Origin of the sequence: Streptomyces antnestii, assembly GCF_004005495.1 — a bacterium.
Lineage (GTDB): Bacteria > Actinomycetota > Actinomycetes > Streptomycetales > Streptomycetaceae > Streptomyces > Streptomyces antnestii.
Genome location: NZ_RZYA01000017.1, coordinates 57,672 through 114,726, shown reverse-complemented (window position 1 = coordinate 114,726; position 57,055 = coordinate 57,672). Strand labels below are relative to the sequence as shown.

The window sequence follows — 57,055 nt, the reverse complement described above, 5'->3', positions numbered from 1 at the left end:
AGGTGGGGCCGTTATCGCCTCACGGACAGCAAGGTGGTGTGGTTCGAACTGAACTGAAGGCTGACATTGGCAGATTCGGGCAGCCCAGCAGCCGCGCGACCAGGAACCGAAGACGCGGCACCCCGCCCAAATCTGCCAATCCCATCGCCATCAGTCCTCGACGGGCACGCGGACCTCGTCGCGGATGCGGGCGGTGCGCTTGGCCAGGGTGTCGAGGTCGTACTTCTCGGGGGTGACGCCGAAGCTGTCGGGGCTGTTGTCGACGATGGCGCCTTGCGTGTAGCGGTCGGTCCAGGAGCAGACGGCCATAGTCAGCTTCTGGCCACCATCGGCCTTCGTCAGCACCTCGCAGGCCATCTGGTCACCGTCGGAGCTCTGCTCGTCCATGTCGCGCCGGGGGATGGCGACGGTCATCGAGTCGTTCTCCTCGATGCCGTCGAGCAGACCCATCTTGGGGTAGAAGGGATCCTGGCGGTCCGAATACGAACCGCTGTAGAGCAGTTGCCCGGACCCGGACTTGGCGTCGTAAAACCCAGCCTCGCTCTGGAGGGACCGGGCGTACGCGTCGTCGGCGTTCGCGGAGTTGTCGAAACGGTCACTGACGTCCTGCCCGAGCCGGAAGGCGCCGCCGTCGATGGTCTCGGGAAGGGTGAGCCGATATTGCTGCGCGGACGGGTCGGGCGCCGCGCCATGACCTCCCTGCAACTCCCGGATACCGCTCATCAGGATGAACGCTCCGGCGATGCATCCCGCGACGATCGCAAGCGTCTTCCCCGTGCTGCTCTTCTTCGGGGGAGGCGCGCCCCAGCCACCCATGGGAGGCCCACCGTAGGGGCCGTGCGGCGGCACGCCCTGCGGAGGCACCCCGTGCGCCGGCCACTGCCCGCCGTGTTGCGGATACCCAGGAGCGGGCGGAGCCCCGTACTGCGGCGCACCGAATCCGGGCGGGGGCGGCTGATGAGGGGTGGTCATGCGTGCTTCTTCCGTGGTGGGAGGTGGACGGCGTCAGTGACTGAACTGCTGTGGCAGATCTCCGGATTCCCACAGTTCGTCGAGACGGCGCAAAAAAGCAGGAAAGTCGGACTGGAGGTCGCGCCTCCCCTCTCGCGAAAGGCCCGCTAGAGGATCATTAAAATCTAGGCCGTCATTATCCGGCCCAGTCCACCCCTTGAATCTCCTGCAGGAAGCGCACCACGCATATGTGATGCGAGAAGATCGTTCGCCTGCCGTGAATCGATAGATGTACATGCGGAGGGACTTCGCCCCGCACGCGGGGCAAACGCGTTCAACAGGGAGTTCCGTGAATCTCGGCCCTGAAACGATTTCGATCTCTTGGTCGCGAGTAAATTCCTGCATGCCGCCGCCCTATCCGGTTCGCCTACGAAACTGATCCAACATCCGTTGCCCGTATTCCTCTGCGGCGTCTTCTGACCCGCCCCACGGGTTGACGGATTTTCTCGTCAACTCAAAGTGTTTATGGTGGTATATCTCGTGATTGATGGTGGCGACAGCCTCGTGCAAGTCCCGGAGGCCGATGTCGGATATTTCGATGAGAGGGCGTCCTCTCGGGCCCTTCATTGGGAATCCGTCCATCGTTTGCGGGCTGTTTCCGAATGCGATGCCATCAGGTGTGCGTATTTCTGGAACATGGACGATATCGTAGTCTGAAACAGGCATCCCTGCCCGCCCCAATTCCGCCTTGACGTGGTCGATGCTGGCGGCAGGTCCATGTTGTCCGCCCGGCTTGTTCTGAGAGTCACCTCGATAGGTGTCCTGGACTCCGTTGCAGTCGGGGCTTAGCCCGAGATGGTCTGCCCATGTGTGGGGATTTGTGACGTACGTAGCCGGATTGGGGGCAGGTGCGAGTCCCAGAGGATCGATACTGAGGTACCGAGCCGACTCCGGGTCGTAATGCCGAAAGTAGTTGCAATGAAGCCCCGTCTCAGGGTCGAAATACTGACCCGGAAAGCGTAGTGGCGTATACGTCGTGCTGTTCGCTGCCCACGCCGTCGTCCCCCATAGCGTGCTCCGCGTGTGCCACGCGATCTCGCCCTGTTCGTCGACCAGTTCGGTCGGGGTGCCGACCAGGTCCGTGATGATGGCGAAGAAGCGGGAGTCGATTTCTGACTGCGGGGCGTCCGCGGTCGTGCCGATGCGTTCTGTTTGGGCTATGGGGCGTAGGCCCTGGTGGTCCCACGTGAGGGTGACCGGGTTCGGGAAGTCCGGGGACGTCGTCGTCTGTTCGCAGAGGGTCGTGCCGTCCCAGGTGAAGTCCACCCGTTCCACGACTGTCTCGCTGTCCGCAGCCAGGCGGAGTTTTGCCGTGCGGCGGCCCAGTGGGTCGTATGTGTAGCGCCAGCGCGTGCCGTCGGGGGTGATGGTGGAAGTGAGGTGGTCCTCTGCGTCCCACTCGTAGCGCCACGTGTCCGGTTTGCGGGACAGACGGGGCTTCTGGCGGAGTGTGACGCGGCCGAGTGCGTCGTGCTCGTAGCGGACGCCGCCGGCGCGGGTGATGCGGGTGCCGGTGTAGGCGCGGGGGCCCGTCGCCTCGTGGCCCGGGTGATCGGACGGCCAGGAGGCCGTCGTCTGGTTGCCGGCCTCGTCGTACGCGTATGACTCGGTCCAGTTCGCGGCGTGGACAGCCGTGACGCGGCCCGCCGCGTCGAGATCGAAGCGCCGGGCGCCGGACAGCTGGTCGTCGATGGCGGTGACGTTGCCGTCGGCCCGGTAGGCGTAGGCGCGGGACTGGATCGTCCGGTCGCCGCCAGGGACCCCGACCGACTGTGCCGTCAACCGGCCCAGCTCGTCGAAGGTGTTGGAGAAGGAGACGGCCTCGCCGATTCGGCGGGTGATCTCGCGGCCGGCGAGGTCGTACGCGAAGGCGACGCTGCGGCCCGACGTGGTCAGGTCGGTACGGCGGCCCACCGCGTCGTACGTCCAGGTGCTGACGGCGCCGGTCGGTGTGGTGCGACCGGCGAGGCGCCCCAACTCGTCGTAGAAATAGGTGAGTACGCGCCCGTTGACCGTCTCTGAACGGAGGCGGCCGTGGCGGTCCCGGAGGAGCGTGAGGGTCGAGTCAGGGTCGATGGCCTGCGCGAGCTGGTCCGTCAGGTCGTAGGCGTACGTCGTGACCCGGCCGTCCGCGTCCTTGCGTGTGACCTGCCCCAGTTCGTTGCGCTCGAACGAGATCGTCCGGCCAACCGTGTTCGTACGGGCGGTGAGGCGGCCCGCCGTGTCATGGGAGTACGCGAGCGTCCGGTCGTCGAAGTCCGTTTCCGATATCAGGCGTCCGGCCGGGTCGTACTCGTAATTCCAGGTCAGGCCCTGCGGGTTGGTGACCTGAGTGAGACGCAGTTCCGTGTCATGGGCGAATTCGTACCGCACGCCGTCCGGACCCGTTCGTGCGGTGAGCAGGTCGAAGTGTGTGTACTCGTTGTACGAGACACCGCCCAGGGCGTCCGTGTGGGTCGTGCAGTTGCCCTCGCCGTCGTACGTCCAGGATCCGCTCGTGCCGTCGGGGGCCGTGCGGCGTGCGAGCCTGCCTTCGACCGTCCACTCGAGGCGAGTCGTAGCGCCGACGGCATCGGTGATCGAGACAGGCCTGCCGAAGGCGTCCCGCTCGTACCGCGTCACCGCACCCAGAGGGTCCGTGATCGAGACGGGGAGCCCGGCGCCGTCACAGCGGACCGTCGTGACGTGACCGAGCGGGTCCGTGACAGTCGTGACGCGGCCCGCGTCGTCGTACGCGAAGTGCGTCGTCTGCCCGGAAGGGCCCGTCACCGCAGTGCGGTTGCCGCGCTCGTCGTACGTCTGGCGTTGGGTCGTGCCGTCCGGGCCGGTCACCTTGACCGGCAGGCCGTGATCGTCGTACTCGGCCCTTGTCTCGCGCCCGTCCGGCCTGACGGCACGGACCAGGTTCCCCGCTTCGTCGTAGCGGAAGGACGTCGTGTGGCCGAGCGGGTCGGTCTGCGACAGCAGGCGGTTGTACCGGTCTCGCTCGTAGTGCGTGGTCGCGCCGAGCGGATCCGTGTCGGCGATCACCTGCCAGGCGTCGTTGACCAGGAACCGGCGCGTGTGGCCCTCGCCGGTCGTCGTGGTGGTCAGCCGCAGGCCCGTCTCCGGGTCCGGCCCGGCGTACGCGAGACGCAGGCTCATGTGGCCTTCGGCGCCGCCCTCCGCCACGCATCGGTCCTGGTCGTCGTACTCGTACGTGTAAGACCGGTCGTTCGTGTCCGTCCACGAAGTGACCCGGCCCTCGTCGTCGTACGTGAAGCGCAAGGGAAGACCGGAGGAGTTGGTGACCCCGGTCAGGTGGCCGTCGGGGGAGTAGCCGTAGCTGATCAGTTGCTGGTCCGAGCCGTCCGTTGCCGCGCCCGCCAGGTGGAGCGCGGTGACCCGGCCGCCTTCCGCCGTCACCTTCAGGTGGTAGCCGGCGCTGTGGATGATGCCGAGGGGTGTCCCCTCGGAGTCGTACTCGAAGGTCAGCCAGTTGCCGTTGCGGTCGTCGATCTGTTCCAGGACGGCCAGGCCGGTGCCCCGGTCGGCGAAGTGCCAGACGCGTCCCGCCACCGGGTCGGTGATCGTGTACCCGTCGTCCACGCGGTCCAGCGGGTGGCGCGGGCCATGGGTGGGCAGCGTGGGCAGGCCGGGCGCCGGGTGGGGATAGGGGAGGAGCAGGCCGTCGGCGGTGACGAAGACGACGCCCTCGGAGTCGATCTCCAGGCGCTGGTCGACCGTCGACGACCAGGAGGGGCCGAACCAGTGGCCCAGGTGATAGCCGGACTCCACGCGCCGGGTGAAGAGGAGGGGCAGGGTGCCGGGAAGCGCGACATCGGTCTGGGGCAGGTACATCTTGCCGGTCGCGAGGTCGACAGGGTCACTGCCCTTGTTCTCCACCGCCTCCTCGTGGCGGGTGTGTTGCTCGGGGCCGTTCCTGAGCGCGTCCCGAGCCGCACTCCGCGTCTCCGCCTCGGCGGCCTCCTTCGCGGCGCGCTCGACGCCGGCCCGTAGTCCTCCCTTGGCGACGCCGATGCCCTTGTTGCCGATCAGCAGCTCCGGAATCGACCGGCCCGCGAACTCGGAGGGCCCCTTCTTGAAGCTCTCGTACGCGTCCTTCGCCACACGGTCGGGATGCGTGGCGGCGGACGCCAGACCGGCCAGGGTCAGGTTGACGTTCTGCACATACGCGGCCGGGTGCGTGATGTTGTACGGATCTTCCGGATTGAGACCGCGGGCGAAGTTGAGCACGCTCGCCGTTCCCTTGAGCAGTCCGCCCGCGAAATGAGTGAGTTCTATGGCGTTGGCCGCGGCGTTGTCCGCGATGTCGGACTTGAGGCGGTCCAGCGCAGGAGGTTCGGCCGGTGCGTGGGCCAGGGCAGCCCTGACCGCGCGGGTGGCGGTCGCGCCGGCCTCGTTGCGCTGGCGGCGCGCCTCCGCGAGCTTCTCGCGCGCGTGCTTGATGTCGGCCGTACCGGGGTCCTTGAAGGGCTCGGGCCGGGGGCCGGGATCCTTGTCGGTCTTCAGCGCGGCGTTATAGGCGTCGACCCGCTTGTTGTACGTCTTCACGGCCTGGTCGGAGGCGTGCTTGCCCTTCTTGTAGAGGTCGATGGCATCCTGCGCCTGGCCTTGCGCCCACTTGACCGAATCGGCGTACGCGTCGAGGGCCTGGCCCGCCTTGTCGCAGGCGTCCGCCGCGTGCAGCCACTTGCCGGGGTGCATGGCGAACTTCTTCCGGAAGGTGCTCGCCGCCTCGCCCCGCCAGTGCGACGAGTCCAGGGCACGCATGCCCCCGCCGACCTTGCCGAAGGCCTTGTGGAAGTCCTTGAGGTGGCTCGCGCTCGCGCGGATGTCCCCCGGGGTCGCCGTGCACCAGCTCGTCGGCCTGCTCGGTCTCGCCGAGCTGCTGCTCGTCGACGGTGGCCCCGAGGTCGGACGCGAGTGCGTCACCGGCGTCCTTGACCTTGTCCGCGGCCCCGTCCGCGCCGACATATTCGAGACCGTCACCGAGTTTGTCGGCGCTCCACTCTATGCCTTCGCCAAGGGCCTTCTTGCCCTTGTCCCAGCCGTCCTCCAGAGCGCCGAGGCCGCCGTTCGCCCAGTCACCGACCCCCATCAGTGGGCACCCGCGCCCTGCTGGGCAGCGGCCTCGGCCCGTTCCTCGGCGGACGGCCCGAACGTACGCTCCACCCAGGCGTTGTACTCCGTGTCGTTCATGCCGCTGATCTGCCGCGGGGTCACGGGAGCTCCCACGACCGAGGTGGCCACGTCCCGGCCGGCGTCCTTGTATCCCTGCTTGATGTTCGCGCGGGCGTCGTCGAAGGACTTCTCGCTGTAGTCCGGGTCGGCGAAGGCGTGGTGCCTGCCCAGCTCTCCCCAGCTCATTTTGGTGATGTCGTCCTCGGCGGCGTAGGGGTTGCCCATCACCGCGTTCGCGCCGACCTTCAGCGCGCCATCGACGTACTCGTCCGTCTGGTGCAAGGTCCCTGCCGCGAGGCCCACTCCCTCGGCGAAGTTGTTCCCTTCGGACATCAGGGAGCGCACGCCCCACTCCCAGCGCTCGCAGAACGAGTCGAACGCGGACGTCAGTTCGGCATGTCCGGTCTTGATCCCGGAGAGCGTCATGCCCTCGAAGCCCCGCCCGGCGCCGGCCATGCCCACCATGCCGATCTCCTCCAGCTCGGCGAGCGCCTTCGTGATCCCTTCGGAGATCTTGACCAGGCCTCCGACCTGGAGGTCCTTTCCGCTGTCAGTCACGGCTCGCCTCGTCCCCGTGCGTCCCCATGTCCACGGCTGCCCCGTCCGGTACGACTCCTGCCACAGGTGGGAGCAGGACCTCGTCGCCCGGGCTTGCCACATCAAGGGCCACGCCGCACGGCACATCCAGCGCGGGTATCACGGCGTCGAGGAGCCGGGCTCCCAGAACCCGGTCGAAGGACCACTCGCGATTGCCCTCGCCCCTCGCAATCGCGAACCGCGCGAGTGCCGCCTCGTCGGAGAAGGCGTAGAGCCAACGGACTCCGCCGAAGTCCGCGGTGAGCGGGAATCTGTCGTCGCTGAGTGGCAGGAGCACGGCTGTGCGTCTGAATTCGCCTACCAGCGCGGGGAATTCATGGCGGAGCTGTGCGGATGAATCGTGCGCTGCGTGGGTGCGGGACGTGGCGTGTTCGGCGTGTATCGCCGGTGGACTCGCGTCTGCGTAATCCCGGATTCGCGATCTCGATATGTCCCCGGCCGCCGTGCCGCCCCCGTTGTCAGCCATGCCGGGCATCACCACATTCGAATGTTGCCGAATGCAACGCGGGAATGAGGTGGCGGTATTGAGATGGCTTGATCGGCTCGCCCCGGTGCCGGCTGCCCGGGCTTCGCAGCGCCGCCGGGGGAGCGGCGGCGCTGCGGGATTGGGGTGGCCCCTGGGGGTGGAGGGAGGGGCGGTTGATGGTTGTACACGCTGGTCCAGACCAATTTAGATGTCAAGACCTCTGGAAGTGCCCCTTCCTCGGTGGCCCGCATCCCACCTCCCCGTGAACACCTGGAAGTTGGGTGTTGAGCGGGACGTGCGCGGATATGGTGCTGAGGCAGGAGTGCACAGAGACCGGGGGGTGTGCGAGCGTGCCTACCGCGATAGCCGTGACCAGCCCTGACCTGGTCCTGTCCGCGTCGGACCGGCATACGCCGTCCGCCGCCGTGCTCCAGTCGGTCATGGCCGCGCAGGACCCCAAGGCGGACCCGAAGGCGGATCCGAAGAGGGTTCCGAAGGGCGGGGCGTACTCGTTGGACCGGGCTATCGTCGAGATGCACACCCTGATCGAGCACCACGGCTACGTGATCGTTCTCTGTCCTGAATCCGTGCCGGATCTGGTCGTTCACCGGCTGCACGCCGTGCGTTCCGTGCTCGAAAGCGACCGGATCGCGATCCTGCGGCCCGAGCTGCCGCCGCTCGGCCTCGCCGTCCTCGCCCTCCAGCTCCGCCAGCTGACCATGTGCGACTTCAGCCCCGGCGTCCTCGCCTCCGCCGCGCGGCTCCTCGCCCACTACATCTACGCCGGCGCCGTCCTCGGCTCCGTCGCCCGGCTCGACCGCGTACCCGTCAGCCTCAAGGCGCACGCCAAGTCGTGGATGCCGGGCGCCCAGTTCGCCGTACTCGCGACCCCGCAGCCCGAGCTCGTACGGCTCACCGGACCCGAGTCGCCCACGCTCGCCGGGCCCGCCTTCGGCACCCGCATGTTCTACGCGGCCGGGCAGCAGCCCACCGACTGGATCACCGGCACCCTCGCCCCCGCCTGGCAGGTGCAGGGCATCGTCGAGACCCGGCTGCCCGCCGAGTCCGCCCGCTGGTGGGCCACCGGGAAGCAGGGAGGCCTCGGGATGCAGGGAGGTCCCGGTAAGCCAGGAGGTCACGGAAGGCCCGGAAACCCGGGAAAGATCGCCGAGTTCGCCGCCGCCATTCCCGATATCTCCGTGCTCTACCAGCTCGTCTCGTCCGTCCGGCGCGAGACGTGCCACTGGTGTGGACTCGAACTCATCGGTGACCGCTGCGGCTTCTGTGCCGCGCCGCTCGCCGACCCGCCCGCCACCGCCCCGCACGCACCCCCACCCGGCCGCGCCCTCGCACCCGCCACCGGCCCCGCCCGCGCCGCCCTGCCCCCCGCCGCCCGCCCCTGACCCCCTGGTCCCCCGATCCCCACGAGGTAGCCCGGTCCATGAACTCACGTCAGCGTCGCGGCATCATCCTGCTGGTCATCTCGGCCCTGTGCGCCGTCGGAGCCTTCGCCGGCGTGCTCTCGGTGATCCGTGACGTGAACTCGAAGGTGGGCCCGGAAGTCGCCGCGTACCGGCTGAAGAGCGATGTCGCGCCCTACAAGGAGCTGACCGCCGACCGGTTCGAGAAGGTCGACATGCCCGAGCGGTGGCTGTCGAAGACCGCAGTGACCAGCCTCAGCCAGATCCGCGGAAAGATCGCCGTCACGACGCTGAAGAAGGGGTCCCTGCTCCAGACCGACATGATCGTCGCCCGGCCGCAGCTCGAGGACGGGCAGCAGGAGATCGCCATCATGATCGACGCCGAGACCGGGGTGGCCGGGAAGATCACACCCGGGTCGAAGGTCAACATCTACGCCACCTTCAAGGCGCCCGACGACAAGTCCAAGGACCAGTCCAAGGTCATCGTCCAGAACGCGGAGGTCATGGACGTCGGCAAGCTGACCCCCATCGACGAACAGGGCGGCGACAACGGGCGGCGCCGGCAGGGCGAGGCCGTACCCATCACGTTCGCCCTCGACCCGGCCGACGCCCAGCGGGTCGCCTACGCCGAGTCGTTCGCGACCCACGTCCGGCTCGCCCTCGTCGCCCCGGGCACCGACGCGCCCGTCCCGCCCGCCGACCGCTCGTACACCCTCGACGAGGACAAGTAGCCCCCAATCAAGCAGCCCCCGATACGGCAAGGCCGACACGCAGACTGAGATGAGAGAGGAGGCGAGGCGCCGTATGAGCATCCGTATTCTCCCCGCGGTAGGAGACCTGGACGCCGCCCGGTCCCTGGTCACGCTGCTCGGGCAGCTGCCCGACGCCGAGCCCGCCCCGCCCGTCGCCGACTCCACCGCCCTCCTCGACACCCTCGCCCGGCTCGCCGCCGAGTCGCTCGACGAACTGCCGGAGGTCGTCCTCGTCCACGAGCGGATCGGGCCCGTGCCCGCCCTCGACCTCATCCGGGACCTCGTCCTGCGCTTCCCCGCCGTCGGCGTCGTCCTCGCCACCGCCGACACCAGCCCCGCCCTGCTCACCGCGGCCATGGACTCGGGCGCCCGCGGCATCGTCGGACTCCCCCTCGGCTACGACGCGCTGGCCGAGCGCGTGCAGGCCGCCGCCTCCTGGGCCGCCGGCATGCGCAGGCACCTCGGCAGCGGGGGCGAACTGGCGCTCGCGGCCGGCGCGCCCGGCGGCCACGTCATCACCGTCAGCGGAGCCAAGGGCGGCGTCGGCGCCACCGTCACCGCCGTCCAACTCGCCCTCGCCGCCCAGGCGTCGGGCCGCTCCGTCGCGCTCCTCGACCTCGACCTCCAGTCCGGCGACGTCGCCTCCTATCTCGACGTCCAGTTCCGCCGCTCCGTCGCCGACCTCGCCGCCATCCGCGACATCACCCCGCGCGTCCTCCAGGACGCCCTCTTCACGCACGAGACCGGCCTCGCCCTCCTCCTCGCGCCGTCCGACGGCGAACGCGGCGAAGAGGTCACCGACCGCGTCGCCCGCCAGGTCGTCCAGGCCCTGCGCGGCCGCTACGACGTCGTCGTCGTCGACTGCGGTACGCAGATGGGGTCCGCGAACGCGGCGGCCGTCGAACTCGCCGACCAGGCCGTCCTCCTGGTCACCCCCGACGTCGTCGCCGTACGCGCCGCGAAACGCCTGATCCGGATGTGGGACCGCCTCCAGATCCGCAAGGCCGAGGAGACCGTCACCGTCGTCAACCGCTCGGCGCGCGGCTCCGAGATCACCGCGTCCCTGGTGGAACGGGTGACGGGCACCCGGGTCGCCCGCGTCAGCGTGCCCGCCGGGTTCAAGGAGCTCCAGGGCGCGGTCGACGCGGGCCGGATGCAGGACCTCGACAGCCGGTCCTCCGTGAAGCAGGCCCTGTGGGGACTTGCGGGGGAACTCGGCCTCGTCGACGCGTCCGCCGCCCAGGAGCCGGGCCGCCGCGCCCGTCGCCGGGGCGGCGACCGAGGCGCCGTCACCCTCGAATTCGCGGGCATGTTCCCGCTGCTGCTCGTCGTCATGGCGATCCTGTGGCAGTGCGTCCTGTACGGGTACACGTACTCGCTGGCCGGGAACGCGGCGGACGAGGCGGCCAGGGCGGCGACCTCCGCCGCCGCCGGGAGCGGCGACACGGCGGGTGCCTGCCAGGCCGCCGGCGAGAAGAATCTGCCCGGCGCGTGGCAGGGCGCGGCCATCACCTGTGCACCGGAGGGATCGGTGATGAGGGCGACCGTGCGCGTCGACGTACCCGTCTTCTTCCCCGGCGTCGACGCGGGCTGGATGGTCACCGGCGAGGCGGGCGCGGCGCGGGAGGACGGGCAACAGGGGAGCGCGCCGTGAGGCGCCGGTTCTCAGGCGTACGGGACTCAGGCGTACGGGACTCAGGCGTACGGGACCGTCTCCAGCGTGCGAAGAGCGACGACCGCGGCGTCTCCATCCTGGAGTTCACCGGATTTCTGCCCTTCCTCCTCCTCATCGGCATGGCCGTCATCCAGCTCGGGCTCGTCGGGTACGCCGCGAACCAGGCCGGGTCCGGGGCCAGGGCCGCCGCCCGCGTGCAGTCCCTGGGCGGCGACGGTGCCGGGGCCGGGCGGGCCGCGATGAGCGCCTGGCTCGACGCGGAGGTCGACCCGGGAGGGGGCGGCTCCTCAGGCGGTACGACCACGGCCACCGTCACCGTCCACGTCCCCGTCCTCGTACCGTTCCTCGACGCCCGATGGGACGTACGGCGCAGCGCCACCATGCCGAACGACCGTGGCCAGCAAGGGAGTTGAGCGGAGCGATGAGTCTGCGATCACGGGTGACGGTCCGCGAGGAGCCCGGCCCTTCCCGCGACGACGGCCTCGTCGCCGTCTACCGCGCCAAACTCCTGGAGGAGATCGACCTCGCCGAGATGTCGTCGCTCGCCGCGGGCGACCGGCGCGTGCGGCTCGAACGCGTCCTCGGCCACATCATCAGCCGCGAGGGCCCGGTCCTCTCCTCCGCCGAGCGCTCCCAGCTGGTCCGCCGCGTCGTCGACGAGGCGCTCGGACTCGGCGTACTGGAACCCCTCCTCGCCGACGCGTCCATCACCGAGATCATGGTCAACGGCCCCGACGCGATCTTCGTCGAGCGCGCCGGCCGCGTGGAACAGCTCCCGCTGCGCTTCGCCTCGCAGGAACAGCTCATGCAGACCATCGAGCGCATCGTCTCCACGGTGAACCGGCGCGTCGACGAGTCGAACCCGATGGTCGACGCCCGCCTGCCCACCGGCGAGCGCGTCAACGTGATCATCCCGCCGCTGTCCCTGACCGGCGCCACCCTCACGATCCGCCGCTTCCCCCGCGCGTACACGCTCCCCGAGCTGATCGGCCTCGGCTCGCTCGACGAGCAGATGCTCATGCTCCTCTCCGCGTTCGTCCGCGCCCGCTTCAACGTCATCGTCAGCGGCGGCACGGGATCCGGGAAGACCACGCTCCTCAACGCGCTCTCCGGCCTCATCCCACCCCACGAACGCATCATCACCATCGAGGACTCGGCCGAACTGCAGCTCCAGCAGGACCACGTCGTCCGCCTCGAATCGCGGCCGCCGAACGTCGAGGGCAAGGGCCAGATCACCATCCGCGACCTCGTCCGCAACTCGCTGCGCATGCGCCCCGACCGCATCATCGTCGGCGAGGTCCGCGGCGGCGAGACTCTCGACATGCTCCAGGCGATGTCGACCGGCCACGACGGCTCGCTCGCCACCGTCCACGCGAACACCGCCGAGGACGCCCTCACCCGCCTCCAGACCCTGGGCTCCATGTCCGAGGTGGACGTCCCCTTCGAGGCCCTGCGCGACCAGATCAACTCGGCGGTCGACGTCCTCGTCCAGCTCACCCGGCACGCGGACGGCTCCCGCAAGGTCGCCGAGATCGCCCTGCTCGTCTCGCACGGCCGCGAGCAGTTCCGCATCTCGACGGTGTCCCGCTTCGTGCCGCACCCACTCGGCCACGACCACCGCGTACGCGGCACGTTCGAGCATCTGCCGCTGCCACGGCGCGTGGCCGAGCGGCTGTACGTCGCGAACGAGCCGATCCCGCCGGCGTTCGGCGTGATCGACGGCATCGACGGACGCAACACCAGGGAGGCGATCGGATGACGACCGCGACGGCTGTAGGCCCGGGTGGTCCGGGTGGTCCGGGGGATCTGGGGGATCCGGGCGGCCCGGGCGGTCCTGGCGGTCCGACATGAGCGAACGCACTCTCATCGCGCTCGGCGCCACCCTCCTCACCTGCGCACTCGCCGTCGCGGGCCTCCACGCGTACGCCTCCGGACGCGCGCAGCGGCGGGCGCTCGTCGACCGGCTCGACGGCCTGTCGGGCGCGGGCCCGTACGGCGCCGCCGGGGGCCGCGTACGCCGGTTCGCCGGCCTCGACCGCAGGCTGCGCCGCACCCGGCTCGGCCGCGCCATCCACCTGCGCCTGTCCGCGACCGGGCTCGACCTCACCGCCGGGGAGTTCTTCACCTACGTACTCGCCGTGGTCGTCGCCCTCTGGCTGATCGCGTCCGCCGCGCTCGCGCCGTTCTTCGGGCCGATCGCCGGGCTCGTCGGGGCGTGGGGAGCGGTGATCTTCCTGAACTGGCAGCGGCAGAAACGCATCGAGGCGTTCATCAGCCAACTCCCCGACGTGGCCCGCCTGCTGGCCAACGCGACCGCCGCGGGGCTCGCCCTGCGCACCTCGCTCGCCATGGCGGCGGAGGAGCTGGAGGCCCCCGCCGGCGAGGAGCTGTCCATGGTCGCCGACCAGCTCTCGCTCGGCCGCACCATCGACGACACCCTCGGCGAGCTGGCCGAACGCCTGCCGTCCCGCGAACTCGTCGTGCTCGTCACCACCCTCGTCCTCGCCAACAAGGCGGGCGGCTCGGTGGTGTCGTCCCTGCGGAACCTCACCCAGACCCTGGAGGACCGCAAGGAGACCCGGCGCGAGATCCGCACGATGCTGGCCGAGGTCAACGCGACCGCGTTCACCGTGCCGCTCCTCGGCCTCGGCTCCCTCCTCCTCATCAACTCGTCGAACGCGGGCGCGCTGGCACGCGTGACCGGCTCCCCGGTCGGCCAGATCCTGATCCTCGTCTCGCTCGGCCTGTACGGGATCGGCTTCTTCGTGATCCGCCGGCTCGGAAAGATCGAGGTCTGAGATGAGTACGGGACGGAGGGGGTTGGGATGAGTACGGGAATGGTCGGGGTGCTGCTCGCCCTCGCCATGGGCCTCGCGGTCCTCGGCATCTTCCTGGGCGTGCGCATGTACCGCGCCGAGGCCAAGCTGCCGAGTGACCTGGCCGTCGCCCTCGAAGTCGGCGCCACGCGCGTCTCCGCCGCCGGGTCGGCCGTCGACCGCCTCGGTATGCGGTTCGCCCCGCTCGTCCTGCGGGCCATGGGGCCGCGCCGCGTCGACCTCAAGCGCCGCAGGATCGACATGGCGGGCAACCCCGGCGGCCTCACCATCGACCGTTACGCGGCGCGCCGCGCGGTCTACGGGGTCTTCGGGGTCGTCCTCGGCCTGGTCTTCCTCACCAACGGCCAGACGCTGTTCGCCGCCCTCACCCTCGCGTTCGGCCTCCTCGCCGCGGACGGCCTGATCTGGCAGGCGTCGCGCGAGCGCAAGGAGGTCATCGACCGTACGCTGCCCGACTTCCTCGACGTGCTCGCTGTCGTCGTCAGCGCGGGCCTCGGTTTCCGTCAGGCGCTCGACCGGGTCGCCGAGAAGTATGAGGGGCCGTGGGCGGACGAACTGCGCATCGCGCTCCGGCAGATGGACATGGGCGTCAGCCGCCGCCAGGCCTTCGACGAGCTGCGCCGGCGCAACGCGTCCGAACAGGTCGCCCAGTTCGTCTCCGCGCTCCAGCAGGGCGAGGAACTGGGCTCGCCCATCGCCGAGACGCTGATCCAGATCGCTACGGACATGCGGCGTACGGACGCGCAGAACTCCCGCCGTCGCGCGGCGAAGACGATCCCGAAGGCCACGATGGTCACCCTCGTCTTCATGCTCCCGGCGACGATGATCCTCATCGCGACGGGCATGTTCCTCGGGTCGGGCTCCGACTTCGGCTCGATCCTCGGCCGGTGAGGGGAGGCATGACAGGAAGCGACCAACTTCCGGTCAAGCGTGTGCCGTTAATTGACGAAAGGCGGCACAGAGGGTGGCAGTTCCCGTACGTTGCGTACGGTGCCGGTGAAGTCGTGAGGGAGCGAAGGGGAAACCGTGCTGAGGGAACGCGTACTCGGGGTGTGGGTGAAGTGGACCGTGACGGTAGGGGACCGCGTCCGCGGGAAAAACGCGGATTCGGGGGCGGGCTTCGTGGAGTACGCGGGGCTGATGATTCTGATCGCGGGGATCTTTACGTTGATCGATCAGATCGGACTCGACGGCATGATCTCCGGAGCCATTCGGGACGCGGTCACCCAGGTCATCGGCGGCTGATCCTCGTCGGCCTCCGGGACGATCGAGGGCAGACCCTGCCCATCTACATCTGGCTGACAGGGATTCTGCTCTTTGCCGCGTTCGCGTTCTTCGCGTTCGCTCAGGCGGCGTCCGCGCGTAACGGTGCTCAGTCGGCTGCCGATGCGGCCGCTCTGGCGGCTGCTCAGGAGGCGAGGGGCAATCTCGTCGATGGGCTGGGCCGGGCGATCGGTCACGGCGACGGCTGGCTCGACTGGCTTGCCGGGCAGCAGCCGATCGGTGACGGCGCCGAAAGCGCGGCGAATTCGCTTGCTGCGGACAACCGTGCGCGGGTCACCGGATTCCAGTCGGCCGAAGTCAATGGGTATCCGGGATATTGGGTGAAGGTGGAAACCCTCGATCCCGTCGGTGATTCGATCATCCCAGGCACGGAGTCCGAGTACGCGAAGGCCAAGGCCACCGCCGTCATCGAGCCGCGCTGCGAAGTTGATCCTTCGGCCGACCCGGCAAAGGCGGTGGAGTTCGACTGTGATGGCGGGGAGTCCTTCGACTTCGATCCGGGGGACTTCAAGCCGGGAGATCTTCCTGACGCCTCGACCCTGTTCTCCGTTCATCTGGCCGACTGACTAGTGAAGGAACGCGTTTCGATGAAGACTCGGCAACGCACGGCACTGGCCGCGCTGGCGATCACGACCGGGCTGATACTCACCACGGCCGGGTGCGGTGGTGGTGATGACGGAAAGGGCGAGTCGAAGGCCTCGGCCTCAGCGAGGCACACAACCGGCCAGGACGTAAGTCCGACTCCTTCCCCTTCTTCGGAACAGACGCTCGCAGAAGTCAAGAGCAACGGCATCACGCTGACAGTCACCTCTGCGACACGGGATCAGGGCGGCTTTCTCACTCTCTCCGGCAAGGTGACCAACGGCGGAGGCAAGTTCTGGATCGCGGCCGACTGGCGGGGCGACGAACGCGAGTTGAGCAAGAACGGATCCTCCCTCGCCGGCGCCTCCGTCGTGGACAAGGCAGGCAAGAAGAAGTACCTCATCCTTCGGGATACCCAAGGGCGTTGCCTCTGCACGAAGTTCGAGGGCGGTGGCGTGGACGCGGGCCAGTCCGTGGACTGGTACGCACAGTTCCCCGCGCCACCCGAGGGCACGAACAAGGTCGACTTCCAAGTCGGGTCCATGCCCCCCGCCCCCCTGGAAATCACCGAGGGCGGATGACCATGGCCCTCCCCCGAACACGAACCCGAACACGACCTCTCATCGCCCTCACCGCCGCCGCCCTGATCAGCCTCACCCTCAGCGTCAGCGTCAACGCGCAAGGCGCCTCCGCCGATGACACCGATCCCTCCGGTGCGCCGCCCGGGAGTACGACGACCTCGCCGCCCCCCGACGTCGACGGCAACAGCCCGGGGCTGAAGCTCGCCGACGGCGCCACGCTTGCGCCGGCCAAGGTGCTCGACATCAAGTCCGTCATCGAGGACCTGTCGGGCGACGAGAGGCGCGAGGACACGAACCAGGACGTGAAGTTCGCGCTGCAGGCGGAGGTGCTGTTCCCGAAGGACAGCGCCAAGCTCAACCCGGACGCCGCGTCCCGTATCCAGGCCATCGCCGACGAGATCACGGCGCAGCACGCCACGAACGTGCGCGTCTTCGGTTTCACGGACGACCTCGGGTCGTACGCGCACGGGCTCACGCTGTCGAAGAAGCGCGCGGAGGCCGTGCACGAGCGGCTCGCGGCGGCGCTCGGTTCGCAGGACCAGAACGTCACGTTCGCGGTGCGCGGCTACAGCGAGGACTATCCGATCGCCGACAACACCAGCGAAGAGGGCCGCAAGAAGAACCGGAGGGTCGAGGTGTCGTTCCCGAGGGGGGCGACCGGCGCGGGCGACGGCACGTCCTCCCCCTAGGGCGTGTCCTGGCGCGGCGCTAGCCGAGCCGTACCGGCAGGGAATCCACTCCGTAGACGATGGACAGCTTGCGGAAGGCGAGTTCCTCCGGAGGAGTCGCGAGCTTCAACTCCGGGAAGCGGCGGACCAGTTGGGGGAACGCCGCGCGCAGTTCCATCTTGCCGAGCTCCGCGCCGATGCAGCGGTGGATGCCGTATCCGAAGGCGAGGTGGGAGCCGGCGGCCTGGCGGGACGGGTCGAAGCGGTCCATGTCCTCGCCGAGGCGTGCGTCGCGGTCGGCGGCGCTGAGGGAGACGAGGACGATGTCCCCGCCGGATATCCGGACCCCGCCTATCTCGACGTCCTCGCGGGCGAACCGCGGGAACGCGGTCTGGACGACGGTGAGGTGGCGCAGCAGCTCGTCGACGAAGGGCGCGGCGACGGCCTCGGGGTCCGTGGCGTCGCGCAGCGCGGTGAAGTGCTCCGGGTTCTGGAGCAGGATGAGCGTGCCGAGCGCGAGCATGCTCGCCGTGGTCTCCAGGCCGCCGGTGAGGACGCCGTCGGCGAGGCCGGTGAGCTCCTCGTCGGTGATCGCGTCGCCGTACTCGCGCACCAGCATGCCGAGGAGGCCGTCGCCGGGGTTGCGGCGCTGCTCGGCGACGATCCCGCGCAGATAGTCGAGGGACTGGGACACGGCGCTGAAGGACGCGCCGGCGCCGCCGAACACGTCGAAGCGGGCGACGGAGAACTGCTGGAAGTCGTCCCGGTCCTCGTAGGGCACGCCGAGGAGTTCGCAGATGACCAGCGCGGGCACGGGCATCGCGAAGTGCTCGACGAGGTCGACCGTGTTGTCTCCGTCCGCGGCCTTCGCGAGGTCGGCGAGGCGTTCCTCGACGATGGCGTGGATCCGGGGGGTGAGCCGCGAGAGGCGGCGCATCGTGAACTCCGGCGTCAGCATCTTCCGCAGCCGGGTGTGGTCCGGCGGGTCGGTGAAGCCGAGGCCGCCGGGGTTCTGGTCGTCGGTGACACCCGTGTTGCCGACCAGGTTCCGGAAGTCGTTGCTGAACGCGGACCCGTGGCCGAGCACGGCCTTCGCCTCGTCGTAGCCGGTGACGAGCCACACCGTCATGCCGGGGATGGGCAGCCTGCTGACCGGCTCCCGGTCCCGGAGTTCACCGATCTCGGCCACCGGGTCGAGTCCTTCGCGGCGCAGCGGCAGGAGCGCGGCGTCGGGCAGCTTCGAGAGGACGGACAGGTCGAGGCCGCCCTTCTTCCGGAGCCGGGCGAAGTAGAGGCGGGTCAGCCAGGTCGCTATCGCTGAACGGGCAGCACGAACAGAACGGAGAGAACGATCGGACATGAGCTCGCATTTCGGCGCGGGATGGTCGATGCCGTTACCTGTGTCGGGCAGCGGTGCCCGGAGCGGATCCGCCCAGGGTACGTGGAGAACCCGCGCAGGCCGAGGGAGGGGCGGGAGGTCTCTGCCCCTCTTACGGTTCTCTTCCCGGCCCGCCCGCGCGGGGCGAAAAGCACGTGCCGTGCCGGTGGGGCGCTGCGATCATGGCGTCATGAGCATCCGCCCCACCCACGCCGGCCGCCCCTTCGGCGAACTCGTCGCCGAGGCTGCCGCCGCCCCCGTCGAGGGCTGGGACTTCTCGTGGTTCGAGGGCCGCGCCACCGAGGAGCGGCCGTCCTGGGGGTACGCGCGTGCCATGGGCGAGCGCATGGGGCGCGCCTCGGCCGGGCTCGACCTCCAGACCGGCGGCGGCGAGGTGCTCGCCTCGGCGCCGGAGCTGCCCCCGCTGATCGCCGCGACCGAGGGCTGGCCGCCCAACGTCGCCAAGGCCTCCGCGCTGCTCGCCCCGCGCGGGGTCGTGGTCGTCGCCTCGCCGGAGGGCGCCCCTCTGCCGTTCGCGGACGGCACGTTCGACCTGGTGACCAGCCGTCACCCGGTGAAGGCCCCGTTCGCCGAGATCGCCCGCGTGCTGGCGCCAGGTGGCACGTACTTCGCGCAGCATGTCGGCCCGAGCAGCGTCTTCGAGGTCGTCGAGTTCTTCCTGGGGCCGCAGCCGGAGGAGGTCAGGCGGGGGCGTGACCCGCGGGGCGAGCGGGCCGAGGCCGAGGCGGCGGGCCTGGAGGTCGTCGACCTGCGCGCCGAGCGTCTGCGGATCGAGTTCTACGACATCGGGGCCGTCGTGCACTTCTTGCGCAAGGTGATCTGGATGGTGCCGGGATTCACCGTCGAGGCGTACCGGCCGCGGCTGCTCGAACTGCATGAACGCATCGCGGCGGAGGGGCCGTTCGTGGCGCACAGCACCCGTCATCTGATCGAGGCCCGCAGGCCGCGCGCCTTGTAGCCGCATCGTTATCGATCAGCTACCGATACACGTGTCACCGTGAAGTAGGTTCAGACCAAGGCAATTCGCGTGAGCAAAGCTGCGCGGCGGCATCGTGCAGTGGAGGGGGCTGCGCGGTGCCGCCTGCCTTCCCCCGTGTGCGGTCACTCACCCTGGCCCCCATCCATGCTGGACCACCGTCACCCGGACCCCGCGCCGCACTCCCCAGCGGGCCATCGCCCCCGCCTCCGCCTCCAGGACGCACCGGGCGCGCAACCGGGGAAGTCCGATCCGCCCCGGGCGCATCGTGCGCACCGCGAGCACCTTCCCTTTCCGGTCCAAATACGCCACATCCACCGCGAAGCGCATTCCTATGGTGTGCACACTCGCCGACGCGGTCAGCAACAGCGCGCCGTCCACCCCATCGCGGCCGAGCAGCCCGCGCCGCCGCGCCCGCCCCGACTCCGCGATCTCCAGCGGGAGTTCGGCCTCGCGTCCCGCCACGGTGAACGTCGCCATGAGCGCGCAGCCAACCTCCCGGGCCGCCCCGGCGTCAAGCACGCGTTCGTCGCACCGCTACTCCCTGAGGGGGACCGCCCTGGTCGTACCGAAAGCCGGGAAAACCCTTGCGAAACCCCGCGCGAAGCGGCCGGAAACATACCTCCAGCCGTCGTCGGGCGACTTCGGAGAGTAGTTGTGGCACGCCGATGCACCCACCATCCCTCACGAAGGGTTATGGTGGAAACCCCCCCTCGGGCCGGTCCGTATCCCCCCCCACGGACCGGCCCGTTTTTTGTCTCTGGCCGGGCCGCGCGTGTACGGCCGCCGGGCCCGGCGCCGCGACTAAAGTCCGCGGCATGCCGAACGACCACCCGCACCAGGCGCCGCCCACCGCCCCCGCCCCGTACGGCGGCCCCGGTCGGCCCGGCGTCCCCGGCCCCCACATCCCCGGCCCGTACAACGCCCCAGGGTCGTACGGGACCCACCCGCAGTACGCGCCCGCCCCGCCCCTGAGCATGCCGTCCTCCGTCCGCGCCGCCCGGACGACCACGTATGTGACGGTGGGGCTCGCCCTGCTCGCCGCCGTCGCGGTCGGCGTGACGGAGGGGCCGCGCGGCGCGGGCGCCGCGTTCGGCGGGAACGTCTTCGGCGTCGCCCTGCTGGTCCTCGCCTGCTTCTACGGGAAGGCGGGCCGGTGGCTGCGGGTCACGTCCCTCGTCCTCGCGAGCGTGCAGATCCCGCTCGGCCTGAGCGGAACCCTGCGCGGCAACATCGGCGGGCTCGTCGCGCTCGTCGGTGCCGTCGTCATGGTCGTGCTGCTCAGCCAGGCGAGCGCGGGCGAATGGTTCCGCAGGCCGCGTACCCCCGGCGCGTAGCGCGAGGGCCGCGGCCCGTCCCAGCGGAACAGAGCGGAACAGAGCGGAACCAGAGGGGAACCAGAGGGGAACAGACCGGAACGGGAGGCGTCAGCTCCGGCCGGCCCAGATGTTCGTGCCCGGGGTCGACACCGCGAACGAGTCGATTTCGGACAGCTCTTCGTCGGTGAGCTTCGGGCCCGCGAGCGCCGCCACGTTCTCCTCCAGCTGCTTCACACTGGACGCGCCGATGAGGGCGGACGTCATCCGCTCGTCCCGCAGCACCCAGTTGAGCGCGAGCTGCGCGAGGGACTGGCCGCGGCGCCGCGCGATGTCGTTCAGGCCGTTCAGGCGGCGGAGCACCTCGGAGTCGCCCGCGAGGCCCGGGTCGAGGGACTTGCCCTGCGTCGCGCGCGAACCCTCGGGGATGCCCTTCAGGTACTTGTCGGTCAGCAGGCCCTGCGCGAGCGGCACGAAGGAGATGCAGCCCATGCCGGCCGTCTCCAGGGTGTCGAGCAGGCGGTCGTCCTCGGTCCAGCGGTTGATCATCGAGTACGAGGGCTGGTGGATGAGGGCGGGGACACCCATCTCCTTCAGCAGCCGCGCCGCTTCCGCCGTCTGCTCGCTGTTGTAGGAGGAGACGCCCACGTAGAGCGCCTTGCCCTGCTGCACCGCGGAGGCGAGCGCGCCCATCGTCTCCTCGAGCGGGGTGTCCGGGTCGAAGCGGTGCGAGTAGAAGATGTCGACGTAGTCGAGGCCCATCCGTGACAGGGACGCGTCGAGGGACGACAGCAGGTACTTGCGGCTGCCCCACTCGCCGTACGGGCCGGGGTGCATGAGATAGCCCGCCTTGGTCGAGATGACCAGTTCATCCCGGTACGGCGCGAAGTCCTGGGCGAAGATCTTGCCGAAGTTCAGCTCGGCGGAGCCGGGGGGCGGCCCGTAGTTGTTCGCCAGGTCGAAGTGGGTGACACCGATGTCAAAGGCGCGGCGGAGGATCGCCCGCTGAGAGTCGAGGGTGCGGTCGTCACCGAAGTTGTGCCACAGGCCGAGCGAGATCGCGGGAAGCTTGAGACCACTGCGGCCGGTGCGCCGGTACTCCATGGAGTCGTAGCGGTCCGCGGCGGCGCGGTACGAGGAGGTGTCGTTCATGGCTACGAAGCTACGTCAGGCCGCCGGCACCCCACAGCGAGGGCCACGGTCCACAGCGGTAGGCTTTCGCCCTCGGGGACTGCCGTCTGCACGGAGGGGCTGAAAGACAGTGAACCTGCGCGACCTGGTGTACGGACTTTACGCACGCCGGGTGGAAGGCCGTCTCGACCACGACCAGGTGCCCAAACACATCGGGGTCATCCTCGACGGGAACAGGCGCTGGGCGAAGGCCTCCGGTGGCACTGCCGCACAGGGCCACCAGGCGGGCGCGTACAAGATCGAGGAGTTCCTCGGCTGGTGTGCCGAGACGGACGTCGAAGTTGTCACCCTCTGGATGCTGTCCACGGACAACTTCAACCGCCCCGAGGAGGAGATGCGGCCGCTCCTCGGCATCATCGAGGAGACCGTCCGCAGCCTCGCCGTCGACGGCCGCTGGCGCGTGCACCACGTCGGCACCCTCGACCTCCTTCCTGCCCGCACGCAGACCGTCCTCAAGGAGGCCGAGCAGGCCACCGACGGCAACAAGGGGATACTCGTCAACGTCGCGGTCGGCTACGGCGGCCGCCAGGAGATCGCCGACGCGGTGCGCTCGCTGCTCCTCGACCACGCGGACAAGGGCACCAGCCTCGAGGACATCGCCGAGAGCGTCGACATCGACCAGATCTCGAAGCACCTCTACACCAGCGGACAGCCCGACCCCGACCTCGTCATCCGCACGAGCGGCGAGCAGCGCCTGTCCGGTTTCATGCTCTGGCAGTCGGCCCATTCCGAGTACTACTTCTGCGAAGTCTTCTGGCCCGCGTTCCGCAAGGTCGACTTCCTGCGCGCGCTGCGCGACTACGCGGCCCGTCACCGGCGTTACGGCGGCTGACCCGGGGGACGTACGTCACCAGGAGTTAACGCACGCGCCGCCCCGAGCTATGGCATGGCCGCGTGTGTTCGAGGGAATAAGCCTTCCAGGTCGATGTCCGATTCACGGACGTCGAGTCTCAGCGGACGGCACGGGGCTGTCCGCCCGGGAGGCCCTTTGCGCCAGGACGACCATGCGGGGAGCACATTCCCCGTTGGAGAGGCTGGGGGGCCGGTCACGGCCCGTGCATCGCGGCCGTCGACCGGCGGGTCCGACCCGCCCCGCCCGGCCCTGGATCCCTCTGTCGCTCCCCGACCTCATCCGAGGGGGTACGTCCTTCCGTGGTGACCAGCAACAAGCGCCAGCCCGACCGGCGCACTTATGTTCTCGACACCAGCGTCCTGCTGGCCGACCCGAACGCCCTGACCAGGTTCGACGAGCACGAGGTGGTGCTCCCGATCGTCGTGGTCACGGAACTGGAGGCCAAGCGGCACCATCCGGAGCTCGGTTACTTCGCCCGGCAGGCCCTGCGCCTGCTCGACGACTTCCGGACCCGGCACGGACGTCTGGACGCCCCGATCCCCATCGGCGACCTGGGCGGCAGCCTGCGCGTCGAGCTCAACCACTCGGATCCGGGCGTGCTCCCGGCGGGCTACCGCCTGGGGGACAACGACTCCCGCATCCTCGCCGTCGCCCGCAATCTCCAGGCCGAGGGGTACGACGTCACCGTCGTCTCCAAGGACCTGCCGCTGCGCATCAAGGCGTCGTCGGTGGGCCTGCTCGCCGAGGAGTACCGCGCCGAGCTCGCCATCACGGACTCCGGCTGGACCGGAATGTCCGAACTGCGGCTCTCCGGTGAACAGGTGGACCTCCTCTTCGAGGAGGAGAGCCTGTACGTGCCGGAGGCGGCGGAGCTGCCCGTCCACACCGGCCTGACCATCCAGTCCGAGCGCGGCAAGGCGCTCGGCAGGATCACGGCCGAGGGTAACGTCCGTCTGGTGCGCGGCGACCGCGAGGCGTTCGGCATCAAGGGCCGCAGCGCCGAGCAGCGCATCGCGCTCGATCTCCTCCTCGACCCCGACATCGGGATCCTGTCGATGGGCGGCCGGGCCGGCACCGGCAAGTCGGCGCTCGCGCTCTGCGCGGGTCTGGAGGCCGTACTCGAACGGCGCCAGCACCAGAAGGTGATGGTGTTCCGTCCGCTGTACGCGGTGGGCGGTCAGGAGCTCGGCTATCTGCCCGGCACCGAGGCCGAGAAGATGGGCCCTTGGGCGCAGGCGGTGTTCGACACGCTCGGGTCCGTCGCCGGCAAGGCCGTCATCGAGGAGGTCACGGCGCGCGGCATGCTGGAGGTCCTGCCGCTGACGCACATCCGCGGCCGCTCCCTGCACGACGCGTTCGTGATCGTGGACGAGGCCCAATCCCTCGAACGGAACGTCCTTTTGACCGTTCTGTCGAGGATCGGGGCGAATTCACGGGTCGTACTGACACACGACGTGGCGCAGCGGGACAACCTGCGGGTCGGCCGGTACGACGGAGTGGTCGCCGTCGTCGAGAAGCTGAAGGGGCATCCGCTGTTCGCCCACGTGACCCTCACCCGTTCGGAGCGTTCACAGATCGCGGCCCTGGTCACCGAGATGCTGGAGGACGGTCACCTCTGAGAGCAGTGAGCGAAGCGCCCCATCTTGTAGGGGTTACGCGGTAGTTGGCGCCGCCCGGCGAAGCGCAGGAGCTTAGCCGGGCGGCGTCTTGCCGCGTGCTTGTTTCCGCGAAACGCCTGGGACAAACGATGTGTGAGCTTTCCCACTTCGATGAGAATTGCCTTGAGGCAACCGTGTCCGGCAGAGTCTCAGTCCTGTCAGGCCCCGCATACGACACATGTGTACCCCCAGCGGTACGACACCACAGCATCATCTGAACTTCATAGAGGTCGTCGTATGCCGCCCGAGCACCACGCGGCACTCCCCTCAGGGGAGTTGCCCACCGGGCCCGTGTCTCCCGTGACCCCGTAGTTGGGAGGCCAGCGCCAGGGGCACGATTGCGTCCGCGAGGGTCACCTACAGCGGGCGATGCTGGAAGGAAACCGTGTGAGCCGGATTTCGGTCCGGGGATTCGCCGTGGCTTCAGCCACCGCGGTCACCACCGTCGGCGCCGTCGTGGGTGTTGCCTCGGGCAGCACCGCTCAGCCCTCGAACAACGAGGCTGAGGCCACGGCGAGCGACGCGACCCTCCTCGCCGACATACCCACGGGTCAGCAGGCCCAGGTGCAGACCGCCTCGCTGACACAGCAGGCGGAGACGCAGGCCATCGCTGCGGACAACGCTGCCCAGAAGTCGGCGGAGGAAGCGGCGCGTAAGCAGGCCGCCGAGGACGCCGTCGCCAAGCAGCAGGCCGCCGCCGACGCCAAGGCGAAGGCGGAGAAGGAGGCGAAGGCACGCGCTGAGGCCAAGAAGGTCGCCAGCCGCTCCGCCACCCGCGACGCGTCCAGCTTCGCCACGCAGGCGTCTTACTCGGCATCGCAGATACAGGCGATGGCGCGTCAGATGGTCCCCGCGGGGCAGTTCCAGTGCTTCAGCAACATCGTGGACCACGAGTCCAGCTGGAACTACCAGGCGACCAACGCCTCGTCCGGTGCCTTCGGCCTCTTCCAGGCGCTGCCCGCCTCGAAGTACTCCTCCGCGGGTGCCGACTGGCAGACCAACCCGGCCACCCAGATCAAGTGGGGCCTCAACTACATGGACAGCCGCTACGGCAGCCCGTGCGAGGCCTGGACCTTCTGGCAGGCCAACCACTGGTACTAGTACCGGTACCGAGCGCATGACGGGCCGTCGGCCCGTCAACCTTCCGGAGCCCCTCACCGTCCTACGGTGAGGGGCTCCGGCTGTGGTTCGGGGTACCGTCGGATCCGACGACTCCGGGGGGAGTGGTGAGAGCGCTCGGGGGAAAAGGACGGATCATGTCGCGAGTTCCAGGTTGGCTCGACCGGATCGGCAGCGGGCTCAGCCGGATGGGGGAGCGGTTGGACGAACGCCGCGCCCAGGCCGAGCGTGACGAGCACGGGGACGACCCCGTCCCGGCGGCCGTTCCGGTCCACACCGAGCAGTACCGGACCGAGCAGTACCGGACCACCGGGGAGTACCGGGTCGACGGGACCGCGCCTGCCGCCGAGTCCCCTGTGCCCGACACCCGGCCGGAGAGCGGCGGCGGCGAACACGTTCCCGCGCCGCCCGCGTACGCCCCCGCCATAGCCGCCAGACCCGACCCCGTCGCGGCCGTGCCGTGGGGCATGCGGGTCGCGGCCGAGGCCGGCTGGCGCCTCCTCGTCCTCGCGGGCACCCTGTGGGTCCTGATGAAGGTCATCGGCGCCGTACAGCTCGTCGTCTTCGCCTTCGTCGCCGCGATGCTCATCACCGCGATCCTCCAGCCGACCGTGGCCCGCCTCCGCAAGCACGGGGTGCCGCGCGGCCTCGCGACCGCGCTCACCGCGGTCCTCGGCTTCGTCGTCATGGGGCTCGTCGGCTGGTTCGTGGTCTGGCAGGTCCAGGAGAACATCGACAACCTCTCCAGCCAGATCCAGGACGGCATCGACGAGCTGCGCAGGTGGCTGCTCAACAGCCCGTTCCATGTGACCGAGAGCCAGATCAACGACATCGCCAAGAGCCTGAGGGACGCGGTCGGCGCCAACACCGACCAGATCACGTCCGCGGGCCTCGAAGGCGTCACCGTCATCGTCGAGGCGCTCACCGGCATCCTGCTCACGGTGTTCTCGACGCTGTTCCTGCTCTACGACGGCCGGCGCATCTGGGAGTGGACCCTCAAACTCGTCCCGGCGCAGGCACGTCCGGGTATCGCGGGCGCGGGGCCGCGGGCCTGGCGCACGCTGACGGCCTACGTCCGCGGCACGGTCGTGGTCGCCCTGATCGACGCGATCTTCATCGGCCTCGGCATCTTCTTCCTGGGTGTCCCCATGGCGGTGCCGCTCGCCGTCTTCATCTTCCTGTTCGCGTTCATCCCGCTGGTGGGCGCGGTCATCTCCGGCGCGCTCGCGGTGGTGGTGGCGCTCGTGACGCAGGGCGTGTTCACCGCGGTGATGACGCTCGCGGTGGTCCTCGCGGTGCAGCAGATCGAGGGCCACATCCTCCAGCCGTTCATCCTGGGCCGGGCGGTGCGGGTGCATCCGCTGGCGGTCGTGCTGTCCGTGGCGGCCGGCGGGATGGTGGCCGGGATCGGTGGGGCGGTGGTGGCGGTGCCGCTCGTCGCGGTGACGAACACGGTCGTGGGCTATCTGCGCTCGTACTCGCACGAGTCCGCGATGCGGCACGCTGCGCGGCCTCATGGGGCGACGGCGCTGGGGGTGGCCCCGGTGGACCCGCCGGTGCGGGAGGGTTCGTAGCGCGGCTCACCAATGTCCTCAAACTCCCCCAGACTCCGTCCGGGGGGACCCCCACAGGCTGGAATATCCAGCCCGTCCGGCGTTTGAGGACATTCGGGAAGGGGCGGGCTGGGGGAGAGAACATGAAGGCCCCGCCCGGCACGCAGCCGAACGGGGCCCACACATATAGACCGCCCTACTCGGAGAGCACAGCCTCAGAGTCCAGCGTGACGCCCACCGCCTGGACGACCGCGGCGATCTTGAACGCCTCCTGGATCGTCTCGCGGTCGACGCCCGCCTTGCGCAGCACCTGCTCGTGCGAGTCGAGGCACTGACCGCAGCCGTTGATCGCGGAGACCGCGAGGGACCACAGCTCGAAGTCGACCTTCTCGACGCCCGGGTTGCCGATGACGTTCATCCGCAGGCCGGCGCGCATCGTCCCGTACTCCGGGTCGGAGAGCAGGTGGCGCGTGCGGTAGAAGACGTTGTTCATCGCCATGACCGCGGCGGCGGACTTCGCGGCGGTGTACGCCTCCGCGGACAGGTTCGCCTTGGCCTCCGGCTCCAGCTCGCGCAGCACGCGCGGGGAGCGGGACGCGATGGCGCAGGCGAGCACCGTGCCCCACAGCTGCTGCTGCGGCAGCTCGGAGTTGCCGATGACCGAGCCGAGGTTCAGGCGCAGGTCCTTGGCGTAGTCCGGGATGGCGGACTTGAGTTCGTCGAGAGCCATGTCAGTTCAGTCCGTTCACTCGCCGGAGAGGAGCGCGACCGGGTCCAGGGTGTTCTCGCCCTTGGTCCAGTTGCAGGGGCAGAGCTCGTCCGTCTGGAGCGCGTCCAGGACCCGGAGGACCTCCTTCGGGTTACGGCCGACGGAGCCCGCGGTCACCATCGTGAACTGGATCTCGTTGTTCTGGTCGACGATGAAGACGGCGCGCTGCGCGAAGCCGTCCTCGCCCTCGATGCCCAGGTCGCGCATGAGCTCGTGCTTCGAGTCGGCGAGCATCGGGAAGGGCAGGTCGGTCAGGTCCGGGTGGTCCTTGCGCCAGGCGTGGTGCACGAACTCGGAGTCGCCGGAGAAGCCGAGGATCTGGGCGTCACGGTCGGCGAACTCGTCGTTCAGCTTGCCGAAGGCCGCGATCTCGGTGGGGCACACGAAGGTGAAGTCCTTGGGCCACGCGAAGACGATCTTCCACTTGCCCTCGTAGGTCTTGTGGTTGATCTGCTCGAACTCCTTGCCCTTCTCCAGGGAGACACAGGCGGTCAGATCGAACTGGGGGAACTTGTCACCGACAGTGAGCACGCACTACTCCTAGCACATTGGACGAGCCCCTTTTGAGGGCTTTCCACGGGGGTTGGACTGATCACGATGGTGGCACAGGGTGCATTGATTATGGAAATAGCTAGACTTGGTGCTGTTGATCGGACCTGGCTATCAGTAGCCGTAGGTAATAAGGGGAGTGACCATGGCCAGCAGCAAGCGGCGGCAGCCGAGCCTCGCCCAGTTGCGGGCCTTCGCGGCCGTCGCCGAGCATCTGCACTTCCGGGACGCGGCCGCCGCGATCGGCATGAGCCAGCCCGCGCTCTCCGGCGCCGTGTCCGCCCTGGAGGAGGCGCTCGGCGTGACCCTCCTGGAGCGCACCACACGCAAGGTGCTGCTCTCGCCCGCCGGTGAGCGGCTCGCGGTGCGCGCCAAGGCCGTGCTCGACGAGGTGGGCGCGCTCCTCGAGGAGGCGGAGGCGGTGCGGGCGCCGTTCACGGGAACGCTCCGGCTCGGCGTCATCCCGACCGTCGCGCCCTATCTGCTGCCGGCCGTGCTGCGGCTCGTCCACGAGAAGTACCCGGACCTGGACCTCCAGGTCCATGAGGAGCAGACCTCGTCCCTGCTCGACGGGCTCGCGGCGGGGCGGCTCGACCTGCTCCTGCTCGCCGTGCCGCTCGGCGTGCCCGGGGTCACCGAACTCCCCCTGTTCGACGAGGACTTCGTGCTCGTCACACCGCTCGACCACTGGCTCGGGGGCCGCGAGGGCATCCCGCGCGAGGCGCTGCGCGAGCTGCGGCTCCTGCTCCTCGACGAGGGCCACTGCCTGCGCGACCAGGCGCTCGACATCTGCCGCGAGGCCGGCCGCGCGGACGCCCCGGTGACCACGACGGCCGCCGGCCTGTCCACGCTGGTCCAGCTCGTCGCGGGCGGCCTCGGTGTGACGCTGCTGCCGCGCACCGCGCTCGCCGTGGAGACCAGCCGCAGCAGCCAGCTGCTCACCGGGTTCTTCGAGGACCCGGCGCCGACCCGCCGCATCGCCCTCGCCATGCGGACGGGGGCGGCGCGCGGCGCGGAGTACGAGGAGCTGGCCGGCGCCCTGCGCGAGGCGGTCCACTCGCTGCCGGTACGGGTGCTGTGACGCGGGGCACGTCCTGGGCGGGATGAGGGGTGGGCCGCCGGAGGAGAGGCGTGTGCGGACCGTGTGCGTCTGGTGCGATCTCGTGCGCATGACCGGAAATCACGCAACCATCCGAGCCCCCAGATCGTCGGTTCCCATGGGGTAGGTGCTGATTGTCACGTCCGGAAATGCCCGGATCGACATTCTTTTGCCCTTAGGTGCGGTGTTAGCTTCATGAGCTGATTAAGCACTGATGAGCGAGAAGTGCGCACTGGGCGCACGGACGCGTCAGCCACGAGAAGCGGAGTAACGGGAACCATGGGCCGAGCGGAAGCGAGACGAGCACGGCAGCGCGGTGGCGCGAGCCGGGCGGCGCGCGGGGGCTCGGCCACCCGGCGGACGGGCATACGCCGCCTCTTCACCTGGAAGAAGATCGTCGGCACGCTCTTCGGGCTGATACTCCTCTGCATGGGCGCGTTCGTCGTGCTGTACCTGGTGATCGACATCCCCGAGGGCAACCCGGACGCGACGCGGCAGAGCAACGTCTACAAGTACAGCAACGGCGACACCATGGCCCGTATCGGCCAGGTCAACCGTGAGATCGTCGATCTCTCCGAGGTGCCCAAGCCGGTCCAGGAGACCTTCGTCGCCGCCGAGAACAAGACGTTCTACAAGGACCAGGGCATCGACCTGAAGGGCACCGCCCGCGGCGTGATCAACACGGTCACCGGCAAGGGCAAGCAGGGTGGTTCGACGATCACCCAGCAGTACGTGAAGAACTACTACCTCACGCAGGACCAGACCGTCACGCGCAAGCTGAAGGAACTGGTCATCTCGCTGAAGGTGGACCGCAAGAAGTCCAAGGACGACATCCTCGCGGGCTATATCAACACCAGCTTCTACGGCCGCAGTTCGTGGGGCATCCAGGCCGCCTCGCAGGCCTACTACGGCATCGACGCCAAGAAGCTGACCGTGGAGCAGGGCGCGTATCTCGCGGCGCTCCTCCAGGCCCCGAACCAGTACGACTGGGGCATCGCCACGGACACCGGCAAGCGGCTCGCCAAGGCCCGCTGGAACTACGTCCTGGACAACATGGTCGACATGCACTGGCTCAGCGCGAGCGAGCGCCAGGGCATGAAGTTCCCGACGCCGAAGGCACCGAAGGCCGCCGCCGGGCTCACCGGCCAGGAGGGCTACCTCTACACCGCCGCCAAGGCCGAGGTGATGAAGGAACTGAACCTCACCGAGGCGCAGTTCGACGCGGGCGGCTACACGGTCACCCTCAACATCGACCGCAAGAAGCAGAAGCAGCTGGAGAAGGCGGTCAAGCAGCAGCTGACCGACAACCTGCACCCGAAGAGCAGCAAGGCCGACTCCCGGGTGCAGGCCGGTGCCGCCTCGGTCGACCCGAAGACCGGCAAGGTCCTCGCGCTGTACGGCGGCCCGGGCCTCAGCGAGCACTACGTGAACAACGCGACCCGCACCGACTACCAGCCGGCCTCCACCTTCAAGCCGCTGATCCTCGCGGCCGCCCTGGAGAACAGCGCCACCACGCAGAACGGCCAGTCGATCCGGGCGAACACGATCTACGACGGCACCAACAGGCGGCCGGTCCTCGCCAACGGGCAGAAGGTCGGCTTCGCCCCGCCGAACGAGGACGACCACAGCTACGGCCCGGTCACCGTCCAGACCGCCATGAACAAGTCCATCAACTCCGTCTTCGCGCAGATGGGCGTCGACGTCGGCATGGACCAGGTCATGGCCACGGCGAAGAAGCTCGGCATGGACGCCGCCGACCTCAAGCCGTACCCGGCGCAGACCCTGGGCACCATGGGCGCCAGCCCGATGGAGATGGCCGGTGTCTACGCGACGCTCGACAACCACGGCAAGCAGGTCACCCCGCAGATCGTGAAGTCCGTGGCCAAGCAGGGCCAGGACATCCCGCTGCCGAAGTCGATCGGCAACCAGGTGATCAGCCGCGCCGCCGCCGACTCGGTCACCTCGGTCCTGACCGGCGTGGTCGACGACGGTACGGCGAAGGCCTCGGTCCGCGACAACCCGGCCCGCGCCGGCCAGAAGGTCGCGGGCAAGACGGGTACGTCCGACGGAAACAAGTCGGCCTGGTTCACCGGCTACACGCCCGATCTGGTCACCTCCGTGGGCCTGTTCGGCGAGGGCGCGCTGAAGACGTCCGAGGCGGGCGCGCACGTGTCCATGAAGGGCGCCGGCGGTCTGCCGCGCGTGGACGGCGGCAGCTTCCCGGCCCGCATCTGGGCGCAGTACACCTTCAACTCGACCGACCCCACGGCCCAGTTCGACCTCAACACGGACATGGGCGCGGCCGTCGAGGTGCCGTCCACGCCGCAGGACACGCCGACCGACCAGCCGACCACCCCGGCGTCGGACACCCCGACCACCCCGGAGTCGACCCCGCCGACGACGCCCAGCACGCCGTCCTCGACCCCGGAGTCCACCCCGCCGACCGACTCCCCATCGGGCGGCGTCACGCCCCCGACGGACACGTCCTCGCCGACCTTCGGCATCCCGCAGAACCCGAACGGTTCGAGCAGCAAGAAGCCGCACGGCGGCGGCTGACAGTGACGTACGCGAGAGGGCCCGGAACCACACGGTTCCGGGCCCTCTCGCGTACGCAGGGGACCTACTCGCTGTCCACCGCCGCGGCGATCCGGTCGCCGAGCGCCTTGTCCACATGGCGCCAGTACTGGAGCGCGCGGTCGAGGACGGGACGCGTGACCCCGTCGCCCAGATGCCCGCTGACGTTCGCCACCAGCCGCTCCCGCTGCGTGTCGTCGAGGACGGTGCGGACCAGCGTGCCCGCCTGCCCGAAGTCGTCGTCGTCCCGGTGCAGGGCGTACGCCTCGCGGACCATCTCGCCCGCCGCCCGCCAGCCCGCCGGGTCCCCGTAGGACCGCACGTCCGCGGCCGGTCCGCCGTAGGAGTTCGGCGCGTAGGGCCGGGACACGTGCGCCGGCGTGTACCGCATCGGGCCGTCCTTGGCGTACGAATTGACCTGCGCGCGCGGGCGGTTCGGCGGGAGCTGCGCGTAGTTCGGGCCGATCCGGTAGCGGTGCGTGTCCGGGTACGAGAAGAGCCGGCCGAGCAGCATCTTGTCCGGGGACGGGCCGATGCCGGGCACCAGGTTCGACGGCTCGAAGGCGGCCTGCTCGATGTGGACGAAGTAGTCCTCGGGGTTCTCGTCGAGCCTCATCCGGCCGACCTCGATCAGCGGGTAGTCGCCGTGCGGCCACACCTTGGTCAGGTCGAAGGGGTTGAAGCGGTAGCCGGGGGCGTCCTCGAACGGCATGATCTGGACCTTCAGGGTCCAGCTCGGATGCTCGCCGCGCTTGATCGCCTCGAACAGGTCACGCCGGTGCGCGTCCCCGTCCGTGCCCGCGAGCTCGTCGGCCTCGTCCTGGGTGAGGAAGTCGACGCCCTGGTCGGTCTTGAAGTGGTACTTCACCCAGAACTTCTCGCCGCCGGCGTTGACCCACATATAGGTGTGGGACGAGTACCCGTTCATGTAGCGGTACGACTTCGGGATGCCGCGGTCGCCCATCAGCCACGTCACCATGTGCGCGGACTCGGGGGACAGCGTCCAGAAGTCCCACTGCATGTCGTGGTCGCGCAGGCCGCTGTCGGCGGTGCGCTTCTGGGAACGGATGAAGTCCTGGAACTTGGTCGGGTCACGCACGAAGAAGACCGGCGTGTTGTTGCCGACCATGTCGTAATTGCCCTGTTCCGTATAGAACTTGAGGGCGAAGCCGCGGGGGTCGCGCCAGCTGTCGGGCGAGCCCTGCTCGCCGGCCACCGTCGAGAAACGCGCCAGCATCCCGGTCCGCTTCCCCGGCTGGAAGAGGTCCGCCTTGGTGAACTGGCTGACGTCGTTGGTCACTTCGAAGACGCCGTACGCGCCACTGCCCTTGGCGTGCACCACCCGCTCGGGGACCCGCTCGCGGTTGAACTGGGCCATCTTCTCGATGAGGTAGTGGTCCTGGAGCAGGATCGGGCCGTCGGGTCCGACGGTCAGCGAATGCTCGTCGCTCTCCACCGGGATGCCCGCGTTGCTCGTGGTCCGCGGGACCTGGGGTGTGCCGGTCACGATCGTCCTCCCGTCATCGCTGAGGGTCGGGGGTCGGGTCGCTACGTCCACACGCCAGTGAACTCCGCCGACCGGGTGTCGGCAACATTTGTCCCGATCGTCAGTTCGCATGCGACAGCTCGAACCACACCACCTTTCCGGTGCTCAGCCGCGTAGCGCCCCAGCGCCGCGCCAGCCGGTTCACCAGGTACAGGCCGCGCCCGCCCTCGTCCGTGGCGCGCGCCTGCCGCAGCCGGGGCAGCTGCGGCACGTCGTCGCCGACCTCGCAGCGCAGCACGTCCGTGCGCAGCAGCCGCAGCGTGACCGGCCGGGACGCGTACCGCACCGCGTTCGTCACGACCTCGCTGACCAGGAGCTCCACCGAGTCGGTCAGCTCCTCCAGGCCCCACCGGGCGAGCGCGCTGCGCGCGAGCCGCCGGGCCCGGCCGGGCGCCGCGTCCTCCGGGTCCAGGAGCCAGTACGCGACGTCGCTCGGCGCGATCCCGTCGAAGCGGGCCGCGAGCAGCGCGATGTCGTCGTCCCGGTCGCCCGGGCCGAGCATGTCGAGCACCTCGTCGCACAGGGCCTCGAGGGGCGGCGGGTGGTCGGGCCCCGTCAGCTGGGCCGTCGCCGCGAGCCGCTCCCGCAGCTGCTCTATCCCGGTCCACACGTCCCGAAGGCGCGACTCGACCAGGCCGTCCGTGTAGAGGAGCAGAGTCGCGCCCGCCGGGGCGTCCAGCTCGACCGCCTCGAAGTCGACCCCGCCGACGCCGATCGGCGCCCCCGGCGGGACCCGCAGCACCTCGGCGCGGCCGCCCAGGTGCAGCAGGACCGGCGGCGGGTGACCCGCGTTGGCGATGGTGATGCGGTGCGAGACCGGGTCGTAGACCGCGTACAGGCAGGTCGCCATGCGGTCGCTGCCGAGGCGCTGGGCCTGCTCGTCCAGGTGGTGCAGGACCTCCTGCGGCGGCAGGTCGAGCCCGGCGAGGGTCTGCGCGGTCGTGCGCAGCTGGCCCATGATCGCGGCGGACGTCATGGAGTGGCCCATGACGTCGCCGACGACCAGGGCGACGCGGCTGCCGGGCAGCGGGATCGCGTCGTACCAGTCGCCGCCCACGCGCGCGGTCTCCGCGGCCGGCAGATAGCGCGACGCGAGCCGCACCCCCGTGGGCCGCGGCAGCGTCTCGGGCAGCATCGTGCGCTGGAGCTCGTCGGCGATGTAGGCCTCGCGGCCGTACAGGACGGCCTTGTCGATGCCGAGTGCGCTGTGCGTGGCGAGCTGCCCGGCGACCAGGAGGTCGTCTGCCTCGAACGCGGGCCGCTCGGGGCGCCGCAGGAACACGGCCGCGCCGATCACGCGGCGGCGGCCGCGCAGCGGCGCCAGGATCGCCCGCTGCCCGGTGGGCAGGGCGAGGTCCGGGTCGTCGCCGAGCAGCTCGGGCAGCGCGGCCAGCGCCGCGGGCGAGTCCGCGAACACGGGCCGTACGCCCCGCAGCACCTCGGCGAGCGCGCCGCCCGTGCGCACCTCGCACAGCTCGGCCGTGACCGGGTCGCCCTGGTTGGTGGCGGCCGTCATGGTCAGCAGTCCGCCGCTGTCGCTGTCCGGATCCTCGGCGCCCTCGTCGATGAGGCGCAGCCGGTCGGTCCTGCGCAGCCGCAGCACGACGGGCCCGGTGGGCCGCTCGTCGCCGACCGGCAGCGGGTCCCGCAGGTACACCAGGATCACGTCGGAGAACGTGGGCACGGAGGCGCGGCACAGGCCCATGACGATCTCGTCGAGGTCGATGCCCCGGGCGATCCGCCGGGTCGCGGCGCCCACGAAACGCAGCCGGTCCCCGTCCCGCCGCATCGCGACGGGCGTCCCCGGTGGGCGCGGCTGTCCGCTGCGCCGGTCGGGCACGGGCCTCGGGCGGTGCGGATCGTCGGGCCCGGCGTCCGACAGGGCGTGCTCGGGCGCGCTCCCACCGGCCTCGCGGCCGGGACCGGCCGGAGCGGGTACGGGTGCGGCCCCGCCGTGCTCGGGGGCGGGCTGTGGGGCGCCGGACGCGGCGGATCCCCGGAGGCCGGGGTCGGCGTCGTCGGCGGAGGCGGTCGCGCCGGTGGACGCGGCACCGGGGCGGCCCTGTACGGGGAACGCGCCGGAGGCGCGCCTGAGAGCCCCGCGGGGGTCCGCGGGGGCGGCGGGGCGGGCGGCCGGCCGGCGGCCCTCGTGGGAGGTGGGGTGCTCCGTCACGCGTTTCGAATCCGTCCGTCCTGGGCTGCGCGTCGCACTGCGACGTGCCGCTTCACTTCCCGGCGCGCCGGCAGTTGAAGAACAGCTGGTGTTCGGGTGGTACTTCGGTGCTTGCCGGAGCGTACGCGTACGTGTGCTCGCCGGTGATCTCCAGTCCCGCGTCGCGTACGACCTGGCGCAGCTCGTCCCGCAGAAATCCCGATACCCGGATTGTGTGCCCCAGGAACGGAATCTCGGCGTCGTCGAGGTCGGCCTCGACCATCGACAGGGCAAGCCGGCCGCCGGGTCTGAGCATCGAGCGCAGCAGCCGCAGCGCCGTGGGGATCTCGGTGCGGGGCAGCATCAGCAGCGTGAAGAAGCAGGTGACGGCGTCGAACTGGCCCAACTCGCCGGGCTCTTCGCCCACTTCGGGCCGCAGTGATGCGAGGTCGGCCTGGCGGAACTCGGCGCCCGGAACGTTCTTGCGGGCGAGTTCCAGCATGCCGGCCGACAGGTCGACACCGACCACGGTGTGCCCCGCGTCCACCAGTTGGCGGCTCGTGGGAACACCTGTGCCGCTGCCCACCTCCAACACCCGGGAGCCGGGCGCGAGATCCGCGAGCAGCGCGTCGACCGCCGCCAACTGGCCCTCCTTGTGCGGGAAGGCGTCGTCGTACCGGGAGCCGATCGCGTCGAAGGCCTCGGCCTGCCCCGTACGGTCGGGCGCCGGGACCCGGTGGCCGGACCCGTACGCGCCGTACGTCTCGCGCCTCTCGTGCCTCTCGCTGCCGTGACTCACGGTCCCGCCGCCCCTCGATGGCCTCGTCGACATCGTTGACATGGTGTCAGACCTGCTGCAAGTGCGAAGAGTTGTGCGATGCGTGCACTTGCGGAGGACGATCCTACGTTTGAACCACGGGGGCGCATCAAGGGTCTCATGAGGACACGTGCGCGGGCGTACGGTCCCAGTCACCCGGAAGGGCGGGAACCGGCCACGCGGGATCGGGCCGCCAGTGCTGCCAGCCGTCGGGGAACGGATGCCCCCACGTCTCGATCCTCTCGACCGCCGCCTGCCCCGCGCCGCGCACGGAATCGGCCTGCGCCGCGCTCATCAGGCCCGCGACCTGCGCCTGCGCGAACTCGTCCTCGTCGTGCCAGCGCCAGCTGCGGTCCGGGTACACCGACAGGTCGAGGAAGTGGTCCTCGGAGTCCACGCCGCCGGCCCACCGGGCCCGGGGCTGCTCCAGGTTCACGTACCAGTTCCTGAACCGCCAGCCCGGCTCCCAGAACAGCCAGACCGACCAGGGCTCGCCGGGCCGGGCCAGCTTCAGGACGCCGGTGCCGGACCAGTGGTCGCGCAGCACGGTGCGCGGCTTCGTGTACCGGGTGGCCAGCGGCTCCCGGTGGACGGGTGTGCCGTCGGCCAGGACCGGTCTCACGCACTCGGTGCCGGGCGCCAGCCACACGGCCAGCAGGTCGGCGCTGTCCTCGACGACGGTCACGGGACGGCAGATGTGGAAGCCGTCGCCGCCGTTCGCCCGGTAGCGCCACAGGATCCGGCTGCCGGGCGCCCAGCGCCCGGCCCCACCGTCGGTCTCACCCGCCAGAATGCTCGTCCGGTCTGTCATGCGCAGATATTAGGTGCCCCAGGCATACGACGCTGCGGCAGGCGTCATGAATTCGGTCAGACGCCAGGTCCTGTCACGGGTGTGTCATCCGCAGGACATCAAGCGCCTCGTCCAGCTGCTCGACGGTGAGGTCGCCGCGCTCCACATAGCCGCCGTCGAGGACGACCTCGCGGATCGTGCGGCGCTCGGCCAGCGACTTCTTGGCCACCTTCGCGGCCTCCTCGTAGCCGATGTACTTGTTCAGCGGCGTCACGACGGACGGCGAGGACTCGGCGTACTCGCGGGCGCGCTCGCGGTTCGCGGTGATGCCGTCGACGGTCCGGTCGGCGAGCAGCCGGGACACGTTCGCGAGGAGCCGGATCGATTCCAGGACGTTCTTGGCGATCACCGGGAGCATGACGTTGAGCTCGAAGTTCCCCGCCGCGCCCGCGACGGCGACCGTCGTGTCGTTCCCGGTGACCTGCGCGGCGACCATCAGGACCGCCTCGGGGATGACCGGATTCACCTTGCCCGGCATGATCGAGGAGCCCGGCTGAAGGTCCGGCAGGCTGATCTCGGCCAGACCGGTGCGGGGTCCGGACGCCATCCAGCGCAGATCGTTGGCGATCTTCGTCAGGCCGACCGCGATGGTCCGCAGCTGCCCGCTCGTCTCCACCACCGCGTCGCGCGCGCCCTGCGCCTCGAAGTGGTTGCGCGCCTCGGTCAGCGGCAGGCCCGTGGTCCGCGCCACCTCCGCGATGACGGCGGCCGAGAACCCGGGCGGCGTGTTGATCCCCGTGCCCACCGCCGTTCCCCCGAGGGGCAGTTCGGCGAGCCGCGGCAGCGAGGCCTCCAGCCGCTCGACGCCGTACGCGATCTGCGCCGCGTAGCCGCCGAACTCCTGCCCGAGCGTCACCGGGGTCGCGTCCATGAGGTGCGTGCGGCCCGACTTCACGACGTCGGCGAACTCCTCCGCCTTGCGCTCCAGGGCGGCCCGCAGATGGCCGAGCGCCGGGATCAGATCGTGGGTGACGGCGGCGGTGGCCGCGATGTGGATCGACGAGGGGAAGACGTCGTTCGACGACTGGGACGCGTTGACGTGGTCGTTCGGGTGGACGTCGCGGCCCAGGCGTTCCGTCGCGAGCGTCGCCAGGACCTCGTTGGTGTTCATGTTGGACGACGTGCCGGAGCCGGTCTGGAAGACGTCGACGGGGAACTGGTCGTCCCAGCGCCCGTCGGCGACCTCGCCGGCCGCCTGTGCGATCGCCTGGGCGATGTCCTCGTCGATGACCCCGAGGCGCGCGTTCACCAGGGCCGCCGCCGCCTTGACGCGGGCGAGCGCCTCGATGTGGGCGCGCTCCAGGCGCTGGCCCGAGACGGGGAAGTTCTCCACGGCGCGCTGGGTCTGGGCCCGCCATTTCGCGTCCGCGGGGACCCGCACCTCGCCCATGGAGTCGTGCTCGATCCGGTACCGGCCGGGTCCGCTGCCGCCTGCGCTGCCGCCGCCGTTGCCGTCGTCGTTGCCGTCGTCGTTCGTGGCCCTGGTCGCCGTCGTCATCGTCGTACCTCCGTAAAACTTGAGCACTTGTCTTGTTCTGGCTATTCCCAAGTCACTTACCCGCCAGTAAATACCTCGGGTAACACCGAAAACCGGGGAGGCGTCATGAACGTCCTGCACCGCACCAGACCAAGCATCAGCCCCAGCATCAGATGCGCCGTCGCCGTTGTCGCGGCGACGGCCGCAGCTCTCGTCGGCTTCAGCGTGCCGGCCGCGACCGCGGCGCCGGCACCCACGGCGGCCACCGCCGCCACACCGCTCCCGCCCGACCTGGAGAAGATCCGCGCCGCCGAGGCCACCCAGCTCTACGGGTCCCCGGCCGAACGGCCCCTCGCCGACCGCAAGACCTCACTCATCTCGCTCGGGGACAGCGAGATCTCGGGCGAGGGCATCGGCACCTACGAATCCCCCACCAACGGCCCCGACAACTGGTGCCACCGCTCGGCCGACTCGGCCATCCACAAGACCACCATCCCGGCCGACGTGACCTACAACGTCGCCTGCTCCGGCGCCTACAGCGGCAACATCCGCATCGGCGGCAGCAAGCAGTACGCCGACGAACTCGTCCAGAGCGACAACCTGGCCGTCAAGGCCCGCAACACGAAGATCAAGATGGTGGTCCTCGTCGCGGGCGCCAACGACGACCTCCAGTTCGGCCCGGTCATGACCGACTGCGTCGAGCGCTACCTGCTGTCCCAGGGCCCCTGCGAGCCCAAGTACGCCCCCGGCTGGCAGGCCCGCGTCGACGGCCTCGTCCCCAAGATCGAGCAGACCGTACGCGACCTGCGCACCACGATGCAGGGCGCCGGGTACGCCGACACCGACTACAAGCTCGTCGTGATGGGCTACCCCAGCCCCATCGGCCCCGACTTCTACGACAACCCCAGCTTCCCCGGCAAGCTCAGTTGTGGCGGCCTGGGCTACGACTCCGACACCAAGTGGGGCCGAAACGTCGCCGTCCCCGCTTTCGAGCGCGGCATGTACAGGATCGCCAAGGACACCGGCGCCACCTACCTCGACAACTCGCGGCTCTTCCAGGGCCACGAGGTCTGCATGGAGGACACCTGGGCCCGCGGCGCGTACATCGACGTCACCAAGCCCGGCACGCCGGACGAGAACTCGCTGCGCCAGTCCTTCCACCCGAACGCCCGCGGACACGCCGCCTTCGCCTCCTGCCTGACCCAGCTCTACAACTCCGGCCTGAAGGCGGCCAGTTGCGCGGACGTGAACTCGACCGGCACCCCCACCCTGTTCCCGGTCCTGTGGGACGACGTCTACAAGCCGCTGAAGAACGCCGCCACCGGCAACTGCCTGGACGTCGACAGCTCCGTCAGCTCCAACGGCTCCCGCGTCCTCGGCTGGGACTGCGCGGGCACCCGTAACCAGACCTGGTGGTACGACTCGGCCCACCAGACCGTCATCACCGGCCTCACCCAGGACCGCTGCCTGGACACCGGCGACGCCACCTACCAGCCCGGCGCGGGCATGATCATCTGGAACTGCCACGGCGGCCAGCACCAGAAGTTCGTCCGTGACGCCGGCACCATTCGCCCCGCGGCGGCCACGACCATGTGCCTGACCCAGGCGTCCGCGAAGACACAGATCCGCCTCCAGAAGTGCGACGGCTCGCCCAGCCAGAACTTCACCGGCTGACGCGCCCTGTTACGGGGACGGCCCCGGCCACCGCACATGCGGTGACCGGGGCCGTCGCCCTTCTGCGGCTGGTCTACAGACCGGGGCCGCGCACCGGGATGTGAGTGAACGTCGGCTCCGGAGCCGGGTCCTTGAAGAAGTCGTTGCCCTTGTCGTCCACGACGACGAACGCCGGGAAGTTCTCGACCTCGATCTTCCAGACCGCCTCCATGCCGTCCTCCTCGTTGTCCAGGACCTCGATCTTCTTGATGCAGTCCTGGGCGAGGCGGGCGGCCGGGCCGCCGATGGAGCCGAGGTAGAAGCCGCCGTGCGTGCCGCACGCATCGGTGACCTGCTGCGAGCGGTTGCCCTTGGCGAGCATCACCATCGAGCCGCCCGCCGCCTGGAACTGCTCCACGTACGAGTCCATCCGGCCTGCCGTCGTCGGGCCGAAGGAACCGGACGCGTACCCCTCGGGGGTCTTCGCCGGGCCCGCGTAGTAGACCGGGTGGTCCTTCATGTACTGCGGCATGTCCTCGCCGGCGTCGAGCCGCGCCTTGATCCTGGCGTGCGCGATGTCGCGGGCCACGACCAGCGAACCGGTCAGCGAGAGGCGGGTCTTGACCGGGTACTTGGTCAGCTCGGCGAGGATCGCGTCCATCGGCTGGTTGAGGTCGATCTTGACGACGTCGCCTTCGGTTTCGAGGTGCTCGTCCGTCGTCTCCGGGAGGAAGCGTGCCGGGTCCGTCTCCAGCTGCTCCAGGAAGACGCCCTCGGCGGTGATCTTCGCGACGGCCTGGCGGTCGGCCGAGCAGGACACGGCGATCGCGACCGGGCAGGACGCGCCGTGCCGCGGCAGGCGCACCACGCGCACGTCGTGGCAGAAGTACTTGCCGCCGAACTGCGCGCCGATGCCGATCTTCTGCGTCAGCTCGAAGACCTTCTCCTCGAGCTCCTTGTCACGGAAGCCGTGGCCCAACTCCGAGCCCTCGGAGGGGATTTCGTCGAGGTAGTGCGCGGAGGCGTACTTCGCGGTCTTGAGGGCGTACTCGGCGGACGTGCCGCCGACGACGATCGCCAGGTGGTACGGCGGGCAGGCCGCCGTGCCGAGCGAACGGATCTTCTCCTCCAGGAACTTCATCATCGAGCCCTCGTTGAGGACCGCCTTCGTCTCCTGGTAGAGGAAGGACTTGTTGGCCGAGCCGCCGCCCTTGGCCATGATCAGGAACTTGTAGGCGCCGCCGTCGGTCGCGTACAGCTCGATCTGGGCCGGGAGGTTCGAGCCGGTGTTCTTCTCGTCCCACATGTTCAGCGGGGCCATCTGCGAGTAGCGCAGGTTGAGGTTCTTGTACGCGTCGTAGATGCCCTTGCTGAGCGCCTTCTCGTCCTGGCCCTCGGTGAGCACGTTCTGGCCGCGCTTGCCCATGACGATCGCGGTGCCGGTGTCCTGGCACATGGGCAGCACGCCGGCCGCCGCGATGTTCGCGTTCTTCAGCAGGTCGAGCGCCACGAACTTGTCGTTCGAGCTGGCCTCGGGGTCGTCGATGATGCGGCGCAGCTGCGCGAGGTGGGCGGGGCGCAGGTAGTGCTGGATGTCGTGGATGGCCTCTTCGGCGAGCTTGCGCAGCGCCTCCGGCTCGACCTTGAGGAAGGTACGGCCGTCCGGCCCCTCGACGGTCGAGACGCCCTCCGAGGTCACCAGCCGGTAGGGGGTGGTGTCCTCGCCCTGGGGGAGCAGATCGGTGTACGCGAACTCAGGCATCTCGCCCATTCCTCTTTGATCGGGACTCGGTTCGCCTCCGGGGCGCGGAAGCCGGTGCCGGGCGCCCGATCGTGCTCGACCCTCCTTCGTCGGGCCTCCGCACGTTCGGCCGCTCGGCACCGGCGCGCCCCTTCGGCTCACTCGTCGGGGGGCGGCCTCCGTCGGCAGCGTTCAATCAGGGTAGAACCTGCCGGACCGGGCGAACCTGTGAGGTAAGGCTCAGTAGCGCTCCGGCTCGCGCGGTGCGCCCCCTAGTCGCGATCTATCGCGTTTGGGTACGCTGGCCGGGTGGACCTGGAGAAGCGCCCCGAGCAGCCCGTGCCGCAGACCGACCTGCGTGCCTCCGATGCCGACCGCGACCGCGTCGCGGACGTCCTGCGCGAGGCCCTCGCGGAGGGCCGGCTCACCGCGGACGAGCACGCCGAGCGCATCGACGGTGTGTACCGCGCCAAGACCCACGCGGAACTCGAACCGCTGGTACGGGACCTGCCCGGCGCCCACCTTGCGCGCCGGCCCGCGGCTTCCTCGCCGGCGCCGAACCGGCCCACCACGGGCGCGGTCCCCGCGGTCGCCGACGAGAACCTCGTCGCCGTCTTCAGCTCCTCGGTCCGCAAGGGCCGCTGGCGCGTGGGCCGCAGGACACATGCGTACGCCGTCTTCGGCAACGTCGAGATCGACCTCAGTGAGGCGATCTTCGAGTACCAGCAGGTCGTCATCAAGGCGGTCTCCGTGTTCGGGAACGTGGAGATCCGCGTCCCGGAGAACATCTCGCTGCGCGGCAGCGGCGGCGGAGTCCTCGGCAACTTCGAGGTCGACACCCTCGATTCGGCCGATCCGGACGCGCCCGTCGTCTTCGTCGACGGCATCGCGGTCCTCGGCAACATCGAGGCGAAGGCCAAGCGCGGCAAGCGACTGCGCGATCTGCACGACCGCATGCGCAAACACCTCGACGGCTGACCGGCGGCGCGGCGGCGCACGAGCGGCGGAAGGTGGCGCGGCCGAGCGGCGGACGGTGGCGGGGGAACGCCCGTCCTTCGGAACTCAGTGCATAGGCGCGCACACAGCGGGTAGAGGTTGCTGCATCGTCGCTCGCTCGCGAAGCCGTCGTCAGGAGTAGACCGTGCCGCATCCGCCGCATCAGTCCCTGCAGGTCGCCGCCGTCCCCGCACAGCGGGGGCCAGTGCGAGATAGGGACCAGGACGCCCCGTGGCACACGGAGGCCGTGTGCAGGCGCGACGAAGCCGGCCTCTTCTTCGCCCCGTCCAAGGAGCCGACCGCGGCCCGCCTCTCCCGCGAGGAGGCCGCCAAGCGCGTCTGTGCGCGCTGCCCCGTGATGGTCGAGTGCCGCGAGCACGCGCTCCTGCAGCCCGAGCCCTACGGGGTGTGGGGCGGCCTGACCGCCGCGGAGCGCCGCGTGGTCCTCGCCCGCAGGCGCCGCCGCGAGGTCGAGCTGCGCAGCGCGGCGAGCTCCGTCGACCAGATCCGCGCGGCCGGCTAGCCGCACCCCCGATACGCGAACGGGACGCCCCTCCGCACAAGGGGCGTCCCGCTCACGTATTCGCTTGTCCGCGGCCCTACTTGGCGCGGTCGAAGTCGATCGCGCTGTACGCGCGCAGCTTCGCCAGGCGGTGGCGCGAGTCGATCTGGCGGATCGTGCCCGACTTGGAGCGCATCACCAGGGAGGACGTCGTGGCGCTCTCGGCGCCGTAGCGGACGCCGCGCAGCAGCTCGCCGTCGGTGATGCCGGTGGCGACGAAGAACACGTTCTCGCCGGACACCAGGTCGTTCGTCGACAGGACCCGGTCCAGGTCGTGGCCCGCGTCGATCGCCTTCTGCCGCTCCGCGTCGTCCTTGGGCCACAGCTTGCCCTGGATGACACCGCCCAGGCACTTGATGGCGCACGCCGAGATGATGCCCTCGGGGGTGCCGCCGATGCCGAGGAGCAGGTCGACGCCGCTGTCCTCGCGCACGGCGAGCACGGAGCCCGCGACATCGCCGTCGGAGATCAGCTTGATCCGGGCGCCGGCCTCGCGGACCTCCTTGATGATGCCCTGGTGGCGCGGCCGGTCCAGGATGACGACCGTGACGTCCTCGGGGGAGGCCTTCTTGGCCTTGGCGACGCGCCGGATGTTCACGGCCACCGGGGCGTTGATGTCCACGTAGTCGGCGGCCTCGGGGCCCGCGACCAGCTTGTCCATGTAGAACACCGCGGACGGGTCGAACATGGTGCCGCGGTCGGCGGCGGCCAGCACCGCGATGGCGTTCGGCATGCCCTTGGCGCAGAGCGTGGTGCCGTCGATCGGGTCCACGGCGATGTCGACCTCGGCGCTCGTGCCGTCGCCGACGCGCTCCCCGTTGTAGAGCATCGGGGCTTCGTCCTTCTCACCCTCACCGATGACGACGACGCCGTTCATCGAGACGGTGGAGACGAGGGTCCGCATGGCGCGTACGGCCGCGCCGTCCGCCCCGTTCTTGTCGCCGCGGCCCACCCAGCGGCCGGCGGCCATGGCCGCGGCCTCGGTGACCCGGACGAGCTCCAGGGCGAGGTTGCGGTCGGGGGCCTCTGCGGGGACTTCGAGTTCGGACGGCAGCTGATGATGCTCGGTCATCGAGACGCACCTTTCTGATACGGCGACGGCCGGATGAGGGTGATGCGCCAGACTCTATCGTCAGTCCGACAAAATGAGCAGACCGCCCCACGTTTGAGCAGACCGGGCCCTCGTGCGGGTGATCGCTCGCGTACCTGCGACGATGGGGGCGTGGCAGGTACCAAGGGCAAGAAGACCGTGGGAAGTCTGGTCCTCTCGATGGGCGCGACCGTGCTCGCGGCGGGCTGCATCTACATGTTCGTCCCGCACGACGAATCCGGCGACCCGCCGGTGAAGCGCGTGGACTACCGCGTGGAGCTGCTGACGGCGCGGCGCGCAGCGGCGTACCCCGTGGCGGCCCCCGAGGGGCTCACGAAGTCCTGGAAGCCGACGTCGGTGCGGTACGACGGGTCGAACTTCGACACGTGGCACCTCGGCTTCCACGACCCCGAGGGCCAGTACGTGGGGATCGAGCAGTCCACGGAGAAGCCCGTGACCTTCATCGACCGGGCCAGCCAGGGCGCCACCGCGACCAGCGCGACGCAGCGCATCGGCGGCGAGACGTGGCGGCGGTACAAGGGCGGCGAGTACGACTACAAGGCCCTCGTGCTCAAGGGCGACAAGTCGACGACCGTGGTCACCGGCACCGCGTCCTTCGCGCAGCTGACGAAGATGGCGGAGGCGCTGCGCACGAAGTAGCGCGGCACGGCACAGGAAGGGCCCCCGGCTGCTGCCGGGGGCCCTTCCTGTCGTGTGTGCGTGGGAGCACTCAGACCGTGGTGATGACCTGGTCGAGCTCCAGGCGCGGGGAGCGCGGGAACCAGGCGTCGTCGCCCGGCTTGCCGATGTTGATGACCATCAGCGGGGTGTGGTCGTCGTCCAGGAACTCCTTCTGGACGCCGGCGAAGTCGAGGCCCGTCATCGGACCGGCGGCCAGGCCGGCGGCGCGGACGCCGATGATGAAGTAGGCGGCCTGCAGGGTGGCGTTCATCGCGGCGGCGCCCTCACGGACGGGACGCTCGGCGAAGAAGACGTCCTTGGCCTGCGGGAAGTGCGGGAACAGCGCGGGGAGCTCCTCGTGGAACTCGTTGTCCGCGGAGAGGATCGCGACCAGCGGGGCGGCGGCCGTCTTCGGCTGGTTGCCCTCGGCCATGAGGCCCACGAGGCGCTCACGGGCCTCGGGGGAGCGGACCAGCGTGATGCGCAGCGGCGACTGGTTGAAGGCGGTCGGGCCGAACTTGACCAGGTCGTAGATCGCCTGGATCTGCTCGTCGGTCACCGGCTCGTCGGTGAACGTGTTCGCGGTGCGGGCCTCGCGGAACAGCAGGTCCTGGGCGGCGGGGTCAAGAACGAGAGACATGGATCAACCTTCTGGTGCGACGAGGGGTGGCTGTGGTGATCCGGTCCGTTCCGGTGCGTCCCGGTCCGAATCACCCGACGCACACCACAGTACGTCGGTGAAGTTCAACTTTCAACCAAAGCGGTTGTGGTCCTGTTCACACGGCTGCGCCGCAGGTGACGGGGCCCCCTCGGTCCTCGCTCGGTCCTCCCTCGGTCCTTCCTCAGTCCTCCGCGCCGCCTTCGCCCTCTTCGGCCGCCTCCTCGGAGAGTGCCGCGTCCAGGCGCGCCCGCGCCCCGTCCAGCCAGCGCCGGCACACCTTGGCCAGCTCCTCGCCCCGCTCCCACAACGCCAGCGACTCCTCGAGCGACGTGCCGCCCGCCTCGAGGCGCCGGACGACCTCGATCAGCTCGTCCCGTGCCTGCTCGTAGCCGAGCCCGGCCTCGTCGGTCTTCGTGGTGGTCATGCGCTCTCCTGGTTCCCGACGTTCTCGTTGCCGACGTTCTCGTTCCCGACCGGTACGTTCTCGGCCGGTACGTTCTCGACCCGTACCGTGAATTCGCCCTCGGCGACCCGCGCCCGCAGCACCTCGTCCGCCGTCACCTCGTCCGCGGCGCGCACGACGTCCCCGTCGGCCTTCTGCAGCACCGCGTACCCCCGCTTGAGGGTCGCGGCGGGGGACAGGGCCACCACGCGCGCGTGCGTGTGCGACAGCTCCGACGCGGCGCGGTCGAGGAGATGGCCGAGCGTGCGGCGGCCGCGGTCGGCAAGCGCCGTCACCTGCTCCTCGCGCACCTCGATCATGCGGTGCGGATCCTCCATGACCGGCCGGGCCAGCGCGTGCCGGAGCCCGCGCTCCTCCCGGTCCACGAACGCCTCGACGCTGCGCCGCGCCCGGTCCCGCAGCCACTGCACCCGCTCGTACTCCTCGCCGACGTCCGGCACGACCTTCTTGGCCGCGTCGGTCGGCGTGGACGCCCGCAGGTCGGCCACATAGTCGAGGAGCGGGGTGTCGGGCTCGTGGCCGATCGCCGAGACCACGGGCGTACGGCAGGCGGCCACGGCCCGGACCAGCTGCTCGTCCGAGAACGGCAGCAGATCCTCCACGCTGCCGCCGCCGCGCGCCACGATGATCACGTCGACGTCGTCGAGCGCGTCCAGCTCCTTGACCGCCTGCACGACCTGCGGCACGGCGTGCACGCCCTGCACCGGTACGTTGCGCACCTCGAAGCGGACGGCGGGCCAGCGATGCCGCGCGTTCTCCAGGACGTCGCGCTCGGCGGCCGAGGCGCGCCCGCACACGAGCCCGATGAGCTGCGGCAGGAACGGCAGCGTCTTCTTGCGCTCCGGTGCGAAGAGTCCCTCACCGGCGAGTGACTTCTTCAACTGCTCCAGCCTGGCGAGCAGTTCACCGACCCCGACCGGTCTGATCTCGGATGCCCGCAGCGACAGCTGGCCGCGCGGCGCGTACCACTCCGGCTTCGCCTGGACGACGACGCGCGCGCCCTCACTCACGACGTCCGCGACCGCGTCGAACACCTGCCGGTAGCAGGTGACGCCGACCGAGATGTCGTGCGACGGGTCGCGCAGCGTCAGGAACACGACACCGGCACCGGGCCGCCGGGACAGCTGGGTGATCTGCCCCTCGACCCACACGGCACCCAGCCGGTCGATCCAGCGCCCGATGAGCCGCGACACCTCCCCGACGGGCAGCGGGGCGTCCGCGGACGTATTCACAGCCATGCCGGTGAGCGTAGCGGCCACTTCGGACAGTGCCGCCCGAACGACGGCCCCTCCCCGCCCGCGCCGCCCCTGCGCTCCAGCCCCCGCCCTCACCGCCCCGACCCCCGCCCTCGCCGCGCCTACCCCACCCGTGCCCCCGTTTCCGCCCCCGCCCGCCGCCCCCGCTGCGCCACCACCACGACCAGACCCACCCCCAGCCAGATCGCGCCGACCACCTGGGCCGTGCCCGACGCCTCCACGATCACCGCGACCGTGATGGCCGCGCCGAGGACCGGGGCGAGCACATGACGCCACCAGCTGAACGCGCCGGAGCCGCGCCGCACCACGAACCAGCCCACCACGCTCGCGTGCAGCAGCACGAACGCCGTGAGAGCGCCGATGTCGACCACCGAGACCAGCTGGTCGAGGCCGTTGTCGCGGCGGGCCGCCCAGACCGCCGCGACCAGCGTGATCACCGCCGCGGACAGCAGCGCGACCCGCGGGACACCGGCGTCGGTCCGCGACAGCGCCTTCGGCAGCCGGCGGTCGCGCGCCATCGCGAACAGCAGCCGCCCGGCCGCCGCCTGCCCGGCCAGCGCCGCGAACGCCGCGCCGATCGCCTTGCTGACCGCCACCAGGTCGTGCAGCCACCCGCCGACCGACACGTCGATCGCGTCGTAGAAGGCGGACCCCTGCTTGACCGGCTCCGCAGCGAGCTGCGCCGACGACACGGGTTCGAGGAGCGCCACGAGATACGTCTGCGCGATGAACAGCACCCCCGCGAGCGCCAGACAGAACAGCACCGCACGCGCCACCTTCGCCGAGCCGCCCGTCACCTCCTCCGCGAACGACACGATCGCGTCGAAGCCCAGATAGGAGAGCACCGCCACGGACACCGCCCCGACGACCGCCGACAGCTCGAACGCGCCCCGCGACCCGTCCCCCGTCAGCGGCGACAGCCAGCCGCGCTGCGCCCCGTCCCGTACGAGTACGACGATCGCGGAGCCCATGAACACGAGCAGCACCCCGATCTCCATCGCAAGGACGGCGAAGCCCACCCGCGCGGCCGCCCGCACGCCCCACAGATTCAGGAGCGTCGTGACGACCACGGCGAGCGCCGTCCACACCCACCGGGACACGGACGGGACCAGGGCGTTCATTGCGATCCCCGAGAAGAGATAGGCGACCGCCGGGATGAGGAGGTAGTCGAGCATCGCCATCCACCCGGCGATGAACCCGGGCCCCTCGCCGAGCCCCACGCGCGCGTAGGTGAAGACCGAGCCCGCCTTCGGCGCGACCCGCACCATCTGGGCGTAGCTGAACGCCGTGAACGCCATGGCGACCGTGGCGACGACGTAGACGAGCGCGACCGCGCCGTGCGACTTCGCGTCGAGGGTGCCGAACACGCCGACCGGCGCCATCGGGGCGATGAACAGGAGCCCGTAGACCACGAGGTCCCGGAAGCCGAGGCTGCGCCGCAGCCCGTCTTCCTCCTGCTCGGCGGGTGGAGCGGTGTGGGCGGCCATCGAGCCTCCGTCTGTCGCGCACTTGTCTCGCACGTTGTCTTGCACGTTGTTTCGTACACGTTGTTTCGTACGTTGTTTCGCACGGGCCTTCAGTCTCCCCAAGTGGGGGATCTTTGACCTGTTGGGCGCGGCCTTACGATGGTGGGCATGACTGCTACGACTGGCTCCCGCCGCGTCCTGCTCGCCGCCCCCCGGGGCTACTGCGCCGGTGTGGACCGTGCCGTGATCGCCGTCGAGAAGGCCCTCGAGCAGTACGGGGCCCCGATCTACGTCCGCCACGAGATCGTCCACAACAAGTTCGTCGTGCAGACCCTGGAGCGGAAGGGCGCCATCTTCGTCGAGCAGACGGAGGAGGTGCCCGAGGGCTCCATCGTGATGTTCTCGGCGCACGGCGTCGCGCCCGTCGTCCACGACGAGGCCGCCGCCGGCAAGCTCGCCACCATCGACGCGACCTGCCCGCTCGTGACCAAGGTCCACAAGGAAGCCGTGCGCTTCGCGAACGAGGACTTCGACATCCTGCTCATCGGCCACGAGGGCCACGAGGAGGTCATCGGCACCTCGGGCGAGGCCCCGGACCACATCACGCTGGTCGACGGCCCCGAGGACGTCGCCAAGGTCGAGGTCCGCGACCCCTCCAGGGTCGTCTGGCTCTCCCAGACCACGCTCTCCGTGGACGAGACCATGGAGACGGTCGACGCCCTCAAGGAGAAGTTCCCGCAGCTCATCTCGCCCCCCAGCGACGACATCTGCTACGCCACGCAGAACCGTCAGCTCGCCGTGAAGCAGATGGGCGCCGAGGCGGACCTCGTGATCGTCGTCGGGTCCCGCAACTCGTCGAACTCCAAGCGCCTCGTCGAGGTCGCCAAGCTCGCCGGTTCCCGCGCCGCGTACCTCGTCGACTTCGCGTCGGAGATCGAGGAGGCCTGGCTGGAGGGCGTGACCACCGTCGGCGTCACCTCCGGCGCGTCCGTCCCCGAGGTCCTCGTCGAGGAGGTCCTCGAATGGCTGTCGCAGCGCGGCTACGCGGACGTGGAGATCGTCAAGGCGGCCGAGGAGTCCATCACCTTCTCGCTGCCGAAGGAACTCCGCCGTGACCTGCGCGCGGAGGCCGCGGCCCTCACCCGGGACGACTCCGCCGAGAAGTGACGTCGAGCCGCTCGTCGTACGGTGGTGCCCATGCAGATCTTCGGTGTGGACATCGGCGGATCAGGGATCAAGGGCGCTCCCGTTGACCTGGACCGCGGAGACCTGGCACAGGAGCGGTACAAGGTCCTGACCCCGAACCCGGCCACGCCCGATGGCGTGGCCGACGGGGTCAGGCAGGTCGTGGAGCACTTCGGTGAGCGGCCCGACCGGGTCGGCATCACGTTCCCCGGTGTCGTGAACGGCGGGGCCACGATCCGTACGGCGGCCAATGTCGACAAGTCATGGATCGACGTCGACGCCCGCGCCCTCCTGAGCGAGCGGCTCGACGGGCTCCCCGTGACGGTCCTCAACGACGCGGACGCGGCGGGCGTCGCCGAGATGCACTTCGGCGCGGGCCGCGGCCGCCGGGGCACGGTCCTGCTCCTCACGTTCGGTACGGGCATCGGCAGCGCCCTCTTCGTCGACGGGGAACTCGTCCCGAACACCGAGCTCGGCCATCTGGAGCTGCACGGCCACGACGCCGAGAAGCACGCCTCGACGAAGGCGAAGGACGACCACGGCCTGAGCTGGGAGCACTGGGCGCACCGCGTCCAGAAGTACCTGGCGCACGTCGAGATGCTGTTCTCGCCGGAACTCTTCATCATCGGCGGCGGCGTCAGCCGCAAGGCCGACAGGTTCCTGCCGCTGATCAAGCACATCAAGGCGGAGATCGCCCCGGCCCAGCTCCAGAACAACGCGGGGATCGTGGGCGCGGCGATGACGGCGCAGCGGCGGTCGGCGCACTGACAGCGTGCCCCGAGCGACGTTCACGCCTACGCCTACGCCTACGCCTACGCCTACGCCGTGCGGCGTCGGGGGTGGGGAGCGGAGGTGGCCGTCGCCGGGTCCGTCCCCGAGGGGGAGCCGGCCCGGGCCAGAGCCAGGGAGCGCCGGCGTGCCGCGCGGCGCGCCATGTGGCGAACGCCACGGACGGTGACGACGAGCCCGGCGACGAGCGTGCCGCCGTACAGCCAGCCCGCGTGCATGGCCAGGGCTGTGACCAGGCCCATCAGCTGCCCGCCGAGCCCGCCCGAGCCGTCGGCCACGGGCAGGATCCCGACGGCGAAGGCGATCGGTACGGCGACGGGCGCGGTCACCAGGTCGGCCCGCCGCACCCACATCGCGGTGAGCGCGCTGACCAGCACGAACAGGACCCCGTACACGCCGATCGAGCCGTCGAACAGCAGAGCGTCCAGGAAGGCGAGCGCCAGCATCGTGGCGGCGCAGAACAGCCCGCTGCCGAGGCCGGTGAGGCGGGGGTTCGGGAAGCGGCGCAGCGTGAGGACGAGCGGTGAGACGGGGCGCGGCGCCTTGCCGCCGCGCTTGCCGGACGCCCGGTAGACGGTGCCGGGGCGTGAACCGGAACCGGAGCCGGAACCCGGGCCGGTCGCCTGCGGCGGGAGCGGCGGCGTGCGGCGGGGCCGGTTCTGCGGGGGGCGCGGCGGCGTGCGGCGGGGTTGTTCCACCCCACCAACTTAGGTCGGGTTATGTGTGGAATAGGTCGCGGGACACGCGGTTTGGCCGACCTTGGCCAAGCGTTCGATACGTCGCCCGGGGGGTGGCCCGGCACGCCGTAGACTGGGGTGCCCTCCATCCTCACGTACGGGAAGTCGCAACGTGTCGCTCACGATCGGAATCGTCGGTCTGCCGAATGTCGGCAAGTCGACCCTGTTCAACGCCCTGACCAAGAACGACGTGCTGGCGGCCAACTACCCGTTCGCCACGATCGAGCCGAACGTGGGCGTGGTCGGCGTCCCCGACCCCCGCCTCGCTCAGCTCGCCGAGGTCTTCAACTCCCAGAAGCTGCTCCCGGCGACGGTCGACTTCGTCGACATCGCCGGCATCGTGCGCGGCGCCTCCGAGGGTGAGGGCCTGGGCAACAAGTTCCTCGCGAACATCCGCGAGTCGGACGCGATCTGCCAGGTCATCCGCGCCTTCAAGGACGAGAACGTCGTGCACGTCGACGGCAAGGTCTCGCCCAAGGACGACATCGAGACGATCAACACCGAGCTGATCCTCGCGGACCTCCAGTCCGTCGAGAAGCAGGTCCCCCGCCTCCAGAAGGAGTCCCGTCTCCAGAAGGAGAAGGTCCACGTCCTGGCGGCGGTCGAGAAGGCCCAGAAGATCCTGGAGTCGGGCCAGACCCTGTTCTCCGCGGGCATCACCAAGGGCACCGAGCAGGGCGACCTCCTCCACGAGCTCCACCTCCTCACCACGAAGCCCTTCCTCTACGTGTTCAACGTGGACGAGGACGAGCTGGTCGACGAGGACTTCAAGAACGAGCAGCGCGCGCTGGTGGCCCCCGCCGAGGCGATCTTCCTCAATGCGAAGATCGAGTCCGAGCTGATCGAGCTCGACGACGACGAGGCGCTCGAGCTCCTCCAGTCGATGGGCCAGGAAGAGCCCGGCCTGGCCACGCTCGGCCGCGTCGGCTTCGACACCCTCGGCCTCCAGACGTACCTGACGGCGGGCCCGAAGGAAACGCGCGCCTGGACGATCAAGAAGGGCGCCACGGCCCCCGAGGCGGCCGGTGTCATCCACACCGACTTCCAGAAGGGCTTCATCAAGGCGGAGGTCATCTCCTTCGGCGACCTGATGGAAGCCGGCTCGGTCGCAGAGGCCCGAGCCAAGGGCAAGGCCCGCATGGAAGGCAAGGACTACGTGATGCAGGACGGGGACGTGGTGGAGTTCAGGTTCAACGTCTGACACCACGCCGATGACCTGGCAGACGTGCAGGTCAGAGAGGGTCCGGCTCTTCGGAGTCGGGCCCTTGGTCTTTCCCGCGCCGGCGACCCGGCGGTGTGGGAAGGCAGCGGGGCCTGCCGGCGGACGGGGGGCAGCGTGGGCGGGCCAGGATCCGGGCGGTGGCCGACGGTCGCGGCTCCCGCATCGTTAGGGTCGTTCCGTGACGCACCCTGTACCGGACCACCTGACCGCCTCCGTACGACCGGCCGGAGGACCCGCTCTGCGGCCGTCCACGCATCCGGGGGTGCCCCTCGTTCCCGGTGCCGGGGCTCTTGACGCGCTGGACCGGCGGATCGTCGCCGCGCTGCAGATCGACGGGCGGGCCTCGTGGCGGCGGATCGCTGGGGCGCTGGGGGAGCCGGAGCGGAAGGTGGCGCGGCGGGGGCTGCGGTTGCTGGAGAGCGGGGACGTCGCCGTGCGGGGGCTCGTCATGCGGGGCGAGACCGTGATCCTGCGGATGACGTGCCGGCCGGGCACGGTGCGGGACGCCGCTGTGGCGGCGGCGCGGCGCGCGGACTGCATCTTCTCGTACGCGCTCGCCGGCCCTGTCGACTGTGTGGCCGAACTGCAGTGTCCGCCGGGGCGGTTGGGGCCGTTGATGCTGGACGAGGTGCCGGCGCTGCCGGGCCTCGTCTCGCAGAGCGTGTCGCCGGTGCTGCGGTATTTCCGGACGGTGCACGAGTGGTCGCCCGGGATCCTGGACGCCGGGGAGGTCGAGGCGCTCGGCGGGCCGTCCGGGACCGTGGGAGAACCTGTTCCGCCGGACGTGGAGGTCGGGCCCGAGGAGCTGGCGATCCTGGGGGCGCTCGCCGAGGACGGGCGGCGTACGCACGAGGACCTGGCGGCCGTCGCCGGGATGTCCGTGGCCACCGCGCGCCGCCGTGTGGAGATGCTGACGCGGGAAGGAGTCGTGAGTATCCGGGCCGTCGTCGAGCCCGCGCTGCTCGGTCTGCCGGTCGAGGCGCTCCTGTGGATCAGGACCCGGCCCGACGAGGTCGAGAAGGTGGGCCGGCTGCTCGTGGAGTCGCCGCTCGTGCGGTACGCGGCCGTCGTGATGGGGGAGCACCAGCTCCTGGTCGACGTGACGCAGCCGTCGAAGGCCGCGCTGCACGAGTTCCTGACGTCCGCGCCGTGGGTGCGGCACGTGGAGGCCGTGCAGTCCCATCTGGTCGTCGATGCCTTCAAGCGCAGCGGTGTCGAGTTTCCCAGTTCCAGCCACGCTGCGTAACACGACTGAAATCTTCAGCGTTAGTGAGCTAGCGTCTTAAAAATTCATATAGCCCAAAGTGTTGACTGAAAAGGTCAGCAGCTCCAGTGTGGTGCACCACACGCGTCGCGCCCCGGCCCCGGCCGGCCCATCGCGGTGACGCCCTCCGTGCCTGCACTGCCCTAGGACTGCCATGACCGTTGCCCCCGGCCCCGTCGAGACCAGCCCCGCCGCGCGCACGTCGGACGAGCTCTGCTCACTCGACGCCGTCGACCTCGCGGCCCGCATCCGCGGCGGCGAGCTCTCGGCGCGCGAGGTCGTCCAGGCCCACCTCGACCGCATCGAACGGCACAACCCCGCCGTCAACGCGATCGTCACCCTGGACCCCGAGGGCGCGCTGGCCGCCGCCGCGGCCGCCGACGAGCGGCAGGCGCGCGGCGAGGACCTGGGGCCGCTGCACGGACTGCCCATCGCCTTCAAGGACACCCACGCCACCCGCGGCATGCGCACCACGCACGGCTCGCCCCTCTTCGCCGAGCACGTCCCCGACGAGGACGAGCTCCTCGTGCGGCGCATCCAGGGCGCGGGCGCCATCCGGATCGGCAAGACGAACGTCCCCGAGTTCGCGGCCGGTTCGCACACGTTCAACCGCGTGTTCGGGGCGACCAGGAACCCGTACGACAGGGCACGGTCCGCGGGGGGCAGCAGTGGTGGGGCCGCGGCCTCGCTCGCCGCCGGGTTCCAGCCCATCGCCGACGGCAGCGACATGGGCGGCTCGCTGCGCAACCCGGCGTCCTTCTGCAACGTCGTCGGCCTGCGCCCCACCCCCGGCCGCGTCCCCTCGCACCCCGCCGGCAACCTGTGGGACACCATGGGCGTCGCCGGGCCCATGGGGCGCACCGTCGCCGACACCGCGCTGCTGCTGTCCGTCATGGCCGGGCCCGACCCGCGCGTCCCGATCTCGCTCGACGAGCCCGGCGCCGGCTTCCGCGCACCGCTCGGGCGGGACATCGCCGGCCTTCGCGTGGCGTTCGCCCCCGACCTCGGCGGCCGGGTCCCCGTCGCCCGCGACGTGCGTGACGTCGTCGAGCGTCAGGCCAGGGTCTTCGAGGACCTCGGCTGCGTCGTCACCGAGGACTGCCCCGACCTGGACGGCGCCGAGGACGTGTTCCGCACGCTGCGCGCCCAGGAGTTCAACCACGGTCTCGGCGCGCTGCTCGACAGCGACCGCGCGTCCCTGAAGCCCAGCCTCGTCTGGAACATCGAGGAGGGCCGCCGGCTGACCGGCGCCGACCTCGTCCGCGCCCGCACCGGGCACGCCCGTATCCACCTCGCCGCCACCGCCTTCTTCCAGCGGTACGACGTGCTGATCGCCCCGGTCAGCCAGGTCACCCCGTTCGCCGTCGAGTCGGAATACCCCACCGACATCGACGGACAGCCGCAGCACACCTACCTCGACTGGATGCGCTCCGCGTACTTCGTCACCGTTCTGGGCTCACCCGCCCTCTCCGTCCCCGCCGGTTTCACCCATGCCGGGCTTCCCGTCGGCCTTCAGATCGTGGGTCCGCCCCGCGCCGAGAGGACCGTGCTCGAGACCGGTGCCGCCTACGAGGCCGCCACCGGGCACGGACGCCGCCGCCCCTCCCTCCCGTAGCCGTATGGAGCCCCGAATGGAGCCCCGATGAGAAAACCGCACGCGCTCTGGGCCGTAGTGCCCGTAGTGGCTTTCCTCAGCACACCGTTCCTGCCCTTCGTGAACGGCCCGCACCTCTGGTTCGGCATCCCCTCGGTCCTCGCCTGGTGCCTGATCTGGACGGCGGGTACGACGGCGTCGCTCGCGCTCGTCGAACACCTCGTCCACCACACCGACGAGGACGAGGACGAGGACGACGACCACGAGGCGCACACCCCGTACGAGGAGGCCGCCGCATGAACACCACCATGGCCATCACTCTGGTCGGCATCGTCACCATCGCCGTCGTCGGTATGACCGGGCGCAGGCCGAGCCGCGGCGAATTCGGCGAATGGACCGTGGGGAAGCGCAAGTTCTCCACATTCACCACCTGGTTCCTCCAGGCGGGCGAGGCGTTCACGACCTTCAGCTTCCTCGGTCTCGCCGGCATCGCCTTCGGCGGAGGCGTCGCCGCCGCCTTCGCGCTCTGCTACCTCTCGATCAACTTCACCCTGCAGTACTTCACCACGCCCCGGATGCGTGAACTGGGCCGCAAGGGCGGCTACCTGACGCAGGCCGACTACCTCGCCGACCGCTTCCGCAGCCCCCTGCTCGGCAAGGTCGTCGCCGTCGTCGGCGCCGTCTTCCTGCTGCCCTACCTCCAGCTCCAGATCACCGGCCTCGGCCTGATCGTGCAGCT

General features: G+C 70.1%; 52 protein-coding genes and 1 pseudogene (2 of these 53 only partly in view). 31 read left to right on the top strand and 22 right to left on the bottom strand.

What is annotated here, in order from left to right; genetic code table 11:
• Window positions 1-57: the 3' portion of an ATP-binding protein gene (locus EOT10_RS29420; RefSeq protein WP_127831388.1), read on the top strand. The gene continues 333 nt to the left of window position 1, outside the view; only the last 57 of its 390 coding nucleotides appear in the window; its start codon lies beyond the left edge, outside the window; its stop codon occupies window positions 55-57.
• A gap of 93 nt (window positions 58-150) precedes the next feature.
• On the opposite strand, the gene EOT10_RS29415 is transcribed toward EOT10_RS29420, so the two are convergent.
• The 5 genes and pseudogenes from EOT10_RS29415 to EOT10_RS42915 all read right to left on the bottom strand — a co-directional run bounded on the left by EOT10_RS29415 (window position 151) and on the right by EOT10_RS42915 (window position 7,069).
• The gene (locus EOT10_RS29415) at window positions 151-816 is read right to left on the bottom strand and encodes a hypothetical protein (protein WP_146003142.1); all 666 of its coding nucleotides are present in this window, start codon (window positions 814-816) and stop codon (window positions 151-153) included.
• Window positions 817-1,365: 549 nt separating this feature from the next.
• On the bottom strand, window positions 1,366-5,946 hold the full coding sequence (locus tag EOT10_RS29410; RefSeq protein ID WP_431313334.1) for a putative T7SS-secreted protein: 4,581 nt from the start codon (window positions 5,944-5,946) through the stop codon (window positions 1,366-1,368).
• A pseudogene (locus tag EOT10_RS43210) lies at window positions 5,921-6,112 on the bottom strand (putative T7SS-secreted protein); the annotation flags it as partial. The gene EOT10_RS29410 and the pseudogene EOT10_RS43210, both read right to left, overlap by 26 nt.
• Complete coding sequence (locus EOT10_RS29405) at window positions 6,112-6,753, bottom strand: hypothetical protein (RefSeq protein ID WP_127831386.1); 642 nt, start codon at window positions 6,751-6,753, stop codon at window positions 6,112-6,114. The pseudogene EOT10_RS43210 and the gene EOT10_RS29405, both read right to left, overlap by 1 nt.
• Window positions 6,746-7,069 carry a hypothetical protein gene (locus EOT10_RS42915; protein ID WP_317617369.1) on the bottom strand — a complete coding sequence of 108 codons (324 nt, stop codon included), beginning with the start codon at window positions 7,067-7,069 and terminating at the stop codon, window positions 6,746-6,748. The genes EOT10_RS29405 and EOT10_RS42915 overlap by 8 nt, the downstream gene beginning before the upstream one ends.
• Window positions 7,070-7,563: 494 nt before the next feature.
• Between EOT10_RS42915 and EOT10_RS29395 the strand changes: the two genes are divergently transcribed.
• The 11 genes from EOT10_RS29395 (at window position 7,564) to EOT10_RS29345 (ending at window position 17,079) form a co-directional block, all read left to right on the top strand.
• On the top strand, window positions 7,564-8,661 hold the full coding sequence (locus EOT10_RS29395; protein WP_223281286.1) for a hypothetical protein: 1,098 nt from the start codon (window positions 7,564-7,566) through the stop codon (window positions 8,659-8,661).
• A gap of 38 nt (window positions 8,662-8,699) precedes the next feature.
• Entirely contained in the window at window positions 8,700-9,410 is a 711-nt protein-coding gene (gene cpaB, locus EOT10_RS29390; RefSeq protein WP_127831384.1) for a Flp pilus assembly protein CpaB, read from the top strand.
• 73 nt (window positions 9,411-9,483) lie between these two features.
• Window positions 9,484-11,085, top strand: a complete 1,602-nt coding sequence (locus EOT10_RS29385) for a CpaE/TadZ family protein (RefSeq protein WP_127831383.1) — start codon at window positions 9,484-9,486, stop codon at window positions 11,083-11,085.
• 95 nt (window positions 11,086-11,180) lie between these two features.
• Window positions 11,181-11,519, top strand: a complete 339-nt coding sequence (locus EOT10_RS29380) for a TadE/TadG family type IV pilus assembly protein (RefSeq protein ID WP_127831442.1) — start codon at window positions 11,181-11,183, stop codon at window positions 11,517-11,519.
• Between the two features lie 8 nt (window positions 11,520-11,527).
• Entirely contained in the window at window positions 11,528-12,865 is a 1,338-nt protein-coding gene (locus EOT10_RS29375; RefSeq protein ID WP_127831382.1) for a TadA family conjugal transfer-associated ATPase, read from the top strand.
• Between the two features lie 88 nt (window positions 12,866-12,953).
• Entirely contained in the window at window positions 12,954-13,904 is a 951-nt protein-coding gene (locus tag EOT10_RS29370; protein ID WP_127831381.1) for a type II secretion system F family protein, read from the top strand.
• Window positions 13,905-13,931: 27 nt separating this feature from the next.
• The gene (locus EOT10_RS29365; protein ID WP_127831380.1) at window positions 13,932-14,834 is read left to right on the top strand and encodes a DUF5936 domain-containing protein; all 903 of its coding nucleotides are present in this window, start codon (window positions 13,932-13,934) and stop codon (window positions 14,832-14,834) included.
• 165 nt (window positions 14,835-14,999) lie between these two features.
• Window positions 15,000-15,188, top strand: a complete 189-nt coding sequence (locus EOT10_RS42170) for a hypothetical protein (protein WP_127831441.1) — start codon at window positions 15,000-15,002, stop codon at window positions 15,186-15,188.
• The gene (locus EOT10_RS29355) at window positions 15,185-15,793 is read left to right on the top strand and encodes a pilus assembly protein TadG-related protein (protein WP_317617372.1); all 609 of its coding nucleotides are present in this window, start codon (window positions 15,185-15,187) and stop codon (window positions 15,791-15,793) included. Before EOT10_RS42170 ends, EOT10_RS29355 begins: the two co-directional genes overlap by 4 nt.
• 21 nt (window positions 15,794-15,814) lie before the next feature.
• Window positions 15,815-16,390 (top strand): hypothetical protein, encoded by a 576-nt coding sequence (locus tag EOT10_RS29350; protein WP_223281285.1) that lies wholly within the window; start codon window positions 15,815-15,817, stop codon window positions 16,388-16,390.
• Entirely contained in the window at window positions 16,387-17,079 is a 693-nt protein-coding gene (locus EOT10_RS29345; protein WP_127831378.1) for an OmpA family protein, read from the top strand. The genes EOT10_RS29350 and EOT10_RS29345 overlap by 4 nt, the downstream gene beginning before the upstream one ends.
• A gap of 19 nt (window positions 17,080-17,098) precedes the next feature.
• Here the strand turns inward: EOT10_RS29345 and EOT10_RS29340 are convergent, their stop codons facing one another.
• Entirely contained in the window at window positions 17,099-18,418 is a 1,320-nt protein-coding gene (locus tag EOT10_RS29340) for a cytochrome P450 (RefSeq protein WP_127831377.1), read from the bottom strand.
• 208 nt (window positions 18,419-18,626) lie between these two features.
• On the opposite strand from EOT10_RS29340, the gene EOT10_RS29335 reads away from it, so the two are divergent.
• The gene (locus tag EOT10_RS29335) at window positions 18,627-19,415 is read left to right on the top strand and encodes a class I SAM-dependent methyltransferase (RefSeq protein WP_127831376.1); all 789 of its coding nucleotides are present in this window, start codon (window positions 18,627-18,629) and stop codon (window positions 19,413-19,415) included.
• Window positions 19,416-19,562: 147 nt separating this feature from the next.
• On the opposite strand, the gene EOT10_RS29330 is transcribed toward EOT10_RS29335, so the two are convergent.
• The gene (locus tag EOT10_RS29330; RefSeq protein ID WP_127831375.1) at window positions 19,563-19,913 is read right to left on the bottom strand and encodes a DUF192 domain-containing protein; all 351 of its coding nucleotides are present in this window, start codon (window positions 19,911-19,913) and stop codon (window positions 19,563-19,565) included.
• A gap of 338 nt (window positions 19,914-20,251) precedes the next feature.
• On the opposite strand from EOT10_RS29330, the gene EOT10_RS29325 reads away from it, so the two are divergent.
• Window positions 20,252-20,770 (top strand): hypothetical protein, encoded by a 519-nt coding sequence (locus EOT10_RS29325; RefSeq protein ID WP_127831374.1) that lies wholly within the window; start codon window positions 20,252-20,254, stop codon window positions 20,768-20,770.
• 90 nt (window positions 20,771-20,860) lie between these two features.
• On the opposite strand, the gene mgrA is transcribed toward EOT10_RS29325, so the two are convergent.
• Window positions 20,861-21,901 carry an L-glyceraldehyde 3-phosphate reductase gene (gene mgrA, locus EOT10_RS29320; RefSeq protein WP_127831373.1) on the bottom strand — a complete coding sequence of 347 codons (1,041 nt, stop codon included), beginning with the start codon at window positions 21,899-21,901 and terminating at the stop codon, window positions 20,861-20,863.
• A 109-nt stretch (window positions 21,902-22,010) separates the two neighbouring features.
• On the opposite strand from mgrA, the gene EOT10_RS29315 reads away from it, so the two are divergent.
• The 4 genes from EOT10_RS29315 to EOT10_RS29300 all read left to right on the top strand — a co-directional run bounded on the left by EOT10_RS29315 (window position 22,011) and on the right by EOT10_RS29300 (window position 27,144).
• Window positions 22,011-22,772 carry an isoprenyl transferase gene (locus tag EOT10_RS29315; RefSeq protein ID WP_127831372.1) on the top strand — a complete coding sequence of 254 codons (762 nt, stop codon included), beginning with the start codon at window positions 22,011-22,013 and terminating at the stop codon, window positions 22,770-22,772.
• A 320-nt stretch (window positions 22,773-23,092) separates the two neighbouring features.
• Window positions 23,093-24,412: an RNA 5'-3' helicase PhoH2 gene (gene phoH2 / locus EOT10_RS29310; protein ID WP_127831371.1), complete on the top strand. Its 1,320-nt coding sequence runs from the start codon at window positions 23,093-23,095 to the stop codon at window positions 24,410-24,412.
• Between the two features lie 426 nt (window positions 24,413-24,838).
• Window positions 24,839-25,552, top strand: a complete 714-nt coding sequence (locus EOT10_RS29305; protein WP_488803553.1) for an aggregation-promoting factor C-terminal-like domain-containing protein — start codon at window positions 24,839-24,841, stop codon at window positions 25,550-25,552.
• 155 nt (window positions 25,553-25,707) lie between these two features.
• Window positions 25,708-27,144 carry an AI-2E family transporter gene (locus EOT10_RS29300; protein ID WP_127831369.1) on the top strand — a complete coding sequence of 479 codons (1,437 nt, stop codon included), beginning with the start codon at window positions 25,708-25,710 and terminating at the stop codon, window positions 27,142-27,144.
• A gap of 175 nt (window positions 27,145-27,319) precedes the next feature.
• Here EOT10_RS29300 and EOT10_RS29295 read toward each other — a convergent pair whose 3' ends face one another.
• Together EOT10_RS29295 and EOT10_RS29290 are read right to left on the bottom strand one after the other, a co-directional pair.
• Complete coding sequence (locus EOT10_RS29295; protein WP_127831368.1) at window positions 27,320-27,853, bottom strand: alkyl hydroperoxide reductase; 534 nt, start codon at window positions 27,851-27,853, stop codon at window positions 27,320-27,322.
• Between the two features lie 15 nt (window positions 27,854-27,868).
• A complete protein-coding gene (locus EOT10_RS29290) occupies window positions 27,869-28,423 on the bottom strand; it encodes a peroxiredoxin (RefSeq protein ID WP_127831367.1) in 555 nt (184 codons plus the stop codon).
• Window positions 28,424-28,586: 163 nt separating this feature from the next.
• Between EOT10_RS29290 and EOT10_RS29285 the strand changes: the two genes are divergently transcribed.
• Complete coding sequence (locus EOT10_RS29285; RefSeq protein WP_127831366.1) at window positions 28,587-29,522, top strand: LysR substrate-binding domain-containing protein; 936 nt, start codon at window positions 28,587-28,589, stop codon at window positions 29,520-29,522.
• Window positions 29,523-29,819: 297 nt separating this feature from the next.
• Entirely contained in the window at window positions 29,820-32,096 is a 2,277-nt protein-coding gene (locus tag EOT10_RS29280; RefSeq protein ID WP_127831365.1) for a transglycosylase domain-containing protein, read from the top strand.
• Between the two features lie 64 nt (window positions 32,097-32,160).
• On the opposite strand, the gene EOT10_RS29275 is transcribed toward EOT10_RS29280, so the two are convergent.
• From EOT10_RS29275 to EOT10_RS29255, 5 genes are all read right to left on the bottom strand, one after another.
• Window positions 32,161-33,621, bottom strand: coding sequence for a catalase (locus EOT10_RS29275; RefSeq protein WP_223281284.1), 1,461 nt, complete (start codon window positions 33,619-33,621; stop codon window positions 32,161-32,163).
• 100 nt (window positions 33,622-33,721) lie between these two features.
• On the bottom strand, window positions 33,722-35,833 hold the full coding sequence (locus tag EOT10_RS29270; protein ID WP_127831363.1) for an ATP-binding SpoIIE family protein phosphatase: 2,112 nt from the start codon (window positions 35,831-35,833) through the stop codon (window positions 33,722-33,724).
• A 52-nt stretch (window positions 35,834-35,885) separates the two neighbouring features.
• Window positions 35,886-36,611 (bottom strand): class I SAM-dependent methyltransferase, encoded by a 726-nt coding sequence (locus EOT10_RS29265; protein ID WP_223281283.1) that lies wholly within the window; start codon window positions 36,609-36,611, stop codon window positions 35,886-35,888.
• A gap of 136 nt (window positions 36,612-36,747) precedes the next feature.
• The gene (gene fomD, locus EOT10_RS29260; protein WP_127831361.1) at window positions 36,748-37,440 is read right to left on the bottom strand and encodes a cytidylyl-2-hydroxypropylphosphonate hydrolase; all 693 of its coding nucleotides are present in this window, start codon (window positions 37,438-37,440) and stop codon (window positions 36,748-36,750) included.
• 73 nt (window positions 37,441-37,513) lie between these two features.
• The gene (locus tag EOT10_RS29255) at window positions 37,514-38,977 is read right to left on the bottom strand and encodes a class II fumarate hydratase (RefSeq protein ID WP_223281282.1); all 1,464 of its coding nucleotides are present in this window, start codon (window positions 38,975-38,977) and stop codon (window positions 37,514-37,516) included.
• Between the two features lie 105 nt (window positions 38,978-39,082).
• Between EOT10_RS29255 and EOT10_RS29250 the strand changes: the two genes are divergently transcribed.
• Window positions 39,083-40,630, top strand: coding sequence for a ricin-type beta-trefoil lectin domain protein (locus tag EOT10_RS29250; RefSeq protein WP_127831360.1), 1,548 nt, complete (start codon window positions 39,083-39,085; stop codon window positions 40,628-40,630).
• A 73-nt stretch (window positions 40,631-40,703) separates the two neighbouring features.
• Here EOT10_RS29250 and EOT10_RS29245 read toward each other — a convergent pair whose 3' ends face one another.
• Window positions 40,704-42,371, bottom strand: coding sequence for a fumarate hydratase (locus tag EOT10_RS29245; protein ID WP_189492213.1), 1,668 nt, complete (start codon window positions 42,369-42,371; stop codon window positions 40,704-40,706).
• Window positions 42,372-42,659: 288 nt separating this feature from the next.
• Here EOT10_RS29245 and EOT10_RS29235 point away from each other — a divergent pair, with 288 nt between their 5' ends.
• Window positions 42,660-43,328 (top strand): DUF1707 SHOCT-like domain-containing protein, encoded by a 669-nt coding sequence (locus EOT10_RS29235; RefSeq protein ID WP_127831358.1) that lies wholly within the window; start codon window positions 42,660-42,662, stop codon window positions 43,326-43,328.
• A gap of 163 nt (window positions 43,329-43,491) precedes the next feature.
• Window positions 43,492-43,869, top strand: a complete 378-nt coding sequence (locus EOT10_RS29230; protein WP_127831357.1) for a WhiB family transcriptional regulator — start codon at window positions 43,492-43,494, stop codon at window positions 43,867-43,869.
• Between the two features lie 76 nt (window positions 43,870-43,945).
• Here the strand turns inward: EOT10_RS29230 and glpX are convergent, their stop codons facing one another.
• A complete protein-coding gene (glpX, locus tag EOT10_RS29225; protein WP_127831356.1) occupies window positions 43,946-44,980 on the bottom strand; it encodes a class II fructose-bisphosphatase in 1,035 nt (344 codons plus the stop codon).
• 150 nt (window positions 44,981-45,130) lie between these two features.
• Between glpX and EOT10_RS29220 the strand changes: the two genes are divergently transcribed.
• Complete coding sequence (locus tag EOT10_RS29220; RefSeq protein ID WP_127831355.1) at window positions 45,131-45,658, top strand: DUF4245 domain-containing protein; 528 nt, start codon at window positions 45,131-45,133, stop codon at window positions 45,656-45,658.
• 70 nt (window positions 45,659-45,728) lie between these two features.
• Here the strand turns inward: EOT10_RS29220 and EOT10_RS29215 are convergent, their stop codons facing one another.
• The 4 genes from EOT10_RS29215 to EOT10_RS29200 form a co-directional block, all read right to left on the bottom strand.
• Entirely contained in the window at window positions 45,729-46,319 is a 591-nt protein-coding gene (locus EOT10_RS29215) for a malonic semialdehyde reductase (protein WP_127831354.1), read from the bottom strand.
• A gap of 202 nt (window positions 46,320-46,521) precedes the next feature.
• The gene (locus EOT10_RS29210) at window positions 46,522-46,764 is read right to left on the bottom strand and encodes an exodeoxyribonuclease VII small subunit (protein WP_127831353.1); all 243 of its coding nucleotides are present in this window, start codon (window positions 46,762-46,764) and stop codon (window positions 46,522-46,524) included.
• Complete coding sequence (gene xseA, locus EOT10_RS29205; RefSeq protein WP_127831352.1) at window positions 46,761-48,041, bottom strand: exodeoxyribonuclease VII large subunit; 1,281 nt, start codon at window positions 48,039-48,041, stop codon at window positions 46,761-46,763. The genes EOT10_RS29210 and xseA overlap by 4 nt, the downstream gene beginning before the upstream one ends.
• A gap of 119 nt (window positions 48,042-48,160) precedes the next feature.
• The gene (locus tag EOT10_RS29200; protein WP_127831351.1) at window positions 48,161-49,546 is read right to left on the bottom strand and encodes an APC family permease; all 1,386 of its coding nucleotides are present in this window, start codon (window positions 49,544-49,546) and stop codon (window positions 48,161-48,163) included.
• A gap of 147 nt (window positions 49,547-49,693) precedes the next feature.
• Here EOT10_RS29200 and EOT10_RS29195 point away from each other — a divergent pair, with 147 nt between their 5' ends.
• Window positions 49,694-50,692, top strand: a complete 999-nt coding sequence (locus tag EOT10_RS29195) for a 4-hydroxy-3-methylbut-2-enyl diphosphate reductase (RefSeq protein WP_431313333.1) — start codon at window positions 49,694-49,696, stop codon at window positions 50,690-50,692.
• Between the two features lie 30 nt (window positions 50,693-50,722).
• Window positions 50,723-51,478, top strand: coding sequence for a polyphosphate--glucose phosphotransferase (gene ppgK / locus EOT10_RS29190; protein ID WP_127831349.1), 756 nt, complete (start codon window positions 50,723-50,725; stop codon window positions 51,476-51,478).
• A 50-nt stretch (window positions 51,479-51,528) separates the two neighbouring features.
• Here ppgK and EOT10_RS29185 read toward each other — a convergent pair whose 3' ends face one another.
• Window positions 51,529-52,197: a DUF6542 domain-containing protein gene (locus EOT10_RS29185; protein ID WP_223281281.1), complete on the bottom strand. Its 669-nt coding sequence runs from the start codon at window positions 52,195-52,197 to the stop codon at window positions 51,529-51,531.
• 151 nt (window positions 52,198-52,348) lie between these two features.
• On the opposite strand from EOT10_RS29185, the gene ychF reads away from it, so the two are divergent.
• The 5 genes from ychF to EOT10_RS29160 form a co-directional block, all read left to right on the top strand.
• Window positions 52,349-53,437 (top strand): redox-regulated ATPase YchF, encoded by a 1,089-nt coding sequence (gene ychF / locus EOT10_RS29180; RefSeq protein ID WP_127831348.1) that lies wholly within the window; start codon window positions 52,349-52,351, stop codon window positions 53,435-53,437.
• Between the two features lie 199 nt (window positions 53,438-53,636).
• A complete protein-coding gene (locus tag EOT10_RS29175; RefSeq protein WP_223281280.1) occupies window positions 53,637-54,704 on the top strand; it encodes an Lrp/AsnC family transcriptional regulator in 1,068 nt (355 codons plus the stop codon).
• A gap of 172 nt (window positions 54,705-54,876) precedes the next feature.
• Entirely contained in the window at window positions 54,877-56,337 is a 1,461-nt protein-coding gene (locus EOT10_RS29170) for an amidase (RefSeq protein ID WP_127831347.1), read from the top strand.
• A gap of 27 nt (window positions 56,338-56,364) precedes the next feature.
• Window positions 56,365-56,616 (top strand): hypothetical protein, encoded by a 252-nt coding sequence (locus EOT10_RS29165; protein WP_127831346.1) that lies wholly within the window; start codon window positions 56,365-56,367, stop codon window positions 56,614-56,616.
• Window positions 56,613-57,055: the start of a sodium:solute symporter family protein gene (locus tag EOT10_RS29160; protein ID WP_127831345.1), read on the top strand. It continues 1,009 nt past the right edge of the window; only the first 443 of its 1,452 coding nucleotides appear in the window; its start codon is at window positions 56,613-56,615; the stop codon falls past the right edge of the window. Before EOT10_RS29165 ends, EOT10_RS29160 begins: the two co-directional genes overlap by 4 nt.

Bases quoted from the DNA above. Each gene is read 5' to 3' on its own strand.
- fomD (WP_127831361.1), bottom strand. From the start codon at position 37,440: ATGACAGACCGGACGAGCATTCTGGCGGGTGAGACCGACGGTGGGGCC.
- EOT10_RS29165 (WP_127831346.1), top strand. From the start codon at position 56,365: ATGAGAAAACCGCACGCGCTCTGGGCCGTAGTGCCCGTAGTGGCTTTC.
- EOT10_RS29395 (WP_223281286.1), top strand. From the start codon at position 7,564: ATGGTGCTGAGGCAGGAGTGCACAGAGACCGGGGGGTGTGCGAGCGTG.
- EOT10_RS29330 (WP_127831375.1), bottom strand. From the start codon at position 19,913: ATGGCGACGTTCACCGTGGCGGGACGCGAGGCCGAACTCCCGCTGGAG.
- EOT10_RS29365 (WP_127831380.1), top strand. From the start codon at position 13,932: ATGAGTACGGGAATGGTCGGGGTGCTGCTCGCCCTCGCCATGGGCCTC.
- EOT10_RS29245 (WP_189492213.1), bottom strand. From the start codon at position 42,371: ATGCCTGAGTTCGCGTACACCGATCTGCTCCCCCAGGGCGAGGACACC.
- EOT10_RS29255 (WP_223281282.1), bottom strand. From the start codon at position 38,977: ATGACGACGGCGACCAGGGCCACGAACGACGACGGCAACGACGACGGC.
- EOT10_RS29295 (WP_127831368.1), bottom strand. From the start codon at position 27,853: ATGGCTCTCGACGAACTCAAGTCCGCCATCCCGGACTACGCCAAGGAC.
- EOT10_RS29415 (WP_146003142.1), bottom strand. From the start codon at position 816: ATGGGTGGCTGGGGCGCGCCTCCCCCGAAGAAGAGCAGCACGGGGAAG.
- glpX (WP_127831356.1), bottom strand. From the start codon at position 44,980: ATGACCGAGCATCATCAGCTGCCGTCCGAACTCGAAGTCCCCGCAGAG.
- EOT10_RS29170 (WP_127831347.1), top strand. From the start codon at position 54,877: ATGACCGTTGCCCCCGGCCCCGTCGAGACCAGCCCCGCCGCGCGCACG.
- EOT10_RS29200 (WP_127831351.1), bottom strand. From the start codon at position 49,546: ATGGCCGCCCACACCGCTCCACCCGCCGAGCAGGAGGAAGACGGGCTG.
- EOT10_RS29325 (WP_127831374.1), top strand. From the start codon at position 20,252: ATGCCGAACGACCACCCGCACCAGGCGCCGCCCACCGCCCCCGCCCCG.
- cpaB (WP_127831384.1), top strand. From the start codon at position 8,700: ATGAACTCACGTCAGCGTCGCGGCATCATCCTGCTGGTCATCTCGGCC.
- EOT10_RS29370 (WP_127831381.1), top strand. From the start codon at position 12,954: ATGAGCGAACGCACTCTCATCGCGCTCGGCGCCACCCTCCTCACCTGC.
- EOT10_RS29340 (WP_127831377.1), bottom strand. From the start codon at position 18,418: ATGTCCGATCGTTCTCTCCGTTCTGTTCGTGCTGCCCGTTCAGCGATA.
- EOT10_RS29335 (WP_127831376.1), top strand. From the start codon at position 18,627: ATGAGCATCCGCCCCACCCACGCCGGCCGCCCCTTCGGCGAACTCGTC.
- EOT10_RS29285 (WP_127831366.1), top strand. From the start codon at position 28,587: ATGGCCAGCAGCAAGCGGCGGCAGCCGAGCCTCGCCCAGTTGCGGGCC.
- mgrA (WP_127831373.1), bottom strand. From the start codon at position 21,901: ATGAACGACACCTCCTCGTACCGCGCCGCCGCGGACCGCTACGACTCC.
- ppgK (WP_127831349.1), top strand. From the start codon at position 50,723: ATGCAGATCTTCGGTGTGGACATCGGCGGATCAGGGATCAAGGGCGCT.
- xseA (WP_127831352.1), bottom strand. From the start codon at position 48,041: ATGGCTGTGAATACGTCCGCGGACGCCCCGCTGCCCGTCGGGGAGGTG.
- EOT10_RS29300 (WP_127831369.1), top strand. From the start codon at position 25,708: ATGTCGCGAGTTCCAGGTTGGCTCGACCGGATCGGCAGCGGGCTCAGC.
- EOT10_RS29215 (WP_127831354.1), bottom strand. From the start codon at position 46,319: ATGTCTCTCGTTCTTGACCCCGCCGCCCAGGACCTGCTGTTCCGCGAG.
- EOT10_RS29280 (WP_127831365.1), top strand. From the start codon at position 29,820: ATGGGCCGAGCGGAAGCGAGACGAGCACGGCAGCGCGGTGGCGCGAGC.
- EOT10_RS29385 (WP_127831383.1), top strand. From the start codon at position 9,484: ATGAGCATCCGTATTCTCCCCGCGGTAGGAGACCTGGACGCCGCCCGG.
- EOT10_RS29375 (WP_127831382.1), top strand. From the start codon at position 11,528: ATGAGTCTGCGATCACGGGTGACGGTCCGCGAGGAGCCCGGCCCTTCC.
- EOT10_RS29250 (WP_127831360.1), top strand. From the start codon at position 39,083: ATGAACGTCCTGCACCGCACCAGACCAAGCATCAGCCCCAGCATCAGA.
- EOT10_RS29195 (WP_431313333.1), top strand. From the start codon at position 49,694: ATGACTGCTACGACTGGCTCCCGCCGCGTCCTGCTCGCCGCCCCCCGG.
- EOT10_RS29345 (WP_127831378.1), top strand. From the start codon at position 16,387: ATGACCATGGCCCTCCCCCGAACACGAACCCGAACACGACCTCTCATC.
- EOT10_RS29350 (WP_223281285.1), top strand. From the start codon at position 15,815: ATGAAGACTCGGCAACGCACGGCACTGGCCGCGCTGGCGATCACGACC.
- EOT10_RS29210 (WP_127831353.1), bottom strand. From the start codon at position 46,764: ATGACCACCACGAAGACCGACGAGGCCGGGCTCGGCTACGAGCAGGCA.